This window comes from Pseudomonas nicosulfuronedens (assembly GCF_005877905.1).
Lineage (GTDB): Bacteria > Pseudomonadota > Gammaproteobacteria > Pseudomonadales > Pseudomonadaceae > Pseudomonas > Pseudomonas nicosulfuronedens.
Window position 1 is genome coordinate 226,521 of record NZ_SWDV01000005.1, and the last position, 57,143, is coordinate 283,663.

Annotated in this window: 49 protein-coding genes (2 of these 49 cut by a window edge); 25 read left to right on the forward strand and 24 right to left on the reverse strand. The window is 66.5% G+C overall.

Annotated elements, in window-relative coordinates; all coding sequences use genetic code 11:
• The 5 genes from FAS41_RS07790 to FAS41_RS07810 all read left to right on the forward strand — a co-directional run.
• A protein-coding gene (locus FAS41_RS07790) for a LysR family transcriptional regulator (protein WP_138521025.1) crosses the window boundary here: on the forward strand, positions 1–302 show its end. It extends 610 nt beyond the left edge of the window; only the last 302 of its 912 coding nucleotides appear in the window; its start codon lies beyond the left edge, outside the window; its stop codon occupies positions 300–302.
• Positions 299–1,201 carry a LysR family transcriptional regulator gene (locus FAS41_RS07795; RefSeq protein WP_177421676.1) on the forward strand — a complete coding sequence of 301 codons (903 nt, stop codon included), beginning with the start codon at positions 299–301 and terminating at the stop codon, positions 1,199–1,201. The genes FAS41_RS07790 and FAS41_RS07795 overlap by 4 nt, the downstream gene beginning before the upstream one ends.
• A 319-nt stretch (positions 1,202–1,520) precedes the next feature.
• Complete coding sequence (locus FAS41_RS07800) at positions 1,521–2,135, forward strand: glutathione S-transferase family protein (protein WP_138521026.1); 615 nt, start codon at positions 1,521–1,523, stop codon at positions 2,133–2,135.
• A 54-nt stretch (positions 2,136–2,189) separates the two neighbouring features.
• On the forward strand, positions 2,190–4,226 hold the full coding sequence (locus FAS41_RS07805) for a pyridoxamine 5'-phosphate oxidase family protein (protein ID WP_138521027.1): 2,037 nt from the start codon (positions 2,190–2,192) through the stop codon (positions 4,224–4,226).
• A 15-nt stretch (positions 4,227–4,241) separates the two neighbouring features.
• Positions 4,242–4,457 carry a hypothetical protein gene (locus tag FAS41_RS07810; protein ID WP_138521028.1) on the forward strand — a complete coding sequence of 72 codons (216 nt, stop codon included), beginning with the start codon at positions 4,242–4,244 and terminating at the stop codon, positions 4,455–4,457.
• Positions 4,458–4,615: 158 nt separating this feature from the next.
• Here FAS41_RS07810 and FAS41_RS07815 read toward each other — a convergent pair whose 3' ends face one another.
• On the reverse strand, positions 4,616–6,214 hold the full coding sequence (locus FAS41_RS07815) for a zinc-binding metallopeptidase family protein (RefSeq protein ID WP_138521029.1): 1,599 nt from the start codon (positions 6,212–6,214) through the stop codon (positions 4,616–4,618).
• A gap of 130 nt (positions 6,215–6,344) precedes the next feature.
• On the opposite strand from FAS41_RS07815, the gene FAS41_RS07820 reads away from it, so the two are divergent.
• Complete coding sequence (locus FAS41_RS07820; protein ID WP_138521030.1) at positions 6,345–7,283, forward strand: LysR substrate-binding domain-containing protein; 939 nt, start codon at positions 6,345–6,347, stop codon at positions 7,281–7,283.
• A gap of 3 nt (positions 7,284–7,286) precedes the next feature.
• Here FAS41_RS07820 and FAS41_RS07825 read toward each other — a convergent pair whose 3' ends face one another.
• From FAS41_RS07825 to FAS41_RS07860, 8 genes are all read right to left on the reverse strand, one after another.
• Positions 7,287–8,348, reverse strand: a complete 1,062-nt coding sequence (locus FAS41_RS07825; RefSeq protein ID WP_138521031.1) for an ornithine cyclodeaminase — start codon at positions 8,346–8,348, stop codon at positions 7,287–7,289.
• Positions 8,349–8,657: 309 nt separating this feature from the next.
• On the reverse strand, positions 8,658–9,146 hold the full coding sequence (locus tag FAS41_RS07830; protein ID WP_138521032.1) for an Lrp/AsnC family transcriptional regulator: 489 nt from the start codon (positions 9,144–9,146) through the stop codon (positions 8,658–8,660).
• Between the two features lie 156 nt (positions 9,147–9,302).
• Positions 9,303–10,646, reverse strand: coding sequence for an APC family permease (locus tag FAS41_RS07835; protein ID WP_138521033.1), 1,344 nt, complete (start codon positions 10,644–10,646; stop codon positions 9,303–9,305).
• Positions 10,647–10,759: 113 nt separating this feature from the next.
• Positions 10,760–11,503, reverse strand: coding sequence for an N-formylglutamate amidohydrolase (locus tag FAS41_RS07840; protein WP_138521034.1), 744 nt, complete (start codon positions 11,501–11,503; stop codon positions 10,760–10,762).
• The gene (locus FAS41_RS07845; RefSeq protein ID WP_138521035.1) at positions 11,487–12,827 is read right to left on the reverse strand and encodes a glutamine synthetase family protein; all 1,341 of its coding nucleotides are present in this window, start codon (positions 12,825–12,827) and stop codon (positions 11,487–11,489) included. Before FAS41_RS07845 ends, FAS41_RS07840 begins: the two co-directional genes overlap by 17 nt.
• 15 nt (positions 12,828–12,842) lie before the next feature.
• Positions 12,843–13,484, reverse strand: a complete 642-nt coding sequence (locus tag FAS41_RS07850; RefSeq protein ID WP_138521036.1) for a cysteine hydrolase family protein — start codon at positions 13,482–13,484, stop codon at positions 12,843–12,845.
• A gap of 2 nt (positions 13,485–13,486) precedes the next feature.
• On the reverse strand, positions 13,487–14,344 hold the full coding sequence (locus FAS41_RS07855) for a MurR/RpiR family transcriptional regulator (protein ID WP_138521037.1): 858 nt from the start codon (positions 14,342–14,344) through the stop codon (positions 13,487–13,489).
• Positions 14,345–14,512: 168 nt separating this feature from the next.
• Positions 14,513–16,060 (reverse strand): MFS transporter, encoded by a 1,548-nt coding sequence (locus FAS41_RS07860; RefSeq protein WP_138521038.1) that lies wholly within the window; start codon positions 16,058–16,060, stop codon positions 14,513–14,515.
• Positions 16,061–16,201: 141 nt separating this feature from the next.
• Between FAS41_RS07860 and FAS41_RS07865 the strand changes: the two genes are divergently transcribed.
• The gene (locus tag FAS41_RS07865; RefSeq protein WP_138521039.1) at positions 16,202–17,089 is read left to right on the forward strand and encodes a LysR family transcriptional regulator; all 888 of its coding nucleotides are present in this window, start codon (positions 16,202–16,204) and stop codon (positions 17,087–17,089) included.
• A 100-nt stretch (positions 17,090–17,189) separates the two neighbouring features.
• On the opposite strand, the gene fabF is transcribed toward FAS41_RS07865, so the two are convergent.
• Positions 17,190–18,464, reverse strand: coding sequence for a beta-ketoacyl-ACP synthase II (gene fabF, locus FAS41_RS07870; protein ID WP_138521040.1), 1,275 nt, complete (start codon positions 18,462–18,464; stop codon positions 17,190–17,192).
• A 107-nt stretch (positions 18,465–18,571) separates the two neighbouring features.
• Between fabF and FAS41_RS07875 the strand changes: the two genes are divergently transcribed.
• Positions 18,572–19,066 carry a winged helix-turn-helix transcriptional regulator gene (locus FAS41_RS07875; RefSeq protein WP_045214378.1) on the forward strand — a complete coding sequence of 165 codons (495 nt, stop codon included), beginning with the start codon at positions 18,572–18,574 and terminating at the stop codon, positions 19,064–19,066.
• Positions 19,067–19,100: 34 nt separating this feature from the next.
• Here FAS41_RS07875 and FAS41_RS07880 read toward each other — a convergent pair whose 3' ends face one another.
• Positions 19,101–19,454 (reverse strand): VOC family protein, encoded by a 354-nt coding sequence (locus FAS41_RS07880; RefSeq protein ID WP_138521041.1) that lies wholly within the window; start codon positions 19,452–19,454, stop codon positions 19,101–19,103.
• A 144-nt stretch (positions 19,455–19,598) separates the two neighbouring features.
• Between FAS41_RS07880 and FAS41_RS07885 the strand changes: the two genes are divergently transcribed.
• On the forward strand, positions 19,599–20,375 hold the full coding sequence (locus FAS41_RS07885) for an AraC family transcriptional regulator (RefSeq protein WP_138521042.1): 777 nt from the start codon (positions 19,599–19,601) through the stop codon (positions 20,373–20,375).
• Between the two features lie 177 nt (positions 20,376–20,552).
• Positions 20,553–21,053: an ATP-dependent zinc protease family protein gene (locus tag FAS41_RS07890; RefSeq protein ID WP_246084835.1), complete on the forward strand. Its 501-nt coding sequence runs from the start codon at positions 20,553–20,555 to the stop codon at positions 21,051–21,053.
• Here the strand turns inward: FAS41_RS07890 and ptrR are convergent.
• Positions 21,050–21,949 (reverse strand): putrescine utilization regulator PtrR, encoded by a 900-nt coding sequence (ptrR, locus tag FAS41_RS07895; protein WP_138521044.1) that lies wholly within the window; start codon positions 21,947–21,949, stop codon positions 21,050–21,052. The genes FAS41_RS07890 and ptrR overlap by 4 nt on opposite strands.
• A gap of 109 nt (positions 21,950–22,058) precedes the next feature.
• On the opposite strand from ptrR, the gene FAS41_RS07900 reads away from it, so the two are divergent.
• The gene (locus tag FAS41_RS07900; RefSeq protein WP_138521045.1) at positions 22,059–23,447 is read left to right on the forward strand and encodes an aldehyde dehydrogenase family protein; all 1,389 of its coding nucleotides are present in this window, start codon (positions 22,059–22,061) and stop codon (positions 23,445–23,447) included.
• 58 nt (positions 23,448–23,505) lie between these two features.
• Here the strand turns inward: FAS41_RS07900 and hemN are convergent, their stop codons facing one another.
• Positions 23,506–24,903: an oxygen-independent coproporphyrinogen III oxidase gene (gene hemN / locus FAS41_RS07905; protein WP_138521046.1), complete on the reverse strand. Its 1,398-nt coding sequence runs from the start codon at positions 24,901–24,903 to the stop codon at positions 23,506–23,508.
• Positions 24,904–25,058: 155 nt separating this feature from the next.
• The gene (locus FAS41_RS07910) at positions 25,059–25,322 is read right to left on the reverse strand and encodes a hypothetical protein (protein WP_138521047.1); all 264 of its coding nucleotides are present in this window, start codon (positions 25,320–25,322) and stop codon (positions 25,059–25,061) included.
• Positions 25,323–25,539: 217 nt separating this feature from the next.
• On the opposite strand from FAS41_RS07910, the gene FAS41_RS07915 reads away from it, so the two are divergent.
• Complete coding sequence (locus tag FAS41_RS07915; RefSeq protein ID WP_138521048.1) at positions 25,540–26,721, forward strand: GGDEF domain-containing protein; 1,182 nt, start codon at positions 25,540–25,542, stop codon at positions 26,719–26,721.
• Positions 26,722–26,772: 51 nt separating this feature from the next.
• On the opposite strand, the gene aguA is transcribed toward FAS41_RS07915, so the two are convergent.
• On the reverse strand, positions 26,773–27,888 hold the full coding sequence (gene aguA / locus FAS41_RS07920) for an agmatine deiminase (protein ID WP_138521049.1): 1,116 nt from the start codon (positions 27,886–27,888) through the stop codon (positions 26,773–26,775).
• A 301-nt stretch (positions 27,889–28,189) separates the two neighbouring features.
• Positions 28,190–29,077 carry a LysR substrate-binding domain-containing protein gene (locus tag FAS41_RS07925; protein ID WP_138521050.1) on the reverse strand — a complete coding sequence of 296 codons (888 nt, stop codon included), beginning with the start codon at positions 29,075–29,077 and terminating at the stop codon, positions 28,190–28,192.
• Between the two features lie 432 nt (positions 29,078–29,509).
• On the opposite strand from FAS41_RS07925, the gene FAS41_RS07930 reads away from it, so the two are divergent.
• The 10 genes from FAS41_RS07930 (at position 29,510) to FAS41_RS07975 (ending at position 42,735) form a co-directional block, all read left to right on the forward strand.
• Positions 29,510–30,811, forward strand: coding sequence for an OmpP1/FadL family transporter (locus FAS41_RS07930; protein WP_138521051.1), 1,302 nt, complete (start codon positions 29,510–29,512; stop codon positions 30,809–30,811).
• Between the two features lie 72 nt (positions 30,812–30,883).
• Entirely contained in the window at positions 30,884–31,555 is a 672-nt protein-coding gene (locus tag FAS41_RS07935; RefSeq protein ID WP_138521052.1) for a DUF3313 domain-containing protein, read from the forward strand.
• 143 nt (positions 31,556–31,698) lie between these two features.
• Positions 31,699–33,720 (forward strand): alkyl/aryl-sulfatase, encoded by a 2,022-nt coding sequence (locus tag FAS41_RS07940; protein WP_246084836.1) that lies wholly within the window; start codon positions 31,699–31,701, stop codon positions 33,718–33,720.
• Positions 33,721–33,795: 75 nt separating this feature from the next.
• Positions 33,796–34,791 (forward strand): AraC family transcriptional regulator, encoded by a 996-nt coding sequence (locus tag FAS41_RS07945; protein WP_138521053.1) that lies wholly within the window; start codon positions 33,796–33,798, stop codon positions 34,789–34,791.
• A 126-nt stretch (positions 34,792–34,917) separates the two neighbouring features.
• Positions 34,918–35,691, forward strand: coding sequence for an SDR family oxidoreductase (locus FAS41_RS07950; RefSeq protein WP_138521054.1), 774 nt, complete (start codon positions 34,918–34,920; stop codon positions 35,689–35,691).
• Between the two features lie 81 nt (positions 35,692–35,772).
• Positions 35,773–36,678, forward strand: a complete 906-nt coding sequence (locus tag FAS41_RS07955) for a LysR family transcriptional regulator (protein ID WP_138521055.1) — start codon at positions 35,773–35,775, stop codon at positions 36,676–36,678.
• Positions 36,679–36,783: 105 nt separating this feature from the next.
• Positions 36,784–37,317, forward strand: a complete 534-nt coding sequence (locus FAS41_RS07960; protein ID WP_138521056.1) for a sigma-70 family RNA polymerase sigma factor — start codon at positions 36,784–36,786, stop codon at positions 37,315–37,317.
• Positions 37,314–38,288 (forward strand): FecR domain-containing protein, encoded by a 975-nt coding sequence (locus tag FAS41_RS07965; protein ID WP_138521057.1) that lies wholly within the window; start codon positions 37,314–37,316, stop codon positions 38,286–38,288. The genes FAS41_RS07960 and FAS41_RS07965 overlap by 4 nt, the downstream gene beginning before the upstream one ends.
• 211 nt (positions 38,289–38,499) lie before the next feature.
• Positions 38,500–41,040 carry a TonB-dependent siderophore receptor gene (locus FAS41_RS07970; RefSeq protein WP_138521058.1) on the forward strand — a complete coding sequence of 847 codons (2,541 nt, stop codon included), beginning with the start codon at positions 38,500–38,502 and terminating at the stop codon, positions 41,038–41,040.
• A 225-nt stretch (positions 41,041–41,265) separates the two neighbouring features.
• Positions 41,266–42,735, forward strand: coding sequence for a GGDEF domain-containing protein (locus FAS41_RS07975; RefSeq protein ID WP_138521059.1), 1,470 nt, complete (start codon positions 41,266–41,268; stop codon positions 42,733–42,735).
• On the opposite strand, the gene FAS41_RS07980 is transcribed toward FAS41_RS07975, so the two are convergent.
• From FAS41_RS07980 to FAS41_RS08010, 7 genes are read right to left on the reverse strand one after another with little or no spacing between them, the layout of a single operon-like run.
• Positions 42,732–43,358 carry a methylthioribulose 1-phosphate dehydratase gene (locus FAS41_RS07980; protein ID WP_138521060.1) on the reverse strand — a complete coding sequence of 209 codons (627 nt, stop codon included), beginning with the start codon at positions 43,356–43,358 and terminating at the stop codon, positions 42,732–42,734. The genes FAS41_RS07975 and FAS41_RS07980 overlap by 4 nt on opposite strands.
• A 16-nt stretch (positions 43,359–43,374) precedes the next feature.
• Positions 43,375–44,223 (reverse strand): alpha/beta fold hydrolase, encoded by an 849-nt coding sequence (locus FAS41_RS07985; protein WP_138521061.1) that lies wholly within the window; start codon positions 44,221–44,223, stop codon positions 43,375–43,377.
• Positions 44,216–45,424: an LLM class flavin-dependent oxidoreductase gene (locus FAS41_RS07990; protein WP_138521062.1), complete on the reverse strand. Its 1,209-nt coding sequence runs from the start codon at positions 45,422–45,424 to the stop codon at positions 44,216–44,218. The genes FAS41_RS07985 and FAS41_RS07990 overlap by 8 nt, the downstream gene beginning before the upstream one ends.
• Entirely contained in the window at positions 45,421–47,031 is a 1,611-nt protein-coding gene (locus tag FAS41_RS07995) for an ABC transporter ATP-binding protein (protein ID WP_138521063.1), read from the reverse strand. Before FAS41_RS07995 ends, FAS41_RS07990 begins: the two co-directional genes overlap by 4 nt.
• A complete protein-coding gene (locus tag FAS41_RS08000) occupies positions 47,028–47,855 on the reverse strand; it encodes an ABC transporter permease (protein ID WP_138521064.1) in 828 nt (275 codons plus the stop codon). Before FAS41_RS08000 ends, FAS41_RS07995 begins: the two co-directional genes overlap by 4 nt.
• Positions 47,852–48,844 (reverse strand): ABC transporter permease, encoded by a 993-nt coding sequence (locus tag FAS41_RS08005; RefSeq protein ID WP_138521065.1) that lies wholly within the window; start codon positions 48,842–48,844, stop codon positions 47,852–47,854. Before FAS41_RS08005 ends, FAS41_RS08000 begins: the two co-directional genes overlap by 4 nt.
• Positions 48,841–50,361 (reverse strand): ABC transporter substrate-binding protein, encoded by a 1,521-nt coding sequence (locus FAS41_RS08010; RefSeq protein WP_341785693.1) that lies wholly within the window; start codon positions 50,359–50,361, stop codon positions 48,841–48,843. The genes FAS41_RS08005 and FAS41_RS08010 overlap by 4 nt, the downstream gene beginning before the upstream one ends.
• Positions 50,362–50,701: 340 nt before the next feature.
• Between FAS41_RS08010 and FAS41_RS08015 the strand changes: the two genes are divergently transcribed.
• The gene (locus FAS41_RS08015; RefSeq protein WP_138521067.1) at positions 50,702–52,069 is read left to right on the forward strand and encodes a tetratricopeptide repeat protein; all 1,368 of its coding nucleotides are present in this window, start codon (positions 50,702–50,704) and stop codon (positions 52,067–52,069) included.
• Between the two features lie 317 nt (positions 52,070–52,386).
• Here the strand turns inward: FAS41_RS08015 and FAS41_RS08020 are convergent, their stop codons facing one another.
• Positions 52,387–53,385 (reverse strand): P1 family peptidase, encoded by a 999-nt coding sequence (locus FAS41_RS08020; protein WP_138521068.1) that lies wholly within the window; start codon positions 53,383–53,385, stop codon positions 52,387–52,389.
• A 414-nt stretch (positions 53,386–53,799) separates the two neighbouring features.
• Here FAS41_RS08020 and FAS41_RS08025 point away from each other — a divergent pair, with 414 nt between their 5' ends.
• Both FAS41_RS08025 and FAS41_RS08030 read left to right on the forward strand, forming a co-directional pair.
• Complete coding sequence (locus FAS41_RS08025) at positions 53,800–56,256, forward strand: TonB-dependent receptor plug domain-containing protein (protein ID WP_138521069.1); 2,457 nt, start codon at positions 53,800–53,802, stop codon at positions 56,254–56,256.
• 53 nt (positions 56,257–56,309) lie between these two features.
• Positions 56,310–57,143 carry the 5' portion of an LLM class flavin-dependent oxidoreductase gene (locus tag FAS41_RS08030; RefSeq protein ID WP_138521070.1) on the forward strand. It continues 501 nt past the right edge of the window, so 834 of the gene's 1,335 nt are visible here — the first part of the coding sequence; it begins with the start codon at positions 56,310–56,312; its stop codon lies off the right edge, out of view.

The window sequence follows — 57,143 nt, forward strand, 5'->3', positions numbered from 1 at the left end:
TCACCCCCGATGGGCCGCTGACCTTGCGCCCACCGTCACGCTTCGTGGTCAGCTCGAACAATGCAGCGATACACGCCGCGCGGCTGGGCGGGGGCTACACCCGCGTGCTGTCGTACCAGGCGGCCGAAGCCGTGGCGCGTGGCGAGCTGGAAATCGTCCTTGACGAGTTCGCCACGGAGCCACTGCCGATCCACCTGCTTTACCAGGATGGCGCACGGCTGCCGGCGAAGGTGCGCAGCTTCGTCTCGCACTGCGCGGAACGCCTGCGCGCCGACCCGGCTCTGCAAGCCCTGCAGCCGTGAGCCGCTACCGGGAAATGCAGGCGTTCGACGCCGTGGCGCGCTCCGGCAGCCTCGCCGCAGGCGCTCGACGGCTGGAGCTGTCCACCGCGACGGTGATGCGCCTGGTGGCTGCGCTGGAGTCGCGCCTGCACTGTGAGCTGCTGCTGCGCAGCCCGCGCGGAGTCGAATTGAGCACCAGCGGCGAAGCCTTCGCCGCCAGCTGCCGGCAGATTCTCCAGGGTATCGACGAGGCCGAAGGTTCGCTGGGCGGCTTGCAGGCGCACCCGGCCGGGCAGCTGGAGCTGACGCTACCGTTGCTGATGTCCGACCGCATCTTCGCGCCCATCGCCCTGGATTACCTGACCGCCTTTCCCGACATGCGTCTGCTCAGCCGGCACCGGGAGGACCTGCCACGTCTGCTGGAAGACGGCATCGACGTGGCCCTGGTGATAGGTGCCCTGCCCGACTCTTCCGGCTTCGCCCTGCCAGTGGGTACGGTGCGGCCGGTCATCTGCGCATCGCCTGACTATCTTGCGCGCCATGGCGTGCCGCAGGCGCCGGAAGACCTAAAGGCGCACCGCATCATCGTTTCCGGCAGCCAGGGTGCGATCAGCGAATGGCGCTTCCGCCACCAGGGCGCGCCGCGCTCGGTGCGCCTGGCGCCGCGTCTGGCGTGCAGCACCGCCCGCGCGGCGATCCACGCCGCCAGCCTCGGACTCGGGCTGACCCGCTGCCTGAGTCACGAGGCCTATGCCGAGTTGAGCAGCGGGCAGCTGCAGGTCGTGTTGCAGGACTATGCCGCGCCCGGCCTGCCGGTGCAGCTGATCTACCGCGAAGGCCGCCGTGCGGCGGCGCGCGTGCGCACCTTCCTCGATTTCGTGGTGCCGCGTCTGCGGGCGCATCCGGCGTTGCGCGGCTGAAGCACGCGGCGCCCAACAGCGCCCTCTCCCTTTTCTGCGCTCTGGGCGGTTCGCGAGCAAGCTCGCTCCTACAGGTCAACTCCGGTGCGTCCTTGTAGGAGCGAGCTTGCTCGCGAACAGCGCCGCTGCGGGCCCGGAGTCACCGCTGCACCCGCTGGCAGCCCTGCGCCCCATTCTTCCGCATTCTGAAACGCTGGATTGCCCACCCTGGCGATTCTGCGCAACACGCATCGAGCGCAGCATTCACCCATCAGCTCGAGCAACCCGCCACGGCCCGACTCGCGCTGCCTACCCCACTCAAGCCAACGGAGTCACCGCCATGATCAAGCTCTACCGCCACCCGCTGTCCGGACACGCCCACCGCATCGAGCTGATGCTCTCGCTGCTGCAACTGCCCACCGAGCTGATCTCGGTGGACCTCGCCAAGGGCGCGCACAAGCACCCGGACTTCCTCGCCCTGAATCCCTTCGGCCAGGTGCCGGTGATCGATGACGAAGGCGTCATCGTCGCCGACTCCAACGCCATCCTGGTCTACTTGGCGAAAAAGTACGGCAACGGTCGCTGGCTGCCGGAAGACCCGCTGGGCGCCGCCCGTGTGCAGCGCTGGCTGTCGGTGGCCGCCGGGCAAGTCGCCTTCGGTCCTGCCGCCGCACGATTGATCACGGTGTTCGGCGCCAGGTTCAACGCCGAGGAAGTCGCCACCCGCGCCCATGCCCTGTTCCAGGTGATGGAAGGCGAACTGGCCCGGACGCCCTTCCTGGCCGGCACCGAAGCGACCATCGCCGACGTGTCCAACTACGCCTACATTTCCCATGCACCGGAGGGCAACGTCTCCCTGCAGGACTACCCCAACCTGCGCGCCTGGCTGGCCCGCGTGGAGGCCCTGCCGCACTTCGTGCCGATGCAGCGCACCGCCATCGGCCTGCAAGCCTGATGCAACCCTCGCCGCCGGGGCTGACCCGGCGGCACCTTCTGCGAGGTGGTTGTCATGTTCCAGTTGCCCAAACACCGTACCTCCCCCTGGCACGCCGGCGAGAAGGCAATCCAGGAACGTGTCGGCGTCGCCGAGCGCATGGAAGTCCATGGCCAGCGAGTCATCCGCGACCACATGCCCGACCAGCACCGCGAGTTCTACCACCAGTTGCCCTTCATCATCGCCGGTGCCGTGGATGACCAGGGCCGGCCCTGGGCGACCCTGCTCGAAGGCGCAGAAGGCTTCGTCACCTCGCCCGACCCGAAAAGCCTGCTCCTCGACAGCGTACCGGACAGACAGGACCCCGCCGCCAGCGGACTTCAAGCCGGCCACGCGATCGGCCTGCTGGGCATCGAACTGCACACCCGCCGGCGCAACCGCATGAATGGCGTCCTCAGCGAGGTCGACGGCGGCATGCTGACGGTGGCCGTCGAGCACTCCTTCGGCAACTGCCCGCAGTACATCCAGAAACGCGATTGGAGCCGCGACGAACAGCGCTACAGCCAGCGCGCCCCCCGTGAGGACTTCAGCGCGCTGAACGACGAGCTGGCCGCCATCATCCGCAACGCCGACACCTTCTTCGTCGCCAGTTACGTGCAGCATGAAGACGGTGATCGCTCGGTAGATGTCTCCCACCGTGGCGGCCGCCCTGGCTTCGTGCGGGTCGAAGGCAACCGCCTGACCATCCCCGACTACGCGGGCAACCTGCACTTCAACACCCTGGGCAACCTGCAGGCCAACCCGCAGGCCGGGCTGCTCTTCGTCGACTTCGCCAGCGGCGATGTGCTGCAGGTTCACGGCCGCACCGAGATCCTCTTCGACAGCCCGCTGCTGACCGCCTTCGAAGGCGCCGAGCGGCTTTGGACACTGGACGTGCAACACGTTGTTCTACGCCGCGGCGCCCTGGCGCTGCGCTGGAGCTTCCGCGAATACTCGCCCACCAGCCTGATGACCGGCACCTGGGCCGAGGCCGACGCCAAGCTGCGGGAACGCGAGCAGCGCCAACAGTGGCAGGACTGGCAGATACTGCGCGTGGAACCGGAAAGCGAGGACATCCGCTCGTTCTACCTGCAAGCGCCGGCCGGCGTCGCCGTGAACTTTGCGCCGGGGCAACACCTGCCCGTGCGCCTGGCGGTCGGCGGGCAGACGCTGATCCGCACCTACAGCCTTTCCAGCGCGCCGTCGGACGGCGAACTGCGCATCAGTGTGAAGGCGCAGGGCCCGGCATCCCGGCATCTGCATGAACAGATGGGTGCCGGCGATCACCTGCAGGTCCGCGCGCCCATGGGCAGCTTCACCCTGAAAAGCGACAGCGCGCGCCCAGTGGTGTTGATCGGCGCGGGCGTGGGCATCACCCCGCTGCTGTCGATGCTGCGCGAACTGGTGGCGGGCCCTGCGCGGCGCGTTCACCTGTTCCAGTCCGCGCGGACGCTGGGCCAGTTGCCGTTCCAGCGCGAGATCACCGAGCTGCGCCAGCGTGCGCCGCAACTGCAGGTCCATCGCGCGCTCAGTCGCCCCGAGGCGGGAGCCAATCCGGGTCGGGACTTCGAGCTGGTCGGGCGCCTGGACATCGAAGCGATCAAGGCTCGGCTGCCGTTCGATGATTACGACTTCTACCTGTGCGGTCCCGGCGAATTTACCCAGGCGATCTATGACGGCCTGCGTGACCTGAACATTGCCGATACGCGCATCCACGCCGAAACCTTCGGTCCGTCGACGCTCAAGCGCCGGGGCGACGGTCAGACGCCGGTGCTGGTGCAGCCGCCCGCCGCCACCGAGCCGGTGCCGGTGTACTTCGCCGGCTCCGCCAAGGAGGCGCGCTGGAAACCCGACAGTGGCACGCTGCTGGAACTGGCCGAAGCCCGCGGGCTGACGCCCGACTTCAGTTGCCGGGGCGGTTCCTGCGGCACCTGCCGGACGAAGATCGTCAGCGGCCAGGTGCACTACCCCAACCCGCCGGCGGAAATGCCCAAAGCCGGCAGCGCACTGATCTGCTGCGCCATCCCGGCGCAGGACGATGGCGGCGTGCAACCGCTGGTGCTGGACCTCTAGGGAGGAGAACCGATCATGAACGCACTGCAATCCTTCGAAAGCGGAAGCGAACGCTTCCCACGGTGGGACGAGGAGTTCGTCGAATCGACCGCGCCGGGCTTGTGCGGGCCGAGCGAGGCGGAAGTGGGCTTCCTGCTGCCGCAACTGCTGTCCACGCCGGGCTGCCCGTCGCGCTCGCGTACCGTGGAAATCGGCACGGCGCTGGTGCGCTGGCTCAAGCGCGGCTTGTAGGCGCCACGGCAAGGCACGAGGGAGCACGACCGTAGGATGGGTGGAGCCTGCGATACCCATGCTGTTTCGCAGGCCATGATCGATGGGTATCGCTGCGCTCCACCCATCCTACGTTCACAATTCCCACCGACGCCGTCACGCGCGCGAAAGAGCCTTGATCACTCGTCGTCCCGCGCCGGAATCCACCACTCCTCGCCGCGCACCGTGCGGATGTACTCCGGCCAGCGGAATCGGTGCGGGACCTTGAAGTCCTTCGGCAGCAGCGGAGCCTGCCATTGTTCGCCGCCGATGCCGCCGCCAGTACGCTCGTTGAATTCGCGGGTCGCCTCGGCCAGCAGACCGGCATCGGTGAACAGTTCGATCAGCGTGCTGCCGATGGTCTTCGACGCCACCTCAATCATCGGGTCGATGGTCTCGCGGATGCCGCCCAGGGCGTTAGAGACCCAGTCCGGGTAGGTGAAGCCAGCCGGCGCGCTGAGCATCGGCCGGGCCACGTAGAGGCGCACGGTCGGACAGTGCCAGGTGTACTCGGGGTAATCGTCGGAGGTCAGGTACTTCTGCCAGGCCGGCATCTGCAGGCGCATCTGCCGCTCGCATTCCCGGGGTTCGATCAGCGCCTGGGTGGCCGGCAGGAAAGGCTCATCCATCGCCTCCAGCCCGAGATTGGTCTGGATTTCCCGGGCCACAACGATGGCCTCCTCTCCCCAGCACGGCGCGCCAATGGCGGCGAGGTTGTCATAGCAGGCCTGGGCCAGCGCGTGGTTGGCCAGCCCGCCACGGGACTTGCAGACCCAGGTCTTCTTCCACTGGCAGCCAGTGGCCATGGCCGCGGCGGCAGCATTGTTGTCCATCACCGTGGAGATGGTCTCGGCCTGTTCAAGGGAGTCGCAGCGCAGCAGGTACTGGATCTGCGAGATGTGCGGCGGCAGGTTGTCGGCGGTGGCCTGCCCGGCGGTGAGGATGGCCTCGTTGAAGCTCCACAACCCGGTGAACGGCAGGGTCGAGCGGCGCAGGCTCTCGTTCAGCGTGTAGAAGTGCACCAGCGCATCATTCGCGCCAGGAGCACGAGCGGCCAGGTGGTTCTGCGGGATCGGGCTGTAGCGGTCGGCGGCGATCCAGTTCTGCGGGTCTTCGCAGGTGAAGGTGTAGATGTACGAGTAGGCGATGCCGCAGTGGGTGTCCCAGGTGGTGGTGTTGTTCAGCGGCAGCATGTAGGTGGGGTGGAAGCTGACGGCCGCGTCGAGATCGTCGTAGTAGCCCTTGGCGGCGTGCACAGGCTTGGAGGCGCGCAGCTTTTCTGCCGGTTCGCCGAAGAACTTGATCGTCCCGGCAATGCCGAACTCCAGCATCGCCGCCTTGGCCGCCAGCACGCCGCCCAGGGCGCTGATGCCCAGCGCCGAATGCGGGTCGGTATGGCCCGGCGCGTACTTCGAGAGGCCCTCGCGCGGGATCGGCCGGGGCGCCGCCGCCTGGCAGTTGCCGGGCACGGCGTCGTATTCGGCGTAGGTGGCGAGGATCGGTCCGTCGCCTTCGCTGCCATCGCCGTTGCTGAAGGTGGCGACGAAGGCGGTGGGCATGCCGCCGCTGCCCTCTTCCACCGTGAAGCCTTCGCGGCGCAGCAGCTCCACGTACCAGGCGCAGGACTTGTACTCGCGGAACGCCGGCTCGGCGAAATGCCAGATCACCTGATGCCAGTCGGACAATTGCTGGCGGTGGTCGTCGATCCACTGCTGGACGTAGGCCTTGAATTTCGACATGACGGCTTCCTCATCGTTGCCTGTTGTTGTTGTCGTGTGGCCTAGTATTGGTGAAGCGGAATTTGCAACAAGCGCAGGATTTCGCCACCCGATGTCCGGATAGTTTCACCAATCGAAAATGGGATCCTCCATGCACTTTCCCTCGATGACCGCCCTGCGGGCACTGGATGCCGTGGCCCGGCTGGGCAGCGTGTCCGCCGCTGCGCAAGAGCTGAACCTCACCCGCAGCGCGGTCAGCCATCGCCTCGCCACGCTGGAGGAGCGCCTCGGTTTCACCCTCACCGAGCGCACCGGGCGCGGCATCCGCCTGACCTATCGAGGGGAAAGATATGCCCGCGACGTGCGGCGCATCCTCGCGGAGGTGCAGTTGGCCGGTAGCAGCTTCGACGAGCAGCAGGTCAGCGGGCCGTTGTGCGTGAGCTGCAACCCCGGCTTCGCCACCTACTGGCTGTGCCAGCATCTGGGCGACTTCCTCGCACAGTATCCGCAGGTGCAATTGCACGTGGTGACGCCGCGTGTACCGCAGGACACCAGCGCCAGTGACGCCGACCTGTTCATCGCCTACGGCAGCGGCGACTGGCCGAACCAGACGGTGGAGCAACTGGTGGCGCTGCACTTCTTCCCGGTGTGCAGCCCGCGCCTGATTCACTCGCGCGGCGGCCTGCAGCAGCCGGCGGACCTGGCGCACTACACGCTGCTGCACATGAACGATTTCGCCGACTGGCGCCTGTGGCTCGGCGCGGTGGGCGCGAGCGCCATCGATCACCGCTCCGGCGTGCTGTTCGCCGACGCACCCTGCACCATCGCTGCGTGCATTGCCGCCCAGGGCGTGGCGATCGGCGACAACCTGCTCAGTGGCGACGCCCTCGCCCGCGGCCTGCTGGTGCGCCCGTTCGACATCACCATCCAGTCCAGCCGGGGCTACTTCCTGGTGACCGACCCGGTAAAGGCCAAACGCGCGGTAGTGAAGGCCTTCAGCCAATGGCTCAAGGCCCGCGTCGCCGCCACCACGCAGAGCGCCAGCGACCTCAGCCGGCCGCCGCTGGCGATTCCCGACGAGGCGCGCTGAGCGTCAGGCGATGCGCCGCAACCCCTTGCGCGCCTTGCCGGAGCGGGTATAGCGGAACAGGTCCTTGGGATCGTTGTCCTCGTCCTCGCTCCACGGCACCAGGTCGATGCGCTCGCCAAGCTCCAGGCGGCTGGCCTGTTCATTCACGTAGCGCAGCGCGGAGTAGTCCTCGAGGGCGAAGCCGACCGAGTCGAAGATGGTCACCTGCTCGGCGCTGTCGCGCCCGGCGACCTGGCCGGCCAGCACGCGCCACAGGTCGGTCACCGGGAAGTCCGCCGGCATCTGCTGGATCTCGCCCTCGACGCGCGATTGCGGCTCGTACTCGACGAACACCTTGCCGCCGCGCAGCACGTCGGCGTGCAGCTCGGTCTTGCCCGGGCAGTCACCGCCCACGCCGTTGATGTGCATGCCCGGCTCGATCATCTCCGGGGTGAGGATGGTCGCGTAGGCTTTGTCCGCCGTCACCGTGGTGACGATGTCGGCACCGCGCACTGCCTCTGCCGTGGAACGGGCGCGAATGATCTTCAGGCTGGGGAAGTCCGAGAGGTTGCGGATCAGCTTGTCAGTGGCCTGCGGGTCGATGTCGTAGACGGCAATTTCCTCGATTCCCAGGTGGTGATGGAACGCCAGGGCCTGGAACTCGCTCTGCGCGCCGTTGCCGATCAGCGCCATGCGTCGCGAGTTCGGGCGGGCCAGTGCGCGGGCGGCCATCAGCGAAGTGGCACAGGTGCGCAGCGCGGTCGCCACGGTCAGCTCGGACAACAGCACCGGGTAGCCCGTCTCGACATCGGCCAGCACGCCGAAGGCCATGACGGTGAACAGCCCGCGCTGGGTGTTCTGCGGGTGGCCGTTGACGTACTTGAAGGCATAGCGGGCGGTGTCGGACACCGGCATCAGCTCGATGACGCCGATATCGGAGTGGTTGGCGACGCGGGCGGATTTGTCGAAGGACTCCCAGCGCACGAAGTCCTCGGCGATGGTGTCGGCGAGTTCGCCGATGAAGCGGGCGACACCGATCTGCTGGACCAGTTGGGACATCGTGGGGACGTCGACGAAGCGGGTCATGGTGGGACCTCCGATTGTTGTGATTGGACTTTTCTGTCGGTGTTTTCGAACGGCACCGCCCCGCTCCAGCATGCCTCGAACAGCGGGCACAACAACGTCGCAGAGGCCCTGGATCAGGTCTGCACTTCGGGAGAGGGGCGCTACGATTTTCCCACCGCCCCCGGAGAAAACCCGGCTGTTATGCGGGCCTGTGCCGGCCGATACGGCTGTATTGGGGAGCCCTGACAGCCGATTCGGCTGTGCACGGAGCGGCCGTCTGCAGGCCTGCAGCGTGGTCAGAAAAGGGAGGAAAACAGCGAAGCGGCAGCGCTAGCTGGCCGACTCCTTGATGGTCGTCAGCTCGGGGTGGGCGACCAGCTTGTCGATGTGCAGGCTCTCGTCGTTCAGCCAGGTTTCGGTCAGCGTGCGGTAGTGTTCCATGTCCCGGCAACGCATGCGCACGCTGTAGTCGAAGGTCCCGCTGATCAACTGGCAGTGCAGCACTTCCGGACAGGCGATGACGCGGGCCTCGAAGGCCTTCTGCGCGCTGCGGCCACTCTGGTTGGACAGCGCGACCAGCACCAGCAGTGACAGTCCGGCGGAAACCTTCTGCTCATCGATGACAGCGCCGTAGCCACGGATGATGCCGTGCCGCTCCAGCTTGCGGACGCGCTCCTGGCAGGGGCGCGGGGTGAGATGGACCAGGGCGGACAGCTTGCCGTAGGTGATGCGGCCCTGGTGACGGAGGATACGGATGATCTCCTCGTCGATGCGGTCCAGGGTGAAGGGCGTGGCGCTGTCCTGATCTTTCCTGCTCATGATGCTTCGCGATGGTTCGTGAGTCCTGCCGGCTTCCCTGCTCCGGCGAAAAGGGCCGGTGGAGGGACTGCCTCGCACCGACCCGGATCTTTATGGGGCACGTCCCGCCGTCTGTCAAAGCGCGCCGTGTCGTCTGCGACAGCACGGCGCACCCCTTCAGATTTCGCGGGCCAGTTCGCTGCCCTTGCCACGGCGGCTCAGCACCGCCAGGTACACCAGGCCGATGGCGATCCAGCCCGCGCCCAGTTCCTGTGCCTCACGGCTCATGCTGATCAGCACGTAGGCGATGATCACCAGGCCGATGAGCGGGAACAGCAGATGGCGGAAAATCTGGCCGGTCTTCTGGCGGATGAAGTAGTGGTTGATCACCGCGATGTGCAGCAGGCAGAACCCGGTCAGCGCGCCGAAGTTGACCAGCGAGGTCAGCACGTCGGGCGAGTCGAGGAAGTAGATACCGATGCCCAGCGACAGCACCCCTACCAGGTACAGGCTGATGTGCGGGGTCTGGTATTTCGGGTGCACCTTGGCCAGCACGCGCGGCAGCTTGCCGTCGCGGGCCATGGAGTACAGCAGGCGCGAAACGGCGGCTTGCGAGGTGATCGACACGGTCACGCCCCAGGCCAGCGCGGTGGCCACCGCCGTCAGCGTGGAGAGCCAGCTGCCGCCGGCGGCTTCGGCGATCTCGTAGAAGGCAGTGTCCGCCGACTTGAAGGTCATGCCGGCGGCCAGGTCGGTGGCCAGCCAGGTCTGCACGATGAAGATGCCGCCCATGACGAACAGCGCAATCAGCGAGGCGCGGCCGATCTGCTTGGCCGGGTCGCCCTTGACCTCTTCGGCGAGGGTGGAGATCGCATCGAAACCGAGGAACGACAGCACCGCGATGGACACCGCCTTCATCACCAGGCCGAGGTTGAAATGCTCCGGCTGCAGCAACGGTTCCAGGGTCAGGCGGCCGTTACCGAGTCCGCCCTCCAGCGCGTGGTAGCCCACCGCCAGGAAGATCGCCAGCACCGCCAGCTCGGCAATCAGGAACAGCAGGTTGAAGCGAGCCGCCAGGGTGATGCCGCGCAGGTTGATGAGCGTGGCGGACACCAGGAAGACCAGCATGAACGCAAGCTTCGGGATGGCCGGGAACAGGTGGTTCAGCGCCAGCGCGCTGAACACGTAGAGCAGCGGCGGGATCAGCAGGTAGTCCAGCAGCAGGACCCAGCCGGCGATGAAGCCGACGTTGGGGTGGATGCCGCGCTGGGCGTAGGAGTACACCGAGCCTGCGATGGGAAAGGCACGGGACATCGCGCCATAGCTCAGCGCGGTGAAGAGCATCGCCACCATGCCCACCAGGTAGGCCATCGGCACCATGCCGTGGGCGTCGGCGTGGACCCAGCCGTACACGCCGAAGGGGGCGATCGGGATCATGAAGATCATCCCGTAGATCACCAGGTCGCCGAGCGTCAGGCTGCGGCGGAGTTGTTGCTTGTATCCGAACTGTTCGATAGCCACGGGGCACTTCCTCTGGGAACGGCAGCTTTTAGGGTTCGGCGCTCATGCGCTGAATTGTTGTTGTTTTCAGAACCTGCCCGGCCAGTCGAACGGGGCCAGCCGGGTTGGGGTCCTCAGAGCCAGGGAGCCAGGCGTGTCGCCCAGGCTTCCACCCCTTGCGGGGTCCGCAGTCCGTCATTGCGGATTTCGATCAGCACGGCATCCACGCCGCGCTCGTCGCCGTGCACCGGGACAGTCATGTCCTCCAGCGGGTCGATCACATAGGGTTGGTTGGCGCCGATCTCCTCCCCGCTCTCGCGCAGCCCCGCCACCATGCGCCCGGCATAAGCTTCGGCCTTGGCGTAGAGCACCCCGGCGACCCAGGGGCGAGCTTCGCCGCGATAGCTCGGGGTGAAGCTGTGCACGCCGACCAGCCGGGTTGGCCGACCGGCGCCCAGACGCTCGTCGAGCAGCGCTGCCAGTTGTCGGTGGAAGGGCTCGAACAGGCAAGCCACCCTCTCCTGCCGGTCAGTCGCGCCCAGGTTGCGATTGCCGGGGATCGGGTAGATCTCGCTGTGCTCGGGAATCGCATCGGGAGCGGACAGCGGGCGGTTGAGGTCGATCAGCAGGCGCGAGTAGTTGGCCACCAGCAACGTGGCGTCCAGGCGCGCCGACAGTTCGCGGGCCAGGTCCAGCGCGCCAATGTCCCAGGCGATGTGCTCGGCAGCCGCCGTGTCGTCCAGGCCCAGCTGCGCCAGCTCCTCGGGGATGTAGCGGCTGGCGTGCTCGCAGACCAGCAGCACCGGGCTCCTGCCCTGCGGGTTGACGATCTCGTACGGCGGGCGCCGGTAGAGGCCGGATTCAGTAGAACTTTGCATAGGATTCACAGAGTTGTTCTTCGCTGAGTTCACGGGTCAGGGCCTGCTCCTGGCGCTTCATGGAGACATAGGTCTGCAGCAGGGCCGGCGGCAGCTGGGCGCACAGTTCGCTATCGGCGAGCAGCAGGCGCTGGGCCTCTTCCAGCGAACCGGGCAGAGACTGGATTCCCAGCTCGGCGCGCTGCGCATCGCTGAGGCTGTGCGGATCGACATCGGTGACCGCCGACAGCGGCAGTTCCTGCTGCATGCCCAGGCGCCCGGCGATCAGCACGGCGGCCATGGCCAGGTGCGGGCTGGCGGTGGCGTCCATCGGGCGGAACTCCAGGTTGAACTGGCGCGCCTTGGGCTTGCCGCCGATCTCCACCACCGGGCAGATGCGCAGCGCTGCTTCGCGGTTGCGCAGGCCCAGACAGGCATAGGCGGCGCTCCAGTGATGCGGCTTCAGCCGCAGGTAGGAAACCGCCGTCGGCGCGGTGAGCGCACACAGCGCCGGCAGGTGGCGCAATACACCAGCGGCCCAGTGCTCGGCGAGCTTCGACAGGTTGCTCGGCGCGGCCTCGTCGTAGAACACCGGGGTGCCATCCAGCCGTTGCAGGCTCAGGTGCAGGTGCACGCCGTTGGTCACGGCGCCGGGGGCCAGCAGCGGCGTGAAGCTGCTGCGCCAGCCGAACTGCCGAGCGATCTCACGGGTGACTTCGCGGACGTTCACCGCGCGGTCGGCAGCGGCGACGCCCTGGGTCGGCCGGCAGGTGACTTCGTACTGGTTGCGACCGTACTCGGGCAGGAACATTTCCGGCTCGGCGCCAATCTGCTCCAGCGCGCTCATCAGCCAGCCACCGAAGTTGCCGGTCTGCCGCTGGGCCTGCAGGGAGAAGGCGGCGGCGTGTTCGTCCGGCAGGCCGAGCAGGTTGAATTCGTGTTCGAAGGCGGCGGTGACCTGCAGGTCCAGCTCGTGGTAGCGGGCGATCTCTTCGCGCAGCAGCGTGCGCGGGCAAACCGGCCAGGGCGCACCAGTGGTCGTCACCAGGTCGCCGTGCAGGTAATCCAGCGGCGCGGCCTGGGAGTCCGGGCCGTTTTCAAGACGCACCCGGCTGCTCGGGTCGGGCAGCAGGCGCAGATCGCCATGGCTGCCCCAGGGGTTGTCGTCGGCAATGATATCCTGCGGCGTCAGCGCGCTGTTGGCGGGCACCCAGCCGCAGCCGGTGGCCAATTGTTCGGCGACATCCGATTCGGGAAGCGAACGGCCGCGGGTGATGCCGCAGAGGTCGGTGGTGACGAAGCTGGTCAGGCGCATCGGAGCAGGATTGTTATTGTTCTGACTCATGGCGTTCTCCCGGCCTCAGGCCAGCGCGGCGATGCGGGCCAGCACCGTGTCGGTGTCGGCGATCCAGCAGTAGCCCTTGATCGCTTCCAGGCAGGCCTGGTGGCGCTCGGCGGTGTGGGTGGCGCAGGCGTCTTCCACCAGGGTGACGAGATAGCCGCGGTCAGCGGCGTCGCGCACGGCCATGTCCACGCACTGGTCGGTGACCACGCCGCAGATGATCAGGTGGCGGGTGTTGAGGTTGCGCAGCACGTAGTCGATGGCGGTGGAGTTGAAGACGCCCGAGGACGTCTTCGGCAGCACGATCTCGTTCTCCAACGGCGCCAGGGCGTCGATCACCTGCGCGTCCGGACTGCCCTTGGGCAGGTGCATGTCGGAAAGCTTGTGGTCCAGCGAGCGGTCGCGGCCATCGGCGGTGAGGCTCTCGATGATGGTGTGCAGCACCTCGCCGCCGACCTTGCGCATGGCCGCCAGCAGGCGCTGCTGGTTGGGGATCACGCTCGCCTCGACGCGGTCGTAGAAGTAGCGGTGCGTCGTCGGATCGACGTGCGCATCGCGGCCGGGAATGACCCAGGCGTTCTGCATGTCGACGAACAGGATGGCGGTCTCGCCGGGGGTGAACGGAAGGTCGCGGGGCGATGAGTGGGGCAAGCTGAACACGGTCATTCCTCGAGGATGTGGCTGCCGAAGGCAGCTCTCAGGTGGTCGATGCCTTCCAGGCGTTCGTCGAGCTGGCCGTCCATGCGCGCTACCAGACTGGCGATCAGCGCTTCGACCTGGGCCATGGTCGGCACCAGGGTGTCGAAGGGCGATGGGGACTCCACCGGGGCGCTGATGATCAGGTCGGCGAACTCGCGCAGCGGCGAGTCATAGATGTCGGTGAACAGCACCACGCGGGCGCCACGAGCCTTGGCTGCGCGGGTCACGCCCAGCGCCTGGGCCTGGTAGCGGCGGTAGTCGAACACCACCACCAACGTCTGACGATCGATGTCGCCCAGTTGGTCGGGCAGCGCGGCGCCGTCGTCCAGCAGCAGGCAACCGCCGCGCAGCATGCGCAGGTGCGCCACCAGGTAACCGGCGAGGAAGCGGCTGAAGCGGCCGCCGTGGCAGAGCACGCGCAGCTTGGGGTCGAGCAGCCAGTCGCCGAGCAGGCGCACGTCGTCGGCCTGGGTCAGCGCCAGGGTGCGCTGGATGCCTTCGCTGGCGTCGCTCAGGTAGTTGGACCAGACGTCGTCGCGGCTCATGCCTTCGCGGCGCCCGGCGAGCAGGGTGCGCGGCGAGCGCAGACGGTCGTCCACTTCGGCCATCAGCGCGTTCTGGAAGTCGCTGTAGCCGCTGAAACCGAGCTTCTTGACCAGGCGCAGGATGCTGGGATCGCTGACCCCGGCCTGGCGCGCGAGGCGCGACATCGGCCCGAGGCCGGCGCGCGGGTAGTCGTCGAGCAAGGCGCGCAGGACCTTGCGCTCGGCCTTGGTGAGTTCGACTTCCGGGGTATTCAGGCGATCTTTGAGTGTGAGCATGGGGGCGCCTCTTGTTATGGCGCCATTTGTATAATGTGCTTCAGAAAACTTCAATACGTATTTTTTGTAGCATTCACTACAGGCCACTCACGCGCTCTTCCCACCTGCCGGCGCAGAAGCCCGCGCCCCAGTTTCAGGCAGGCCACCTCCGCCGGGAGCTTGGCCGTCTCACGCCGGCAGCGGCTCATGCACCGGCATCGGCCTGCCGAGCAGGGTGCCCACCAACACGGCGAACACCAGGGCCGCGACGCCCGCCACCAGCAACACCCCTTCGAAACCACCGATGAAGGCCTGTCGTACTGCGGGAGCCAGCACATCGCGCACGCTCGGATCGACCAGCGACAGCGCCGCCGTGAAATCACCCGCCGCCGCCCGGGTCGCCATCTCGGCGGCCTTGTCCAGTTGCGCAGGAGCAAGCTCTGCCAGCGCATCACGCAGCAATCGGGCGCTGCGCGCAGCCAGCACGCCGCCGAGAATGCCGATGGCCAGCACGATGGCGGCAAAGCGCGTGGTGGTGCTCAGCCCCGAGGCCATGCCGGTGCGTTCGCGGGGCACGCAGGCCATGATGTTCTTCTGCGTGTCGCCGTTGAGCAGCCCGGCGCCGGCGCCCAGCACCAGGCTGGCTAAGGCAAAGGCCGGGTAACCGCCCTGCCCGACCGCCAGCGCGCAAAGCAGGTTGCCCACACCAACCAGCACCAGACCGAAGGCGAAAATCTGCGCCGGACCGAAGCGCTCACTCAGGCGCATACCCACCCGTGGCACCAGCAACATCGCCAGGGCAAACGGCAGCATCCCCGCGCCCGCCGCCACCGCCGACAGCTGCAGACCGTTCTGCAGGTACAGCGGCAGCAGGGTCATCATCACCTGGGCACAGGCGGCGTAGGCGAACATGCCGAGCAAGGCGCCGATGAAACGGCCACTGCGCATCAGCCGCAGGTCGATCATCGGCCGCGCCTGGCTGCGCTCCACCAGCACGAACAAGCCCAGCAGGCCAGCGCTGACCAGCAGCCGCGCGAGGGTCGGCGGGCTGTCCCAGCCAACGCGGTTGCCGTCGATCAGCGCCCAGATCAGGTAGCCAAGGCCGCCAGCAAACGTCAGGCTGCCCAGCGGATCGAGTCGCGCTGCTGCGCTGTCGCGGGACTCCTCGATGCTGTGCATCGCCATCGCCCCCAGCAGCACCACCAGCGGCAGGTTGAGGTAGAAGATCCAGCGCCAACCCAGGGTGGCCGAAATCACCCCGCCCAGCAGCGGCGCGAAGGTGATGGTGGCGCCCATGCACGCGCCCCAGAATGCCCAGGCGCGCAGACGCTCCTCAGGCTCATGGAAGCGATGGCCGATGGCGGCAAGCGCAGAAGTCAGCAACAGCGCAGCACCTACGCCCTTGGCGGCACGGGCTATATCAAGGAACAGCAGGCTCGGCGCCGCGCCGCAGGCCAACGAGGCCATGCCGAACAGCACCAGCCCGAGGAGCAGCATGCGCCGCCGACCGAATCGGTCGGCCAGGCTTCCGGCGGGCAGCAGGCAGGCGGCGAAGGCCAGCAGGTAGGCGCTGACCACCCACTCGATATCGGCGAAGGAACCGGACAGGTCGCGAGCGATGCCCGGCAGCGAAACGGCGACGATGTTGGTGTCGAGGATGATCAGCGCGCAAACCGCCGAGGCGGTCAGCAGGGTGAAGCGGGCGGCGGGTCGTGCACAAACGGCGGGGTCGGACATGGCAAGGCTTCCAGCGCGGGCCGACGCGCCGGGTTTTGCCCTCGCCGCGCCAGCCTTGTAGTGTTGCCTCCACGGTAACGCCCACGTGCGCCGGGCTTGTTAGCCACGGCGGCCTTCGTCATTAGCCTGCGACTAACGAACATGGAAATCCGTCATTTCCGCTACTTCCTCAGCGTCGCCCGCCACGGTCACTTCACTCGCGCAGCCGAGCAACTGGGCATCGCCCCGCCGACCCTGAGCCGGCAGATCCAGGACATGGAAAAGCAACTGGGCGTGCTGCTGTTCCAGCGCAGCCAGCGCGAGGTGCGCCTGACCGCCGCCGGTGAGGCCTTGCTGACGGAAGCCGAACTCGCGGTCCGTCAGTTCGACGCCGCGCAACTGGGCGCACAACGCGCCGGGCGGGGTGAAACCGGACATCTGCGCCTGGGCTACGTAGCCTCGGCGGCCTATTCCGGCGTGCTGCAGCAACATGTCGAGCAGTTCACCCGCGCCCTGCCAGCCGTAGACCTCGACATCAGCGAAGCGCCCATGGCGCAACTGCCGGCGCAGGTGCGCGACGGCGCGCTAGACCTCGCCTATGTCCGCTCGCCCATGAGCCTGCCGGAGGAGCTGGAAGCCATCGCGCTGCAGGAAGAAGGCTTTGTCCTCGCCCTGCCCGCCGCCTCGCGCCTCAACGAGCTGCCGGAGATTCGCGCCGCCAGGCTGAGCGGGGAAACCTTCATCCTTCCGGAGCAGATCTCCGGCACCCTGGAAGTTGCCAGCGTCGGCGGCTTTTCCCCACGCCTGGGCCAGCAGCCAGGCAGCCTGGTGGCGGTGATCGCACTGGTCTCGCTGGGACGCGGCATCGCCATCGTCCCGGAGTCAGTGGTGCGCCGGGTACAGCTGCCGCAGGTGAACTACCTTCCGCTCGCCGACTGCACGCCGCGCTCCTGGCTGTCGCTGCTGCACCGACGCTTCGAGAAATCCCCGGTGGTGCGGCGCTACATCGAACAGATCAAGGCTCAGTCCGCCGACCACACCGCCAGCTAGTAGCCGTCCGGATTGATGAAGTAGATGCGCCGTCAGCCGAGGAACTCGAGGATAAGGCGGCCAACAGCAGTGATCTGCTTGCTGTTCGGCCGCCCAGGAATCACTCGTTCGACCAGCGTCGGAACAGCACACTGGCATTGACGCCGCCAAATCCAAAGCCATTGGAGAGTGCGTAGTCGGTATGCAGCGCTTGTGGGCTGGTGGTTGCCAGGCAAAGCCCTGCGGCCAATGGATCGGGGTTATGCAGGTTGAGCGTCGCCGGGGCCAATTGGTCCCGTAGCGCCAGCACGGTGAAGATCGCCTCGATCCCACCGGCCGCTCCCAGCAAATGCCCTGTGGAAGACTTGGTGGCGCTGATGATCGGCGATGCAGCCCCCTCGAACACCGCCTTGATAGCCGCCAGCTCGGCCTTGTCCCCAACCGGGGTCGAGGTTGCATGGGCATTCAGGTGGCCGATCTGGCCTGGTGCTACGCCGGCCTGTTGCAAGGCTTTTCTCATTGCCCGCTGAGCCCCATCGCCGTCCTCGGGGCCGGAGGTGATGTGGTAGGCGTCGGCACTCGTGCCATAACCCACTAGCTCGGCCAAGGGTTCTGCTCCCCGCGCCAAGGCGTGCTCAAGCTCTTCGATGACCAGCAGGCCAGCTCCTTCACTCATCACGAAGCCGTCGCGCGCCTCGTCGAAGGGTCGCGAGGCCGTCTCCGGACTTCCATTGAATTCGCTGGCCAAGGTCCGTGCGGCCGCAAAGCCAGCCAGGCTGACGCGATGGATGGCAGCCTCCGCGCCGCCACACAGCGCCACATCCACCTCACCGGCCAGGATCATGCGGGCCGCATCGCCGATGGCTTGTACGCCTGCCGCGCAGGCAGTGACCGGCGCTCCCAACGGTCCCTTCAAACCATGGCGAATGGAAACCTGGCCGGCTGCCAGATTGCACAGGAACGAGGGAATGGTAAAAGGCGACAGGCGACGCGGCCCCTTGCTGTCCGTCGTCCGCACCGCCTCGGCGATCGCCGGGAAGCCGCCAATGCCCGAGGCAATGATGGTTGCGGTGCGCTCCTGGTCCTGTGCTGTGGCGGGCTTCCAACCCGCTTGTGCCAGCGCCTCCTCCGCTGCCGCCAGCGCAAAGAGGATGAAGCGATCCACTTTCCGTTGATCCTTGGGGGACAGCACCCGGTCGGGGTCGAACCCGCCTTCCGAATCCTCCTCAAGAGCCGGCACCTGCCCGCCGATTCGCACCGAAAGGTCACCGATCAACGACTCCGGGAGCGGGCGAATGCCCGACTTGCCCGCCAGGAGGCGCTCCCATACCAGCTCCACGCCACAACCCAGCGGTGTAACGGCGCCCATTCCTGTCACAACGATACGTTTGCTCATCGAGGCCACTCCTTCGCGGCTGCTACTCTGTTGTACTGATGACGTTACTATCATAATGAAAGTAACATTCAATACGACAACCCCGACCACGAGCGCGAAGAATCGCTATGCAACGCAAGACAATGAAAGATGCGGAGTGCCCGGTGGCGCTGAGTCTCGAACACGTAGGCGAATGGTGGAGCCTGCTGATCATGCGCGATGCCCTGCACGGCCTGACACGCTTCGATGAGTTCTCCAGAAGCCTGGAGATCGCACCGAACATGCTCACCCGCCGGCTCAATGCGCTGGTGGAGGCAGGGCTGCTGGAGAAGCGCGCCTACAACGCAAAGCCTCTGCGCTACGAGTACATCCCGACCGAGCGCGGGCGTGACCTGAAAGCCGTTCTCTTCGCGCTCATCGCCTGGGGTAACAAGCACTTCGCCGGGGATGCGCCGAGCGTCCAGGTGGTGGAGCGGGCAACCGGCGAGGTGCTGCAGCCCATGATGGTCAATCCCGAATCAGGCCGGATCGTTCCGTGGGAAGACTGCGCGCTCAGCCATGGCTCAGGCGCCAGCCAAGGAATGCGGGAGCGACTCGGGAGCATCAGGAACGACTGGACATGAGCCAGGCTCCGACGCAGCCCGGGCAGGTGTGGAATCAGTCGGCGGACCACACCGCCAGCTCGTAGCCGTCCGGGTCGATGAAATGGAAGCGCCGGCCGCCGGGAAAGGCGAAGGTCGCGCGGCTGATGGTGGCGCCAGCCGCTTCAAGGCGGGCCTGGGTCTGTACCAGATCGTCGGAGTAGAGGATCACCAGCGGGCCGCCGGGGCGTACGGGCTCGCCCGTGGTGAAGCCACCGGTGAGGCGACCGTCGCTGAATTCGCAGTAGGTGGGGCCGTAGTCGGTGAACCTCCAGCCGAAGGCGCTGCCGTAGAAGGCCTTACTGCGCGCGATGTCACTGACGTTGAATTCGATGTTGTCGATCTGACGGTCGTGTCCACGGGTACCCATAGTCGCCTCCTGGCAAGTCATGTGGGCCTGATCCTACGGCAAATCCCACGCGGGCAATGTGCACCGCGCCAGTCGGCCGCAGGGTAGTTGGCCATTCTGCGCGGATTGACGAATAATCATCGCGCCTCAGCCAGATTCGCCGCCATGCTCAATGTCCCCCTCTCCAGCGTCGACCACCTCGACCGCAGCGTGCTCGCCATCGGCACCGACTACCCGCTGGGCACCCTGCTCAAGCCCCACTCCCACCGCCGCGCGCAATTCCTCTACGGTATGAGCGGGCTCATGGAGGTTGAGACCGAGGACGGTGCCTGGGTGATCCCGCCCTACAGCGGTGTGTGGATTCCCGCCGGCAAGCAGCATCGGGTGCTGATGCGCGGCGTCAGCACCCGCAGCCTGTATATCGACCCGCAGGTTCCGGTACGTGACACCCTGCTGTGCCAGGCGCTGACTGTCTCGCCGCTGCTGCATCACCTGCTGCTGGCCAGCGTCGAGGTGCCGGCACTGCATGACGAAGGCGGCCGCGACGGCGACCTGATCCGCCTGCTGCTTCACGAGCTGCGCGAGGCGCCGAGCCTGCCGCTGTTCGCCCCGCTGCCGGCCCATCCGCGCCTGCTCGAGCTGTGCCGGGACTTCCTGCGCGCGCCGGCCATCGACGTCACGGCAGACCTCTGGGCCGCCGAACTGCACTGCAGCACGCGCACCTTCAGCCGGCTGTTCCGCCAGCAGACCGGCCTGTCCTTCGGTGCCTGGCGCCAGCAGGCCTGCCTGCTCGCGGCCGTCACCCGCCTTTCCGCCGGCACACCCGTCACCCGCGTCGCGCTGGAGCTGGGCTATGACAGCCCGAGCGCCTTCTCCAGCATGTTCCGCCGCTGTCTTGGAGTGGCGCCCAGCAGCTATCAGACGGTCACTCAAGGCAGCTAGCACAGCTATCGGGCGCAACGCCGGAAGCGGCGGCGAGCCGCTGCGAACGGCCGTTCGTCGGCAATGCTAGCCATGAGCCACCAATCGCACATTTCGATGACCTGCCTTTAACACCGCCATAACCTTTCGGGCTCAAGCATGGAGTCGTCCGCCACGCGATTCCCTCGGAGAATGACCATGGAGTTGAATTCTCTCTCGCTCGCCATGCTGGTGCTGGCCTTCGCCGCCACGCTGAAGTCCCGCTCCGCGGACCTGCCGGTGAATGGCTGGGTGGAGGAAGTCCGCCTCTACCCCGGCGCCATCGCCCTGAAGGCCAAGCTCGATACCGGCGCCCTCACCTCGTCGCTGGATGCACGGGATATTCGCTATTTCCGCCGCGCTGGGCAGCAATGGGTGCGGTTTCGCGTGGTCGCAAGGAACCGCGAAACCGGCGAACCCTTCAGCCAGGAGTTCGAACGCCCACTGGTACGCCGGGTGAAGTTGCGGGGCGCGGGCGGCGTCGATCATCGCCCGGTGGTGACGATGGAGGTGCGCATCGGCCAGCAGATGCTGGTCGAGGAATTCTCCCTGCGCGACCGCAAGGACATGCTCTACCCCCTGCTGCTGGGCCGTCGAACGCTGGCACGCATCGGGCCGGTGGATACCCGCCGGACCTTCACCCAGCAGACCCGCCACTAGAGCGAGGTTGCCGGGCCTCCGGCCATATCCAGCACCGCCGCCTGCTCGTCCACCAACTGGCGGAACAACTCCAGTGAGCGCGAGCGTGAGTCGCTACGCCAGATCAGCCAGGTGTTCAACCGGGCGAAGTCGCCGCTCATGGGCCAGGCACTGACCGAGGCACTGCCGGGCATATTGCTCAGCATGCTGCGCGGCATCACCGCCAGGCCGCCGCCGGCACTCACGCAGGCGAGCATGCTGTGGTAGGACTCCAGCTCGCGGATGGCACCGGGCGCCGCGCCATCCGCGGCGAACCAGCGTTCGAAGTGGTGGCGGTAGGAGCAGTTGTCGCGGAACACGTAGATCATCTCGCCGTCGGCATCCTGACCACGCCGGATCGGTGCGTGGTGCGAAGGCGCGACCACCAGCATGTCCTCGTCGAACACCGGCACACCCTCCAGCGCCGGGTGCTTGATCGGGCCGTCGACGAAGGCGGCGATCAGCTCGCCGGCGATTACTCCATCAATCATGTCGCCCGAGGGGCCGGTAGACAGGTCAAGTTCCACCTTCGGGTATTGCTGGTGGTAGCGCGCCAGCAGACGCGGGATGCGCACCGCCGCCGTGCTCTCCAGCGAGCCGATGGGGAAACGCCCGGTGGGCTCCTTGCCCGAGACCACCACCCGCGCCTCTTCAACCAGCCCGAGGATACGCGTGGCGTAGACGAGGAAGTCGTGCCCGGCCAGGGACAGCCGCAGGCGGTTGTTCTCGCGGATGAACAGGTCGGCGCCCAGGTCCGCTTCCAGCTGCTTGATCCGTGTGGTCAGGTTGGACGGCACGCGGTGCATGGCCTGGGCAGCGGCGGCGATGCTCTTGTGGGCAGCCACGGCGCAGAAGATTTCCAGCTGGACCAGATCCATTTCATTCTCCAAACGAGAGCATAATCGTCATTATTATTCAGTTTTCATAAGCATCGATCAACGCGACACTGGCTCCACTCCCTGCCACCCCACCCTCCAGGAGCGAGCCATGAGCATCACCCCGCAGACCCACGCGATCTCCCGCAACCCCGCCAATGGCGAGGTGATCGACAGCTACGCCTTCGAGTCCGCCGAGGCGCTGGAGCAGGCACTGGCCCGCGCGGCCCAGGGCTACGCATCCTGGAAGCGCACCCCGCTGGAACAGCGTGCTGCCGCCCTGGTACGCCTTGGCCAGGCCTTGCGCGCCAACGCCGACGCCCTCGCCGCCACCATTACCGCCGAAATGGGCAAGCCGATCACCCAGGCCCGTGGCGAAGTGGAAAAGTGCGCCGCCCTGTGCGATTGGTACGCCGCCAACGGCCCGCAGATGCTCGCCCCGGAGCCGACCAGCGTGGAGCACGAGCGTGCCTGGATCGAATACCGCCCGCTGGGCCCGATCCTCGCGGTGATGCCGTGGAACTTCCCGATCTGGCAGGTGCTGCGCGGCGCGGTGCCGGCGCTGCTGGCCGGCAACACCTATGTGCTCAAGCACGCGCCGAACGTCATGGGCAGCGCCTACGGAATGCTGCAGGCGTTCCAGCAGGCGGCCTTCCCGGCGGGCGTTTTCGAAGTGATCAACGTCGGCAACGACCTGGTGTCCCAGGCCATCCGCGACGACCGTATCGCCGCCGTCACTGTCACCGGCAGCGTGCGCGCCGGCTCGGCCATCGGTGCCCAGGCGGGCGCCGCGCTGAAGAAGTGCGTGCTGGAACTGGGCGGATCGGACGCCTTCATCGTGCTCGCCGACGCCGACCTTGAGGTCGCGGTGAAGGCTGCGGTCGCCGGGCGCTTCCAGAACTCCGGACAGGTCTGCGCCGCAGCCAAGCGTTTCATCATCGAGCAGAGCATCGCCGACGCGTTCACCGAGCGCTTCGTCGCCGCGGCCCGCGAGATGGCGATGGGTGACCCGACCCTGGCACAAACCTACGTCGGCCCGATGGCCCGCTTCGACCTGCGCGACGAGCTGGACGACCAGGTGCAGCGCACCCTGGCCGAAGGCGCCACGCTGCTGCTGGGCGGCGGCAAGGTGGAAGGCGCGGGCAACTTCTACCAACCAACCGTGCTGGCCGATGTCACCCCGGCAATGACCTCGTTCCGCGAAGAACTGTTTGGCCCGGTGGCCTCGATCATCCGCGCGAAGGACGCCCGCCACGCGCTGGAACTGGCCAACGACAGCGACTTCGGCCTGACCGCCACGGTTTTCACCGCCGACCTCGCCCGAGCCCGGCAGATGAGCGCCGAGCTGGACGTCGGTGGCGTGTTCATCAACGGCTACAGCGCCAGCGACGCGCGTGTCGGTTTCGGCGGCGTGAAGAAGAGCGGCTTCGGTCGCGAGCTGTCGCACTTCGGCGTGCGCGAATTCTGCAACGCACAGACCGTCTGGGTCGATCGCCGCTGAGCATTGAAAACAAAACGGCCCGCCTTGATGGCGGGCCGTTCTGCATCCGGCAGCGGCATCAGATGGTCCGCGAGAAGCGCTCCTGCTGCCCGCCGCCCAGGTAGGCGTCGAAGGCCATCGCCACGCTGCGCATCATCAGCTGGCCCTGGGGCAGCAGCACCAGCGCGTCGTCATGCAGCTCGATCAGGCCGTCGCCGACCTGCTCCCGCAGCTGCTGCAGCGAACCCTCGAAGTACTCGCCGAAACGAATGCCGTGGCGCTCTTCCAGCGGGGCGTAGTCCACGCGGCCATGGCACATCAGCGCGCCGATCACTTCGCGGCGCAGGCGGTCGTCGTCGGTCAGGCGGTAGCCTTTGTGCACCGGCAGCAGGCCTGCGTCGAGCCGTGCGTAGTACTGCGACAGCTCCTTCACGTTCTGCCCGTAGGTATCGCCGACCTTGCTGATGGACGACACGCCCAAAGCGATCAGGTCGCAATCGGCGTGGGTCGAATAGCCCTGGAAGTTGCGCTGCAGGGTGCCGTTGTTGCGGGCCACCGTGAGCTCATCGTCCGGCAGGGCGAAATGGTCCATGCCGATATAGACATAGCCCGCTTCGGTCAGGCGCCGGATGGTCAGCTCCAGCAGTTCCAGCTTGCGCTCCGCTGGCGGCATGTCCTCGCGGCGGATCAGCCGTTGCGCGCGCACCCGCTCGGGCAGGTGGGCGTAGCTGTAGGCGGCGATGCGATCCGGACGCAGGGCGATGATCTTGCTCAGCGTTGTGTCGAAGCTCTCCACCGTCTGCAGCGGCAGGCCATAGATCAGGTCCACCGACACCGACTTGAACTTCGCCTCACGGGCAGCCTGCACCAGGTCGAAGACCTGCTGTTCGCTCTGCACACGGTTGACCGCCTGCTGCACCTGTTCGTCGAAATCCTGCACGCCGAAGCTCAGGCGGTTGAAGCCCTGGGCGCGCAGTTCGGCGATGCGTTCGCGGCTGATGGTGCGCGGGTCGACTTCGATGGAGAACTCGTGGGCGTCGCTTTCGTCGAGGTTGAAGTGCTGGCGCAGGCTGTCCATTACCTCACCTAGTTGCTCGCTGGTCAGGTAGGTCGGCGTGCCGCCGCCCAGGTGCAGCTGGGTAAGCTTGCGCGAGCCGTCGAACAGCTCCGCCTGCAGGGCGATCTCGCGCTTGAGGTAGTCCAGGTACTCCACGGCGCGGTGGGTCTTCTGGGTGATGATCTTGTTGCAGGCGCAGTAGTAGCAGAGGCTCTTGCAGAACGGGATATGGATGTACACCGAGAGCGGCTTGGCCACGCCCTCGCTGCCGGGATGATTGCTGCGCTGGGCGGCCGCGCGGTAGTCGTCGGCGGCAAAGGCACCATGGAACTGCGGCGCAGTGGGATAGGAGGTATAGCGCGGGCCGGGACGGTCGTACTTCTCCACCAGCGCGCGGTTGAAACTCATCGATTCGGGCATGACACGGGCTCCTGAGGCGCTGGCAGTCTGACGCTGCGAGTCGCGCGGCAACCTTACACCTGCCTGCTGCCCCACTCCCTGCGCGGGATCAAGACTTCCTTCCAGTCAGGCATATCCCAGCACCTTCGCGCCGATAGCCGACCGCTGGCGAGGCATCAGGAGCGGTCGCGGCGTACCGTGGAGAGGAAGCTGGTCGGGATCGACATCAGCAGGATATAGGCCGACACCGCCAGCATCAGGCCACCGCTGCCCAGCAGCAGGTAGCGGCGTTCCTTCACCACAGCCATGTCCAGCCCGCCGGAAAAGAGAATCCAGCCCAGCCCTGCCAGGGCCACGGTGAACAGGATGGCGATCAGGTAGCTGGCCGCGACGATCAGGAACCAAAGCGGGCTCCAGCGCCGGCGTGTCGGCTTCTCCATGGCTTCGGGCCTCCCAGCCCCACAGCGAATACTCACGAACCCGCACAGTCTGATGGCAAATGGCCGCTTCAGCAATGCGACGAAAGCGGAAGAAGTGCTTTCCAGACGCGACAGAACGAATGCAAACCCGACCGGAAGCGCCCGGCTGACATACCGGAATACCAGCAAGGGCGCTTACAATCACGGTTTTTGCCGACAGTGCAGTACGGTTTCGAAAATGGCGCTTGATCCACCCACCATGTTGACTATCTCGGTCGCCCTCGCGGCGGCCGCAGCGCTGTATCTGGCCATCGAATGGCGCAGCGTACGCGAACGCTCGCTGCTCTACTGGAGCGCCGGCTTCGCCACCATCACCCTCGGCTCCACCCTCGCCCTGCTGCGCATGGGCGGCTACCTGCTGGTGGGTATCTGGTTCGCCAACGGCCTGCTGGTGCTGGCCCACTGGTTCTTCCTCAGTGGGGTAGCGAAGTTCACCGAGGCAAGGTTGTCACGCGGCTGGCTGCTCGTCCCGCTCACCTGGATAGCGCTGCTGGCGCTGCCCGACGGTGGCCCGCTGTGGTCCAAGCTCATGCTGCTGGCCAACTCCTGGCTGGTCGCCCTGCTCTCCCTGCGCGCCAGTTACCTGCTGCGCTCCCATGGCAAGTCCCTGAGCGTGGGCGCGGTGCAGTTGCGCTACGTGATGCTGGTGCACGGCGCCTTCTACCTGGCCAAGGGTGCGACGGTGATCGTCCCCGGCACGCTGATCGACCTGGCCGCGTTCCGTGGCGAAATCATCCAGATTTCCCTGGTCGAGGGTGCCATGGCGATCATGCTGATCGCCCTGTCGATGACCGGCACCGAGCGCTATCGCCGCGAAAAGCGCATCGCCCGTCTTGCTGCGCGTGACCCGCTGACCGCCCTGTACAACCGCCGCGCACTGGAAGTCCGTGCGCCCCGCGTGTTCGAGGATATCTCTGCGGAACGTCCCGGCGCGCTGTTGCTGATCGATATCGACAATTTCAAGCAGGTCAACGACCTGTACGGACATACCGCCGGCGACCGCCTGCTGGTGGCGCTCAGCGAAATGATCCGGGCGGCGTTACCCGAGCGAGCAGTGGCCGCGCGGCTGGGTGGCGACGAGTTCGTCATCCTGCTGAGCAACATCAGCGGCGAACAGGTGATGGAACTGGCCGGCAAGCTGCGCGAGCAGTTCCAGAACACCGCCACGCAGAACTTCGACACGCCCCAGGCGGTGACCCTGAGCATCGGCGCCAACCTGTTCGACCAGCCACCGGCCAGCCTCGCCGCGCTGATCGAGCAAGGCGATGCCGCACTCTACGAATCCAAGCGCGGCGGTCGCGACAGCATCCGCCTGATGGATCGCACGGTTACCGGTGGCGACCCGCTGCGGCTGCGCTGATTCACGCTGATGTGAGCAACGCGCCCGCACTGGGCGGGCCCTGCGGAAACCTCAGCCGCGGCGCGCCGGCGCCGCGTACTGGGGCATGGTGATGCAGCCGATGTTGCCGCCGCCCAGGAGGATTTCCCGCGAGTTGTCGATGCCGATCACCCGCTTCTCCGGGAACAGCTCGGCCAGCACGCCCTGGGCGATGCGGTCATTGGGATCGTTGAAGAACGGCATCACGATGGCCGAGTTGCCGGTATAGAAGTTGATGTAGGAGGCACAGATTTTCGTGCCTTCCTGGCGGTCGAAGCTGCCCTCGACCTGATCCAGGCCCTCGGCCTCGGCAGCAGTCCACTCCAGCACCTGCGGCTGCGGTAGCTTGTGCACCTCCAGAGAATTGCCACGGGCATCACGGGCACTGCGCAGCACGTCGTAGGCCTCCTGGTAGATTTCCCACTGCGGGTCGCTGCGGTCGTCCGTCCACTGCATCACTACCACTCCCGGTCGCACGAAGCAGGCCAGGTCGTCGACGTGGCCGTCGGTTTCGTCGAACTTGCAGCCGCGCGGCAACCAGATCACATGTTCGGCACCCAGGTAGTCACAGAGACGGCGGGTGACTTCCTGCTTGCCCAGGTGGGCATTGCGATTGCGGTTGAGCAGGCATTGTTCGGTGGTCAGCAGGGTGCCCTGGCCGTCACTGCGGATGCTGCCCATCTCCGCAATGATCGACGCGCGATAACGGTCGAAGTCCTCGATCTCGAGGATTTTCTGCGCGATCTGGTCGTCCTTGTCCCAGGGATAGTAGAGGCCTCCATCGAGCCCGCCGTAGGCGTTGAACTGGAAGTCCACACCGCGCATCTCGCCGGTTGCGTCATTGACCAGGAAGGCCGGGCCGCTGTCGCGGAACCAGGTGTCGTTGCAGGTCATCTCCACCACGCGGACGTTCTCGGGAAGCATGCGCCGGGCGTTGGCGTACTGCGCGGCAGAAGCGCAGACGGTTACCGGCTCGCTGCTGGCGATGGCACTCACCACCTCTACCCAGACTTTCTGTGCCGGCTTGCCGCCGTTGCGCCAGACGTCGCTGCGCTCGGGCCAGCCGAGCCAGCAGCGGGCCTTGGGTTCGAATTCGCCGGGCAGACGGAAGCCGTCGGCCTTGGGCATTGTCGAGTGGGTGCGGGACATCGCGACGCTCCGGATTCAGGGACGGGAATGGCCCCAAGATTGCCGGTCCGAAGCAGCAGAAACCAATGATGAATTTCGCGGAATAGCTGAATTCAATTCATCATTTCAAAGGCAAATGATGAGCCTCACCGAACATGGGCTGTGTCCAGCCCACGCCATAGGCCCCGCCCACAGCCGCCAACATGCCGAAGCCCGTCTTGAGCTGTAGGAGCGAGCTTGCTCGCGAACCCGCTTGACGCCATCACCTCAAGAACACGCTGTTCGCGAGCAAGCTCGCTCCTACAAAGAGCCGTTGGCGTATTCACATGTCGTTGAGCTGATCGGTGAACCACTGGATGAAATCCGCCACCGCCGGCTTCTCCAGGCGCAGGCGCTCGCAGACCAGCGCGTACTGCCCCAGCGAGGTGATCTGCGCGGCGAACGGGCGCACCAGCCGGCCGCAGGCCAGGTCCTCGGCGCTGGTGAGGTTGTCGCCGATGGCCACGCCTTGCCCGCGCACCGCCGCTTCCATGGTCAGCCCGGCGTGACCGAGGTAGACATGGCGGCTGGGGCGGATATCGCTGGCATGGGTAGTCAGCCAGGCAGTCCAGGACTTGCCGTCCTGGTCATCATGCAGCAGGCAGTGGCGCGCCAGGTCGCGCGGGTGCTTGAGCGGCGACTGGTTGAACAGGCCGGGGCTGCACACCGGGAAGAACTGCAGGGTCGGCAGCGGTCGCACGAAGTAGGTGCTGGCGTCCTCCGGACCGGTACCGTAGGTGATGGCCAGGTCGATCTCGGCAGCCGGCCCCGGTGCCTCCAGCGGTTGCTCGTGCAGGTGCAGGACTATCTCCGGGTAGCGCTCGGCGAAGTCTGCCAGCCGGCCCACCAGCCATTTCTGCGCCAGCTCCACCGTCACCGCGATGTGCAACTGCGCCTGGGAGCCCGGGTCGCGCAACTCATCGCATGCCGTGGCGATTAGTTCGAAAGCCTGCTGCAGGCTGCGCAGCAGGCGCCGCGCCTGGGCGGTAGGCTGCACCTGGCGGCCCTGGCGCTCGAACAGCGTCGCCCCCAACTGCTCTTCCAGCTGGCGAATCTGGTGGCTGACCGCACTGTCGGTCACGCACAGCTCGGCGGCAGCTCGGCCGAAGTGCGCATGGCGTGCAGCGGATTCGAAGGTGCGCAGGGCGGTAAGCGAAGGTAGGCGTCGCATGATGAAAGCAGTCTTTATTGGCAAGGCGGCCGGCATGCTGACCGACGCAGCCTGCACGACGCAAGGCGGATACAGGCGCCCCAGCGCGAAACTCACCGCTGCGCGCAGCACTCCTTTCACGACAACCACTGTTCGTCCGCCCCACCCCTTTCGCCCGCAGCGCTTGACGCTCAGTGGCAGGCAGCGAAGTCCCCCGGCGATTGGATACTCTTTATGTCCATCTTTGTGTCGTGAACTGAACATTGATCGCGTCTCGCACCAAAATCCCGGTTGCATATCCCGTATCGCTATCTAGGCTGATCTTCACGACCCAGCCGGTGGGAAAAGCACCACGGGACAAGGGATCGCCGTCTCCAGCACGCATTCGGAGCGAATGCCTTTCATCGGCTCGAACGCCATGAGAGCCAGTCAGGGATCAGCAGGGGATGCTCGATGACCAGAGTCCGCACAGGCGCCGCAAAGGCCATAGGCGCTTCCATTGCGACATCGCTTTGTATCCTGTTCGTCGGCCCCGCCGCTGCCGGTGGCATCCTCATCTACGAGGCCGGTCAGGAAGGCAATGGCCTGGCCAACGCCGGCTCGGCCGCGCTGGCCAGCGACCCCAGCGTGCTGATGAGCAATCCGGCCGGCATCGCCGAGCTCAAGGGCACGCAGATCAGCGCCAACGCCCAGGTCATCCTCGGCGACCTGAGCTTCTCGCGCGACAGCAACAACCAGTTCGATGGCAACGAAGGTGGCAACTCCCTGAAATGGCTGCCGGGTGCCAGCTTCTTCGTCAGCCAGCAGATCGACGAACGCTCGGCCATCGGCTTCGGCATGTATGGCAACTTCGGCCTGGCGCTGGACTATGACGACGACTGGGCCGGCCGCTACTTCAACCAGGAGGCAGCGGTCATCGGCGTGTCGTTCCAGCCGACCATCGCGCACAAGTTCACCGACCAGCTCACGCTCGGCATCGGCCCGCGCATCGTCTACGCCTACTACCGCAACGAAACGGCCATCAACAACAACCTGCTCGGCCTGCGCGATGCTCCCGACGGGCAACTGGAATACAAGGACACCGATGTCGGTACCGGGGTGAACATCGGCCTGCTCTATGACCTCAGCGATCGCACCAAGATCGGCTTCGCCTACACCAGCAAGGTGAAGCTGGAGTTCGAAGACAGCCCCGATGTGCGCAAGGTCAGCAACCCGATCATCAATGCCGCGCTGCGCCGCCTGGATGTCGACTCGCTGGAACTGGACATGAACATCCCGCAGACCGCGACCCTGAGCATCGCCCACCAGCTCGACCCGCAGTGGAAGCTGCTGGGCAGCCTGGGCTGGCAGGACTGGAGCGACTTCGGCGAGATCGGCGTGGAGGTGGACGCCAACGCCGCTGGCGTGGATCGCACCGTCGACCGCCAGTACAAGGACACCTGGCACGCCTCCATCGGCACCCAGTACCAGGCCACCCCGCAATGGCGCTGGAGCCTTGGCCTGGGTTACGACAGCTCGGCGGTGGACGACAAGGACCGCACCGTGGACAACCCCATGGGCGAGGCCTGGCGCCTGGCCACCGGGGTCAACTACCAGGTGGACGAGGGCCTGGACCTGCACCTGGCCTACACCCTCGTCTGGCTCGGCGACATGGACGACGAACAGACCAAGTCCCGCTCCGGCGAGACCCTTTCCGGCACTTACCGCAATGCCGCCCTGCACATCCTTGGCGGCGGCGCGACCTGGCGTTTCTGAGCACGAGCAACGCGCCGCCAAGAGCGCGCCCCCGACACCATCGATGCAGTACCGCCCACAAGGAGCAATATAATGAACTGGAAACTCCTGGCCATGCCGCTGTGCCTGGCCACCCTCACCCTCACCGGCTGTGCGAGCAAGTACGTGGAGCCGGAGAACTACTCCGGCTTCCTCAAGGACTACAAGGTCCTCAAGGAAGAGAAGTCCCCCTCCGGCGCACCGGTGATGCGCTGGATCAAGCCCGGCATCGACGTCAGCCAGTTCACCAGCGTGTATGTCGAGCCGAGCCAGCTCTACCCGCAACCGCAGCCCAGCGAGAAGATCCCGCAGAGCACGCTGGACGGCATTACCAAGTACTACGACCAGTCACTGCAGACGCAATTCGCCAAGGCCCTGCCCCTGGCTAGCGGTCCTGGCCCTGGCGTGCTCGTCGTGCGCCCGGCGATCACCGCCGTCAGTGCATCGACCAAGGGCCTGCAACCCTATGAGGTCATCCCCATCGCCCTGATCGCCGCCGGCGTCAGCACCGCCACCGGTATCCGTGACCAGGACACCAGCATCGCCACCGAAGCCGCTTTCCTCGACGGCAGTAACGGCACGGTGGTCGCCCAAGTGGTGCGCAAGGGTGCCGGCAGCGAGCTGGACAACTCCTCCCAGGTCATGACCGCCAACGACGCCAAGGCCCTGCTCGATGGCTGGGCGCGGGACATGGTCAAGTCCTACGAGCAACTCAAGAGCAAGTAACCCCCTGACCCGGCATGGCTCGCGCGAGAGCGGGCCATGCCGGAAAGGCGAAACCTCGTCTGCAATACCTCGAACAAGTCCAAGACCACACCGCTGGCAGTTGCCTCGAAGGGTACGGCGCATAAAGCAAGAAGGAGCTTGAGATGAAACTGATCGCGCAATCGTCGCACTCGATGGATGGCCAGTGCGCCGCCAGGCTGTGGAAATTCAGCTCGTCGTTCCTGCTGGCGGCAGCCATTTCCATGACGACCCACGCCTGGGCTGCCGAAGCGCCCAAGCCGGCAACCGACGCCACCAAGGCCGCCAACGATGCCCTGCTGCAAGAGCTGCCGTTCAACGACAAGACCTCGTTCGAGCTGGCCCACAAAGGCTTCATCGCCCCGCTGCCCAGCGAGCCGATCAAGGGCGAGAAAGGCAACCTGATCTGGGACCCGGCCAAGTACAACTTCATCAAGGAAGGTGAAGCCGCGCCAGCCACCACCAACCCCAGCCTGTGGCGGCAATCCCAGCTGATCAACATTTCCGGCTTGTTCCAGGTCACCGACGGCATCTACCAGGTGCGCAACTACGACCTGTCGAACATGACCATCGTCGAGGGCAAGACCGGCATCACCATCTTCGACCCGCTGATCTCCGCCGAGACCGCCAAGGCGGCACTTGACCTGTACTTCGCACACCGACCGAAGAAACCGGTGGTCGCGGTGATCTACACCCACAGTCACGTCGACCACTACGGCGGTGTGCGCGGCGTGGTGGACGAGAAGGATGTGAAGGCCGGCAAGGTCAAGATCTACGCCCCGCTGGGCTTCCTCGAACACGCCGTGGCCGAGAACGTGATGGCCGGCACCGCGATGAGCCGTCGCGCCAGCTACATGTACGGCAACCTGCTGCCGCCGAGTGAAACCGGCCAACTGGGCGCCGGCCTGGGCACTACCACCTCGGCCGGTACCGTGACCCTGATTCCGCCCACCGACATCATTTCCAAGACCGGCGAGAAGCGGGTGATCGACGGCCTCACCTACGAGTTCCTCTACGCGCCGGGCAGCGAGGCGCCGGCCGAGATGATGTACTACATCAAGGAGAAGAAGGCCCTCAACACCGCCGAGGACTCCACCCACACCCTGCACAACACCTACTCGCTGCGCGGCGCGAAGATCCGCGAGCCGCTGCCCTGGTCCAAGTACCTCAACGAAGCCCTGAAGATGTGGGGCAACGACGTGCAGGTGATGTACGCCATGCACCACTGGCCGGTGTGGGGCAACAAGGAAGTGCGCGACCAGCTCTCCTCGCAGCGCGACATGTACCGCTACATCAACGACGAGACCCTGCGTCTGGCCAACAAGGGCCTGACCATGACCGAGATCGCCGAGCAGGTGAAACTGCCCAAGGGTATCGCCGACCGCTTCTCCAACCGTGGCTACTACGGCTCGCTGAACCACAACGTGAAGGCGACCTACGTGCTCTACCTCGGCTGGTTCATCGGCAACCCGGCGACCCTGTGGGAGCTGCCGCCCGAGGAAGAAGCCAAGCGCTACGTCGACATGATGGGCGGCGCCGACGCCGTGCTGAAGAAGGCCAAGGAGTACTACGACAAGGGCGACTTCCGCTGGGTGGCCGAGGTGGTCAACCACGTGGTGTTCGCCGACCCCAGCAACCAGGCGGCGAAGAACCTGCAGGCCGACGCGCTGGAACAGCTCGGCTATCAGGCCGAGAGCGGCCCTTGGCGCAACTTCTACCTGACCGGCGCGCAGGAACTGCGCAACGGCGTGCAGAAGCTGCCGACCCCGGACACCGCCAGCCCCGACACCGTCAAGGCGATGGACCTGGACCTGTTCTTCGACTACCTGGCCATGCGTTTGAAAGGGCCTGAGGTGGCGGACAAGCACATCACCCTCAACTTCGACTTCACCGACCTGAAGCAGAAGTACACGCTGGAGATGGTCAACGGTGTGCTCAACCACACCGAGGGCGTACAGGCCAAGGACGCCGATGCCACCATCACCCTCACCCGCGACACCCTGAACAAGCTGATGCTCAAGCAGACCACGCTCAAAGACGCGGAAGGCTCGGGCGAGCTCAAGGTGCAGGGTGACCAGGGCAAGCTCGACGAGCTGATGAGCTATATGGACAACTTCGACTTCTGGTTCAACATCGTCACGCCCTGACCCGGCAACCACGGGCAGGCCGGCGGCTTCCGCCGCTGGCCTGCCGCTTTTCCCCAGGCCTGGAAACCCACCCCCATGGACACCGTTCGCGGCACCGCTTTCCTCCAGTTCGGCGATCTGCTCGCCGAGCGTGGCGCTGCGCTGCGCTCACACCTCGCCCCTCACCGCATCGACCTGAGCGTCGTCGGCAACTACGAGAAAAAATTCTCCTACAAGAGCCTGGTGCAGATCTTCGAAGGCAGCGCCCACGCCCTGGCCATGCCCGAACTGGGGCTGGAGCTGGCGACCCGGCAACAATCCACCCTGCTCGGTCCGTTGCAGCACCTGGCGCAGACGGCCCCCACAGCTGGAGAAGGATTGGCCGCAGTGGTGCGCTACATGCACCTGTACAGCCCGTCGATCCTCTTTCGCCTGGAGCGGCGCAACGGTTGCACCCTGCTCTGTTTCGACAACACGCTGCCGTGCATCGAGGAGATTCCGCAGATCGTCGAGAAGTCCCTGCTGCACGGCAAGTTGATGATGGCCGAACTGCTGGGTACCCCCTTCCAGCCCACCACCGTGCTGCTACGCCACCCACCACAGGCAGAACTGTCGGTGTACCGGCGCTACTTCGACTGCCCGGTGCTGTTCGGCCAGGACCACAACGCCCTGGTCATCGCCCAGCGCGACCTGCAGCGCCCCTGTGCGCGCCACGACGCCCTGTTGCATTCCATCGTCCGGTTCTACCTGGAAGCGCATTCGGACGCCGGCGAGAAGCTCGGCTTCGCCGTCGAACGCCACATCCACGCCCTGCTACCCAAGCAGCGCTGCAGCCTGGAACAGGTGGCGCAACTGCTCGACCTGCACCCGCGCACGCTGCAGCGGCGCCTGGCCAATGACGGCATCGATTTCGAGGAACACGTCGACCAGATCCGCCGTCACCGCGCCGAACAATTGCTCGGTCACTCCGACCTGTCCATCGCGCGCATCGCGCAGGAACTGGGCTACCGCCGCACCACCTCGTTCTGCCGAGCGCACCACCGCTGGTTCGGCATGGCGCCCATCGAGCATCGGCGCGCGCTGAAGCACTGAACGCCAGCGCTCTCCAGCGAAGATTGTCCAGCGGCGCCGGACAGTCCATCCCAGCGGCGCGGAATTATCTTCTCCCTGCGTACCTCTAGACTCAGGCTTGCCTTCAACCCAGCAGGACTGACGACCATGGCCGACCATTCGATCCAGGGAAAAGTGGTACTTATCGCCGGAGGAGCGAAGAACCTCGGCGGGCTGATTGCCCGCGATCTCGCCGCACAGGGAGCCGCCGCCGTGGCGGTGCACTACAACAGCAACTCGAGCAAGGCGGAAGCGGACAAGACCGTCGCCGCGCTGCAGGAACTGGGCGCGAAGGCTGTAGCACTGCAGGCCGACCTCACCCGCGCAGGCGCGGTGGAGAAACTCTTTGCCGACGCCGTCGCCGCCGTCGGCAAACCGGACATCGCCATCAACACGGTCGGCAAGGTGCTGAAGAAGCCCATGGTCGAGATCAGCGAAGCCGAATACGACGAGATGATGGCGGTGAACGCCAAGTCGGCGTTCTTCTTCATCAAGGAGGCCGGCCGGCACCTCAACGACAACGGCAAGATCTGCACCATCGTCACTTCGCTGCTGGGCGCCTTCACGCCCTTCTACGCCGCTTACGCCGGCGGCAAGGCACCGGTGGAACACTTCACCCGCGCCGCCGCCAAGGAGCTGGGCGAGCGCGGCATCTCCGTCACCGCTGTGGGCCCTGGCCCGATGGACACGCCGTTCTTCTATCCTGCCGAGGGGCAGGACGCAGTGAACTACCACAAGACCGCCGCCGCCCTGTCGCCTTTCTCGAAGACCGGCCTGACCGACATCGAGGACGTGGTGCCCTTCATCCGCCACCTGGTCAGCGACGGCTGGTGGATCACCGGGCAGACGCTGCTGATCAATGGCGGCTATACCACCAAGTGATCCCCACGACGCAGGACTGACCACCACCGCCGGCCCGCGCACCTGCTCCGGGCTGGCGCCACTGTCTCCCCCCGAGGTGCCATGGAGCGCATCGAGCAGTACCGCATCTTCGTCCAGGTCGCCGAACTGGGCAGCTTCATCCAGGCCTCGCGGGTGCTCAAGCTGCCACGCGCCACGGTGTCCGCTGCCGTCCAGCAACTGGAAGCCGGCCTCGGCACGCGGCTGCTGCATCGCACCACGCGCAAGGTCAGCCTGACGGCGGACGGCCTGCAACTGCTGGAACGTGCTCACCCGTTACTGCACGAATATGACGAAGTGGACCAGCTGTTCCAGGCCCACCCGCAGCAGATCAGCGGGCGCCTGGACATCGACGTGCCCAGCCGTATCGCCCGCCGCCTGTTGATCCCGGCGCTGCCGGAATTCCTCCGCCAGTACCCATGCGTGCAACTGGGGTTGGGCTCCACCGACCGGTTGATCGACCCGGTGAGTGAAGGCGTCGATTGCATCATCCGCTTCGGCCGGCTGGCCAACAGCAGCCTGGTGGTGAAACCGCTGGGGCAGGTCCTGCTGGTCAACTGCGCCAGCCCCTCCTATCTCGCCGAACATGGCGTTCCGCGTCAGCTGGACGACTTGCGCAGGGGCCACCACTGTATCGGCTACAGCCCCACCACCGGCGGCCAGGCATTGCCCTGGGAGTGTCCGGAGGACGACGGCGAGCGCAGCATCGAGCTGCCCTGCCGGATGATCGTCAACAACGTCGAGAGCTACATCGCCAGTTGTTGCGCCGGTCTAGGGCTGATCCAGGTGCCGTTGTTCGATATACAGCACCTGCTCGATGCCGGCGCGCTGGTGGAGGTCCTGCCCGAGCATCGGCCCGCCCCCATGCCGGTATCCATGCTCTACCCCAACCGCCGGCAGCGCTCGCGTCGGCTGGCGGTTTTCCTCGATTGGTTCAGCGCGCAGATGCAGCCATTCCTGGCGCCCTGACGAGATTCCCTGCGAAGCGCTATTGCCCTGAGGATTGCTCTGAGGCCAGGCATTCGGTTATTTTGATAATAATTCGCATTTGCACGGATTCTCGCCCGGCTCCCTATGACACGACCCATTGCCTGCGCCCATCGAGCCCAAGTGGCCAGCCTCTACCGCGAGAACCACAGTTGGATCCAGCAGTGGATCAATCGCCGGCTGGGTAATGCCAGCGACGCCGCCGAGCTGGCCCAGGACGTCTTCGTGCGCCTGCTCGCGCAGCCACGCGAATTCGAGAGCGACGTGCACGCCCGCGCCTACCTGAGCCGCATCTCGCTGCACCTGTGCGTCGACTTCTGGCGCCGCAAGCAGCTGGAGAAGGCGTGGCTGGAAGCCCTGGCGCTGGTGCCGGAAAGCCATTGGCCGTCCCAGGAGCACCAGGCGATCATCCTGGAAACCCTCGGCCAGCTGCAGGACCTGCTGGAGCGTCTGCCGCCCAAGGTGGCCGCCGCCTTCAGCCTGTCGCAGCTGCACGGCATGGGCTATCGGGAAATCGCCGAGGAGCTGGGTGTCTCCGTGCGCACGGTGACCAAGTACATCGCCCAGGCCATGTTCCAGTGTGCCTTGCTCGAAGCCGAACTGGACGGAGTGCTGCAGTGAGCGCGCGTCCCGGCTTCGACCACGCCACCCTGGAAAGCGCCGCCGACTGGTTCGCGCGCCTGCAGGAATCGCCCAACGACGCCGAACTGCACGCGCAGTGGCGTCGCTGGATGGACCAGGGCGAAACACAGCGCCTGGCCTGGAGCTACATCGAGCGGATCAGCCAGCGCTTCGCCGGTATCCAGCAGCAGGGCCCCGCGGCACACAGGACACTGGCCACCCTGCGTACCGGCAAGCAGACACGCCGCCGGCTGCTCAGCCAGTTCAGCGTGCTGGCCGGTGCCGGCCTGTTCGGCTGGCTGGGCTGGCGCGCCAACCCCATCGACAGCCTGCACGCCTGGCGCGCCCAGTACCGTACCGCCGTCGGCGAACGCCGCAGCGAGCGGCTCAGCGATGGCACCCAGGTCTGGCTCAACAGCGACAGCGCGCTGGATGTCCGGTTCGACGACGCCCACCGCGAGCTGCTGCTGTACGCCGGTGAAGTACTGATCGAGACCGGCCATGGCGACAGCCGTCCCTTCCAGGTACGCACCCGTGCCGGTCTGCTGCAACCGCTGGGCACCCGCTTCAGCGTGCGCGAGCTTGGCCCGCGCGCACAGCTCAATGTTTACCAGGGCGCGGTGCGCACCACGCTACAGGACACTGGCGCAAGCCTCATCTTGCAGGCGGGCCAGGCCGTCGTCTTCGATGCCCGCGAAGCCGGTGCGATCACTCGCGCCGAATCCCGCCGCGAAGCCTGGAGCCGCGGCCTGCTGCTGGCCGAGGACATGCCGCTGGACGAGTTCATCACCGAACTGGGCGGTTACCGGCGTGGGCACCTGGGCGTCGACCCGGCCGTGGCGCACTTGCGCGTCATGGGCAGCTTCCCGCTGGCGGACACCGACCAGGCCCTGGCGCAGCTGGAGGAAGCCCTGCCGGTGCAAGTGCAGCGGCGTTTCGACTGGTGGGTAACGGTGGTTCCGCGCCGCTAGGCAACCGAGTCGAGCCCCGGTTCGCGAGCAAGCTCGCTCCTACGAAGAGCGCAACCCCAGCTGTAGGAGCGAGCTTGCTCGCGAACTGCCGACGCGTCCGCCAATTCAGGTTTCGCGCCCGAGAAAAAAGTTTTCGAGAATGGTTCCGATTTTCCGTTCTGCTTCGGATTACTAGGAAACACCCCTAATAACCGGACGCCAAGGAACCGGAATGTCACGCCAAGACCAGCACTTCCCGAGCAAAAAGCATCCCCTGTTTCTCGCCATCGCCCTGAGCCTGGCCAGCGTCGCGCCACTCGCGGTATCCCCCGCGGCCCACGCTGAACAGGCGCAGCGACAGACCTTCGACATCCCCGCCGGCCCCCTGGCCCGCCAGCTCAATGAGCTGGCTGCGCAGACCGGCCTGCTGCTGGCCGCCGACGCCGAGCTGACCCGCGACCGCCAGAGTCAGGCCGTGCGCGGCACTTTCAGCGCCGAGGAAGCGCTGGACGTGATGCTCATGGGCAGCGGCCTTGCCGCGCGACTCAGCACAACGTCGGGCAACGGCAACCGCTACCAGTTGGTGCTCATCCCGCAGGACGACGCCGCGCTGGAAATGAGCGAGACCACCATCATGGGCCAGGGCATGGGCCAGGCCACCGAGAACAGCGGCAGCTACACCCCTGGCCTGACCAGCGTCGGCTCGAAGACCCCGACCTCGCTGAAGGAAACCCCGCAGTCGGTCTCCGTCATCACCCGCCAGCTGATGGATGACCGCCAGATCGCCGACCTCAACGACGCCATGAAGGCCGTGCCGGGCATCACCACGCAGAGCAACACCTATCGCATCCAGGACTTCTACTCGCGCGGCTTCGCCATCCAGAACATCCAGCTCGACGGCGCCGCGCCGATGGCCCTGGGCACCACCGCCGGCTCGTTCTACTCCTCCAACGTCTATGACATGGCCGAGTTCGACCACGTCGAAGTGCTGCGCGGCAGCTCGGCGCTGTTCGGCGGCACCGGCGATCCCGGCGGCATCATCAACCTGGTGCGCAAGCGTCCGCTGGACACCTACCAGCTGAAGTTCAGCGCGTCCGCCGGCACCTGGGACAACTACCGCAGCGAGCTCGACGTCACCGGCCCGCTGGGCTTCGATGGCAAGCTGCGCGGGCGTGCAGTGGTGGCCTACCAGGACCGCCAGTACTTCACCGACAACCGCGCCACCGACAAGCCGATCTTCTACGGCGTGCTGGAAGCCGACGTCACCGACGACACCCTGCTCACCGCCGGGCTGCGCTTCAACAAGGTCCACGAAACCGGCACTGCCAACGCCGTGCCGCGCTACAGCAACGGCGTCGACCTCGGCCTGCCGCGCCATACCGGGCTGTCCACCACCTGGGCGTATGCCGATGGATTCTCCCGCGAATACTTCGCCAAGCTCGACCATCGCCTGAACGACGACTGGAAGCTCAACCTCAGCTACACCAACATCTACGACACCATCAACACCAACAACGCCACCACCCTGGGTTCGGTGAACCCGGTGACCGGCGCCGGTGTCACCCGCTACGGCACCTACATCACCCAGTGGAGCGAGCAGGACCTCTGGGACGCCAACGTCTCGGGCAATTTCAGCCTGTTCGGCCTGAACCACCAGCTCACCGTCGGCGGCGACTACCAGGACATCGACAGCCGCTGGCAGGGCACCCCGCGTTTTGCCAGTGCCGGCGGCGCAGTGGACGTGTTCGACCCGAACTCCACGCCCTGGAACGACCCCGGCGCACGCCCGGACTTCACCCGCAACTACAGCCCCAACAGCCAGACCCAGTACGGCCTCTACTCCAGCCTGCGCCTGCAGCTGGCCGAGCCGCTGCACCTGATCCTCGGCGCACGGGTGCAACGCTACAAGTTCGACCAGACCTACCAGACCCTGGCCAACGGCACCTGGAACACGCAGTCGCGCGTCGACATGCGCGAGCCGACCAGGACCACGCCCTTCGGCGGCATTGTCTACGACCTCACCGACGAGTGGGCCGCCTACGCCAGTTACGCGGAAATCTTCAAGCCGCAGCAGAACTACATGGCCGGCCCACTGGGCAGCGGCAGCACCCTCGACCCCATGACCGGCAAGACCTATGAAACCGGCCTGAAGGGCGAGCTGCTGGGCGGCAAGGTAAACACCAGCGTGGCGCTCTACTACACCAAGCGTGAAGACCAGGCCGTGCTGGACCCGCAGTACGACGCCACTTCCGTGCTGTTCGGCGGCAACTGCTGCTACGTCAACGGCGGCGAAGTGGTCAGCAAGGGCGTCGACATGGAGATCTCCGGCGAGTTGCTGCCGGACTGGATGGTGATGGCCAGCTATACCCTCAACCTCAACAAGAACCGCACCGTCGGCGGCGAGCTGAGCACCATCACGCCCAAGCACATGGCCAAGCTGTTCACCACCTACCGACTGCCGGGCGACTGGTCGAAATTCCGCGTCGGCGGCGGCGTCGATATCCAGAGCGCGACCAAGGTCAGCGGCACCGCCTCCTACTACGACAGCAACGGCAACGTCACGCAGGCCGACGTGCCGTTCGACTACCAGCAAAGCGGCTACGCGGTGTGGAACGCCCTGGTCGACTACCAGCTGGACGAACACTGGAACGTCGCGCTCAACGGCAACAACCTGTTCGACAAGAAGTACTACCAGACGGTCGGCACCTCGACCTACGGCAACGTCTACGGCGACCCGCGCAACTTCATGCTGACCGTGCGCGCGACCTATTGAGGAGCCAGCCTTCACCAAACCTTAATATCGCGCCGCTAGGCTGATCCCAGTCACCAAAGGTGCGTGACCCATGAATGCTGCCTGTTCCAGGCAGCATTTTTTTTGCCCGCAAATTGCTGAACGCCAGTATTGGCGCCCGGACAACCCGGTAGATTGCTGCTATATGCCTTGAGGCACGCGCTTGCTCGCGCTGCCCCAACCTGCGCCTTCGTATGGATACCGTTCATGGCGATCCACCGCTCCAGCACCATCCTGATGACCTGCCTGGGTCTGACCACAGCCATCAGCGCCCTGTCGTTATGGGCCATCCTGGAGATGCGCCACGATGCCCTGGAAGTGGCCACCGCCAACGGCCACAACATTGCCCTGCTGGTGCAACGCGATATCCAGCGCAACCTCGATCTCTACGACATGACCCTTGAGGCAGTGGTCCATGCCCATGCGCAACCCGAAGTCCGTGCGCTCTCCAGCGAAGTACGCGACTCCCTGCTCAAGGACTACACCGCGCCCACCCGCGGCATGGGCTCGGTGTTCATCACCAACGCCGAGGGCGTGGCCACCTTCAGCTTCGGCAAGGAAATCCCCGCGCGCATCGACCTCTCCGGCCGCGAGTACTTCCAGGCGCAGCGCGAGGCGAAGGGGAATTCGGTGTTCGTCAGCCACCCCTACATCCCCTACTCCAACGATGCCCGCCGCAGCATCGCCCTGAGCCGGCGCCTGGAGCGCGCGGACGGCAGCTTTGCCGGCGTGGTCGGTGCCAACCTGGAGCTGAGCTACTTCCATGAGTTGTTCAGCGGGCTCAACCTGGGTGAAGGCGGCACTGTCAGCCTGCACATGCGCGACGGTACCCTGCTGGCGCGCTGGCCCGACTCGCCGCCTGCCGGCACCCTGGCTGGAGCGCTGGAACGCCACCTGGCCAGCGGCGAGGAGAACTTCTTCGACGTCGGCAGCGATGGCAAGCGGCGCTGGCACGACTTCCGCCCGGTAGAGGGCTACCCGCTGGTGTTCAGCGTCGCCCTGCCCTCCGCGGAGATCTACGAGGACTGGTACTGGCGGGCAGGCCTGATCGGCCTGCTCGGCCTGGCGCTGGACGGCGCGGTCATCGTCCTGGCCGTCATCGCCCGCCGGCACATGCGCCGGCGCGACCGCCAGGAAGCCGAACTGCGAGTGGCGGCCAGCACCGATCCACTGACCGGCCTGAAAAACCGCCGCAGCTTCGACCTGAGAGCCGCCCACGAATGGTCGCGCTACCAGCGCAGCGGCGCCGCGCTGTCAGTAATGCTGATGGATATCGACCAGTTCAAGGCCTACAACGACCACTACGGACACCCCGCCGGCGACGCGGCGCTGAAGACCGTGGCGCAGGTGATCGCCGAATGGACGCGGCGCCCGGCCGACTTCGCGGCGCGTTTCGGCGGCGAGGAGTTCGTGGTCCTGCTGGGCGACAGCGACGAAACCAGTGCCCTCGAACTGGCCGAGCAAATCCGCTCCAGTCTGCAGGCCCTTGCCGTACCGCACCAATACGGCCCGTTGGGCGTGGTCACCTTGAGCATCGGCGTCGCCAGCACCTCGCACTTCAGCCCGGCCAACTGGGCCGAGCTGGTGCAGGCCGCCGACAGTGCGCTGTACCAGGCGAAGAATGGCGGGCGCAACCGCGTGGTGGGCTTCAATCCCCCGGCAGTCGCAGCCACCTAACCCCGCTCACCACGCAGGCTCAGCACCTTCAGTTCGCACTCGAACAAGAACTCGAAGGCCTCGACCTGGCGCAGCGCATCACTCATGCGCGCGCCCCAGGTGTACAGCCCGTGACCACGGATCAGGTAGCCAGGGCAGTCCGGATGCGCATCGAGCCAGGGCTGTACGCGGGTCGACAGGCGGGCGATGTCCTGGTCGTTGTCGAAGATCGGTACGCTGACGCGACCCTCGTGGCTGGTGACACCGGCGAAAGCCTTCTGCAATTCGTAATCCTGCAGCTCCAGCCGGTCGCCGGCAATCAGGCGCGACAGCACCGTGGCGTTCACCGAATGGGTATGCAGCACCGCGCCGATCTCCGGCCGCCAGGCATAGAGCTGGGTGTGCAGCAGGGTTTCCGCGGAGGGCTTCTTGCCGGGCTCCAGGCTGTTGCCGGCCAGGTCGGTTTCCAGCACATCGTCCTCGCCCAATTGGCCCTTGTGCTTGCCCGACACGGTGAGCAGCGCACGATCGGCGGACAGGCGCGCCGAATAGTTGCTGCTGGTCGCCGGAGACCAGCCACGACCATAGAGGAAGCGGCCGGCTTCGATGATCTGCCGGGTCAGTTGCGAGCGTGTCTCGGTCATTTCAACAAGGTCCGGATCAGGTAATGGCGAGCAGTTCGCGCAGGTGGCGGGTGACGATTTGCGGCTTCTCCAGCATCAGCTGGTGGCCACAGTTCTCCAGCACCTCGAACTGAGAATTGGGTAGCCGCTGGTGCAGCGCCTGGGCGCGCTCGGCAGGCGTCAGACCGTCGCTGTCGCCGGAGACGATCCGAACCGGCAGCAGCAGGCGATCCAGCTCCGCTTCCGGTAACCAGGAGGCCTGGCTGACCAGCGCCTTGAACACATCGAGGCGGTTGTGGCGGGTCAGCCGTTCCTCGTAGTCCACCAGTTCAGGATCGGCGCCAGCGTGCCAGGCGCGCTCACGAAAGCCCTTCGACAGGACGGGCCGGAACCACTCCAGCAGCCACGCCGGCAGCGACAGCAACCCGCCACTCCCCAACGGACGACTGAGCTGGGTGCCCAGCAGCAGCGCCGAATCGATCAGCGCGCCCTGCCCTTGCGCCTGCAAGGCCAGCAGGCTGCTGACGCTCAGGCCGGTACCGAAGGAGTGTGCCGCGAGGATGTTGCGCTCACCGGCATGGCGCCGCAGCACCGCTACCTGATCGGCCACCAGCTCGTCCCAGGCATAGTCCGTCGCGCGCCGAGGTTTGTCGCTGGCGCCATGGCCGAGCAGGTCCCAGGCCACCAGGCTGTAGCCCTCGGCTTCCAGCTCGCGCCACTGTTCGCGCCATTGGTCCTTGTTTCCGCCGCCCCCGTGGGCGAAGAACACCACGGTCTGTGGGTAGCGATGCCCCTTGCTTTGGGCCAGGCTGATGTGCCGGCCGGGGCGGATTTCCACGCGCTCGCCACGTACCCGTGGCAGTGCCTGCGTCCAGTGTTCAGCCATGTTCGGCAGTCTCCTTGCTGTGGGCCAGGCCCAGGTGATCGCGCAGCGTGCTGCCACTGTAGCGCCGGCGGAACAGGCCGCGATGCTGCAGTTCGGGCACCACCTGCGCGACGAAATCGTCGAGGCCGTCGGGCAGGTACGGCGGCATGATGTTGAAACCGTCCGCTGCGCCGGACTCGAACCACTCCTGCAACTGGTCGGCGATGTCCACGGCGGTGCCGGCGACCACACGGTGGCCACGGGCATCGGCAATGCGTTGGTAGAGCTGGCGGATGCTCAGGCCCTCGCGCCGGGCCAGTTCCAGTAACAGGTGCTGGCGGCTGACGCCGGACTCGGTGGGCGGCAGCTCCGGCAACGGGCCATCCAGCGGCAATCGCGACAGGTCGAAGCCACCGGCCACGTCCGACAGCAGCGACAACCCCACCACGGGTTGCACCAGTTCCTGCAACTGCGCGCGGCGCTCCTCGGCTTGCGCGCGACTGGCGCCGAGGATCGGCAGCACGCCGGGCATCACTTTCAGCGCGGCCGGGTCTCGGCCATGGCGCACCACGCGCTGCTTGATGTCCCGGTAGAAAGCCTGGGCGCCGGCCAGTTCCGGCTGCGCGGTGAACAGCACCTCGGCCTGTCGTGCCGCCAACTCCTTGCCAGCCTCCGAAGCACCGGCAAGCACCTGCACCGGCGCCACGCCACGGGCCCTCCAGCGCTGCCGCACGCGCTGGAGGAAGTCCTCCGCCATGCGGTAGCGACAGGCATGTTCGAAGTGTCGATCGCGGCCGAAGTTGCCGGCCTCCTCGGCGTTGCTCGAGGTCACCAGGTTCCAGCCACTGCGGCCACCGCTGAGCGCTTCGAGGGTGGCGAAGGTGTCCGCCACGGTCGCCGCGTCGTTGTAGGAAGAGGTGACGGTCGCCACCAGCCCGATATGCCGGGTGCTCACCGCGAGATGCGCCAGCAGCGTCAACGGCTCGAAATGCTCGGTGCGCGCCATGCGGCTCAGCGCCTCCAACCGACCGGGCAACATGGCCAGGGTGTCGGAGAGGAAGATCGCGTCGAAGCAGCCGCGCTCGGCAGTGCGCGCCAGGGCCCGGTAATGCTCTACATCCAGCCCGCCACCGGCGTGCGCACGGGGATGCCGCCAGCCCGCCAGGTGATGCCCGGTGGCCATGAGGAAAGCCCCCAGCGCCATCTGTCTCGGCGCCGTCATGCGGGCTCCTCCACTTCGCGCAGCGGATGCGCGGCGAGCAGCCGGCGCGTGTAGTCATGGCGCGGGGCACGCAGCACCTGTTGCGCCTCGCCCAGCTCGACAATGCGTCCGCCCTGCATGACCGCGATGCGATCACAAAGGCGTGCCGCCACCTGCAGGTCATGGGTGATGAACACCAGGCTCAGGCCCAGCTCACGCTGCAGCCTTTCCAGCAACTCCAGCACCTGCTGCTGCACCAGTGCATCCAGTGCCGATACGCACTCATCGGCGACCAGCACCTTGGGCTGCAACGCCAGCGCACGGGCGATACCGATACGCTGCCGCTGCCCACCGGAAAAGTCGCGTGGATAGCGCTCGAAGGCAGCTTCCGGCAGACCGACCTGATGCAGCAGCTCTCGGGCGCGGCGCTCCGCTTCGGCAGCAGGAACGCCATGAGCCAGCGGCCCGGCCATGATCTGCCGACCGACGCGCTGACGCGGATTGAGCGAAGCGAACGGGTCCTGGAAGATCATCTGCACCTGTTGGCGCAGCGGGCGCAGGCGGCGCTGAGACAGCGAAGCCAGGTCCTGGCCGCGCAGCAGAATGTGCCCGCCGTCCGGGCGCAGCAAGCGCACCAGCGCGCGCCCCAGAGTGGTCTTGCCCGAACCGGATTCGCCGACGATGCCCAGGCATTCGCCGGGGCGCAGGCTGAACGAGGCATCGGCCAGCGCGGTGACCCGGCGCCGGCGCCAGAGGCCCTGGCGACTGTCGTAATGCTTGCACAGACCTGCCACTTCCAGCAGTGGCGGTGCGTCCGCATCAAAACGCCGTGGACCACGCTGGCCATGATCCAACGCCGCCAGCAGCTGGCGTGTGTAGGCATGTTGCGGAGCATCCAGCACCTGCCGCAACGCGCCCTGCTCGACAACGCAGCCCTTTTCCATCACCAGCACGCGGTCGGCGATGGCCTCGACCACGGCGAAATCGTGGGTGATCAGCAGCACCGCCATGCCCTTCTCGCGACGAATGCGCCGCAGCAGATCGAGGACCTGCGCCTGGGTGCTGACATCCAGCGCCGAAGTCGGCTCGTCGGCGATCAGCAACGCCGGTTCCAGCGCCAGGGCGATGGCGATCACCACTCGCTGGCGCTGGCCGCCGGAGAGCTGGAAGGGATAGGCGTGGTAGAGCTTCTGCGGCTCCGGCAGGCCCACGTAGCCAAGCAGATCGAGCACCCGTTCACGTCGCCTGGTTGCCGATGCCACGCCGTGGGCACGCAGGCTCTCATCGATCTGCCGGCCAATGCTCAGTAGCGGGTTGAGCGCGCTCATGGGCTCCTGGAAGACCATGGCGATGTCCTTGCCGCGCAGCTCGCGCATGCCCTCTTCGCTGCGCCCGGCGAGGTCCTCGCCGCGAAAACGGATACTGCCCTCCACCGGCTTCAGGTGCGCCGGCAGCAGGCGCAGGATGGCGTTGGCGAGCATCGACTTGCCCGAGCCGGACTCACCGACCACGCAGAGCACCTCTCCGGCCGCCAGCTCGACGGACAACCCACTCACTGCACTGGCACGGTCACCGCCCGCCGGCAGGTCGATGCGCAGGTTGCGCACTTCCAGCAATGGTTCGCTCATGGGCGCCCTCCCTGGCTTCCGGTTGCCTGCACGGCTTCGCGCAGCGCCTCGCCGACTCGCTGTACGGACAGCACCGTGAGCAGGATCGCCACGCCTGGCAGCAGGCTCATCGAAGGCGCCTCGCGCAGCAGGTTGCGCGAAGCGTTGATCATGTAGCCCCAGCTCATCGCCTCCGGATCGCCCAGGCCGAGGAACGCCAGCGCGGCTTCGGTGAGGATGGCGGCGGCGAGGATGAAGGTCAGGCTCACCAGCAGTGGCGACAACGCGTTGGGCAGTATCTGCGTGAAGGCGATGCGCGACGGCGTCTGCCCCAGTACCAGCGCTGCCTGGACGAACTCGCGCTGGCGCAGGCTCTGGAATTCACTGCGCACCAGCCGCGCCACCGGCGGCCAGGCCACCAGCGCCAGGGCCAGTACCACCGAGCCCACCGAGGGCTCCATCAGCGCCACCAGCACCACCGCCAGCACCAGCTGCGGGATGATCTGGAAGCACTCGGCGACACGCATCAGCAGCTCGTCGATCCAGCCACCGAAGTAACCGGCAGTGGCGCCGATCAGCAGCGCCGGCAACAAGGTCGCCAGGGTCGCCAGCAGCCCCACGGTCAGCGAGGTGCGTGCGCCATAGAGCAGTCCGGTGGCGATATCGCGGCCGAGCATGTCAGTGCCCAGCCAGTGGCTGGCGTCACTGAACGGAGGGATCAGTGGACGCGCCAGCATTTCCCACGGCGAGGCCGAAAGCAGCCAGGGCGCCAGCAGGGCCGATACGGCCAGCAGGATCAGGAAGCCGGCGGCGAGCATGGCGCCGGGACGCAGCAGGGCGTTCATCGCACCTCCCCCGCCGCGCCGATACGCGGATCGAGCAGGCGACAGAGCAGATCGGTGAGGACGTTGAACGCCACCACCAGGCACGAGATCACCAGGAACACTCCCAGCAGCAGCGCATAGTCGCGCTGGCTCAAAGCGTCGTAGAGCAACCGGCCGATGCCCGGCCACGCATAGACCACTTCGATCAGCAACGCACCGCTGGCCAGCTGGCCCAGTTGCAGGCCGGCGAAGGTCACCACCGGTACCAGCGCGTTGCGCAGCACGTGGCCAAGCAGGATGTGCCGCTCGCGCAAGCCCTTGGCGCGCGCCAGGCGCACGTGCTCCTGGGGCAGGACGTCGAGCATGGCGCTGCGAGTCAGGTGCACGTACATGGCCAGCGACAGGAAGCTCAGCGACAGGCACGGCAACAGCAGGTGGCCAAGGCGATCCACCCACCAGTCCCAGCCGCTCAGGTCGGCGCCGACGCTCTGCATGCCGAAGGCTGGCAACCAGCCCAGCTGCACCGAGAACAGCAGCACCAGCAACAGCGCCAGCCAGAACGGCGGCGTGGCGAACAGCACCCAGACGGCGCGGCCGATGAAGCGATCCAGCCGGCCGCTGCCCTGCTGACTGCGCGCAGCGAGCACGCCGAGGGTCACGCCGAGCGTGAGCGACACGGCAAAGGCCGAGCCCATCAGCAGCAGCGTGGCCGGCAGGCGCTCGGCGATCAGTTGCCAGACGCTTTCCTGGTTGCGGTAGGAGTAGCCCAGGTCGAGATGGGCGATCTGAGCCAGGTAGCGCCACAGTTGCACCGGCAGCGGCAGGTCCAGCCCCATCTCGCCACGTAGCCGGGCGATGTAATCGGCGTCGTCACTGCCTGCCTCGCCCGCCATCAGCAGCGCGGGGTCACCCGGTGCCAGGCGCAGCAGCAGGAAAGCGCCGACCAGCACCGCGACTATCAGGGCCAGCGCGCGGCCCAGGCGCGCACTGGCGTACAGCAGCACATTCATGGTTTCGCGGGCTCCAGGTAGACCTCGGCGTAGCTGTCGTTGAGGCTGGTGGCGCTGCGGATCAGGTTGTGCACGCGCTGCTGGTAGAGCGTGGGGAAGCGCATCTCGAAGATCGGCGCAATCGGCAGGTCATCGTTGAGCTTGCGCTCCAGCTCGCCGTACACGGCCTGGCGTTCCGGCCCTTCGGGGGTGTTGGCTATGCGCTGCCAGAGCGCGTCGGCGGCGGCGTCGCTGTAGCCGGTGATGTTGGCGAATGGCGAAGTCTTGAGGATGTAATCAGTGCGGTACAGGTAGGCGGTGGTCAGGTAGGGGTCGCCGATCTGGAAGATGAAGTTGTAGGTCAGGTCGAAGTCCCAGTCGCTGGCGCGCTGGTACCAGGTCGCCGCATCGGAGGTCGCCACCTGCACCTTGATCCCCAGTGGCTGCAAGGCCTGCTTGGTGTACTCGGCGAGGCGCTCCCAGGCGCCGCCCTTCTCGCCATTGAGCAGGCGCACGCGCAACTTGCCGACGTCCACGCCGGACTCGGCGATCAGCGCCTTGGCCTTGGCCGGGTCAAAGCCGTACTGCGGCAACTGTGGGTCGTGGAAGGCACCGAGGAACGGCCCGGCAGCCACGCGACCAGTGCCGAAGAAGATGTTGTCGACAATGAACTGGCGGTTCAGCGAATAGAGGATCGCCTGGCGCACCTTGGGGTTGTCCAGCCCGGGCTTGCGGGTGTTGATCTGCAGGAAGGCCAGGCCCGGATACAGTTCGTAGCCCTTCTCCGACGCCTCGACGCCCGGCAGCTGCGACAGGCGCTTGAGGTCGGCGTAGTCGGCGTCACCACTGCGCAGCACCTGCACTTCGCCGCGCTCGAAGGCGGCCGCGCGGGCGGCGGCGTCGGGAATGACGTGATAGACGATGCCGTCCAGGTACGGCAGTCCCTTGTGCCAGTAATCCGGGTTGCGCGCCAGGCGGATGTACGCGCCACGCTTCCACTCCTGGAACACGAACGGCCCGGTGCCCACCGGCTTGAGGTTGTATGGGCTGCTGCGGTAGTCAGTGCCGGCATAAAGGTGCTTGGGCACGATGGGCCGCAGACCGCTGCCCAGCGCCGACAGCAGCGGCGAAAAGGGTTTCTTCAGCTGGAACACCACCTGATCGGCGCCCTTGGCCTGCACGCTTTGCACGTACTCGCCGAAGATGCTCGCCATGCGCTTGTCCACTTCCGGGTAGAAATCCTGGAAGCTGAACACCACGTCGTCGGCGCTGAAGGGCTGGCCGTCATGCCATTTCACGCCGGGCTGCAGGTCGAAGGTGTAGGTCAGGCCGTCCGGCGACACCGTCCAGCGGCGCGCCAGCACCGGCTGCGGCTTGAGGTCGGTATCGAAGGTGATCAGCCCTTCGAGGATCTTGCCGCCGACGTACTGGGTGGCAACGTGACTGACCACCGCGTGGGACAGCGACGGCGGTTCAGGCTGCGCCACCAGGTCGAGCTGGCCGCCACGGGTCGGCTCCGCCGAGGCAGCAGCGGCCATGCTCAGCCCGGCCGCCAACAGGCTGGCCAGCAGCCGGGCATGACGGGGGCGTCGGGGCGCGAGGCGGAGGATGGGACTGGACATGAGAGCTCCTGCAGAATCAGCGCCGCGAATCGGCTTTGCCAGGGGCTTGAGCAAGCGCTGTGCCATGGCCTTGCAGCTTTACCGCTGCGGGGCTTGCAGCGCTTCGGCGCACAACGGCTGGTGCAAATCACACAGCGTTGCCGGCGCATTGTCTGAAAAGCAGCAGCCGCCACACGATGCCCCACGTGCAACGCGGACTGCGCGACTGGCACAGGCTTTGCGACTAGCCTGCATCTTCTACTTGGAGCAGCAGCGCATGACCCAGGACTACCTCGGCAACCCCATCGACAGCGAGCGCGAAGAGACCCGCCAGGCCATCGATGATTTCACCGGCGGCGTGCTCACCTACCAGACCCGTGCGGAAAACATCCTCGTGGGCGCCGACGCAGACCCGGCCTCGGTGCTCGCCAATGCTCTCGCCGGTCTGCTGATGATGTTCGCTGAATCACCGCAGGCGCCCAGCCTCGCCGCGCGTTACCTGCAACGGGCCTGGGCAGCCGGCCCGGGCATCCCCCGCGCCGAGCGCTACACCGCCCTCCTCGCGGCCTGGAGCGCCGACGATCTGCCCGAAGCATTGCGCCTGAGCGAACAGCTGCTCGAGGAGCACCCGCGCGACCTGCTGGCCGCCAAGCTCAACCAGTACTTCGAATTCAACCGCGGCAATGCTCCGGCCATGCTGCGCATCGCCCTGAAGGCCGTGAAAGGCGCGGAGGAAGTGCCCCAGGCCTACGGCATGCTGGCCTTCGCCTACGAGCAGTGCCACCTGCTCGAGGAGGCCGAAGCGGCGGCACGCTATGCCCTGCATCTGTTGCCCAGTGAGCCCTGGGCGCAGCATGCCCTCGCCCACGTGCTGCTGACCCGTGGCCGCATCGAGGAGGGCACGCAGTTCCTCGAAGAAGCCAGCACCGGCTGGCAGGGACTCAACTCCTTCATGTACACCCACAACTGGTGGCACCTGGCGCTGTTCCACCTGGCGCGCGGCAATGATCGGCGCGTGCTGGAGATCTACGACCAGCATGTGTGGGGCATCTTCCCCGAGTATTCCCAGGACCAGATCGGCGCCGTCTCGCTGCTGGCCCGCCTGGAGTTCGCCGGCATCGACGTCGGCCCGCGCTGGGAAGCACTCCTGCCCTACCTGCGCGAACGCCGGGCGGATGTCGTGCAGCCGTTCCTCAGCCTGCAGTACCTCTACGGCCTGGCTCGCGCCGGACAGGAAGAGGCCGGTGAATTGCTGGAGGCGCTACGCCAGCAGGCGCGCTACGCTCCGGACTTCAGCCGCGCGGTATGGGCCGAAGTTACCCTGCCCGCCGCCGAAGGCCTGTACGCCCATGCCCGCGGTGAGTACGCACTTGCAGCACGGCGGTTGGGGCAAGCATTGCCGCGCCTGGGCGAGATCGGTGGCAGCCATGCCCAGCGCGATCTCTTCGCGCTGATCGAGCTGGATGCACAACTGCGCGCCGGCGACTGGCTGGCAGCGCAGCAGGCGCTGGAGCTGCGACGTCGCTACGACGCTCTGGACGTGCCCGGCAACCGTCACCTGGAGAAGGTCTATGCGGCGCTCGGATTACCCCAGGAGGCGGCGCGAGCGGCCCGGCGGGTGGCGCGGGTGCTGGGTGACCGATGACTCACCGACGACGCCCCTGTAGGAGCGGGCCATGCGCGCGATTCGCGGGCATGGCCCGCTCCTACAGGGGAGCCCGCATTCACCCGCGAGCGTAGGAGCAACTGTCTTCTTCTGAAATTCCGTGCCTACGTCTTTCCCTCTCCCCAACCCTGGCTGCGCGCCCCGCTCCGAAGGGAGAGAGAGCCGTCCGTGCCGGCTGATGGCGTGGTTTCATCCTGCTCCGAACAGTCCCCTCTCCCGCTTGCGGGAGAGGGCTAGGGAGAGGGGCTCTTGTAGGAGCGGACTCTGTCCGCGATTGTCTTCCGCCCACTGCGCCCTCAGGAGCGCGCACGTGCCAGATAGACCCCCCGAGCAATCGCCCGCGCCACGCAATCCGCTGCCGCCGAGCCGATGCGCGAAAGCTCCACCTGACGGCGCTGGCCCTCCACCAGTTCCACGTCACCCGAAGCCATGGCGAACAGGCTGTCGCCATCGAACGGCAGGTGCGCCGGGCGCACCGCACGGGCGATGCCGTCCTGGGCCATGATCGCCAGGCGCTTGCACTCGGCGGTGGTCAGCTGCGCGTTGCACGCCACCACCGCCAGCGTGGTGTTGGCTCCGGCCTGCAAACGGCCCATGGAATCCAGCCGCGACAGCTCCGGCATCGGCTCGCTGCAATCCATGCGCTGCGCAGGCACACGTCCGCCGAACTCGCCGCCCTGCTCCCAGGGCCAGGCCCAGAAGGTCTCGCCGTCGGGCATGTAGACGCTGCCGATGGGATTGGCCACCACCAGCGCACCCACCAGCAGGCCGTCGCCCAGGTCCAGCGAAGCCGAACCCAATCCACCCGGCAGCACACCGGCCATGGCACCGCGCCCGGCGCCCACTGCGCCGAGGGCGAACTCCACGTCCAGGTTGGCCAGCGCCTCGCAGCCCAGTTCGCGGTACGGCGGGTCGATGCCCCAGCCCTTGTCGCCACCATTGGCGAGGTCGTGCAGCACCGCCGCCGGCACGATGGGAATGGCCGGCGCACCGGCTTTCAGGTGCAGGCCGATATTGCGCGCCGACAGCTCCGCACTGACACCATCGGCCGCGCCCAGGCCGAACACCGAGCCACCGGAAAACACCAGTGCATGCAGCTGCCCCACCATGTTCTCCGGCTCCAGCGCGGCGGATTCGCGCCCGCCGGGGCCGCCACCACGAATGTCCACGCTGGCGGTCCACACGCCGTCCGGGCGCAGCACCGTGACGCCGGTCTGTACGCGTTCATCGGTGGCGTGGCCGACCAGCAGGCCGGGGATATCGGTGATCAGGTTGCGCGGGCCGGGTCTGGGCATGCGTGTCTCCAGGCAGATAAGTGAAAGCAGCGCCGGAGCAAGGCCTGTGCCAGCACCACGGCGAAGGCTCGAACCTGCCTGCACGCCCCTTGCTGCAAATGCAGCATCGCACCACCTCGGACCAGCGTCTTGCCAACGGCTGGATGAAAAGCAACAGCCTGGACCGGCACTGCTGCAAACCCAGCAGGAAGATTCCAGCGCCACCGGCAAACCACTGAAAGACAAGGATTTTCAAGACTGGCACAGCGCTTGCCTTGTCAGCCGGCATGAGCTTGAGCCTGCCTTCCGACTGAACGTGACCAGTCCCTCCCAGCAACAAGCCGTTCGCCAACGCGGCCCCGATGCCGTCGACACGATAACCCGCAGCGGCCACCCAGACGGGCGCCAGCCGGGAGCAAACCTTGGAGCGTAACCATGACCGCAGTCACCCGTGCCCGGAGCGCATCGACCGCCCGCACGCTGTTCACCCATAGCCTTCTGTTCCTCGCCATCGGCCAGGCCCTGCCGGCGCTCGCCGCCGACTCCACTGACAACGCCAGCAGCACCAGCAGCACCAGCAGCGACAACCGCCTGAGCACCGTGGTGGTGGTCGGCAACCGGGGCCAGGCGCGTACCCTGGCCGACAGTCCGGCACCCGTGGACGTCATCTCCAGCAAGCAACTGGAAGCCACTGGCCAGGGTGACCTGACCCGCGCGCTGAGCCGCGTGCTGCCCTCGCTGAACCTGCCGGCCTCCTCCGGCTTCGGCTCCACCTCGGTGGTCCGTCCGATCAGCCTGCGCGGCCTCAATGGCGACCAGGTGCTGGTACTGGTCAACGGCAAGCGCCGGCACAACAGCGCCCTGCTCAACAACGGCACCTACCTGAACTCCGGCTCGCAGCCGGTGGACCTGGACATGATCCCCACCGCCCTGGTGGACCACGTCGAAGTCCTGCGTGACGGCGCCTCGGCGCAATACGGCTCCGACGCCATCGGCGGGGTCATCAACGTGGTGCTCAAGCAGACCGACCATGGCGGCCGACTGGCCACCACCTATGGCCAGAACTACGAGAACGGCGACGGCGAGACCGCCCGCCAAAGCGGCAACATCGGCTTCGAACTGGGCAACGAGGGCTTCGTCAACTTCGCCCTGGACTACAAGCACCAGAACATCTCCGACCGCTCCGACAACGCGCCCTACACCGACTCCGCCGGCAACACCAGCCTGCAGCACACCTACTACGGCACCGGCCTGCCGAAGGTGGAGAACTTCAGCCTGGGCTACAACGCCGAGCTGCCGGTGAACGACGCCCTGACCCTGTACTCCTTCTCCACCTACACCAACCGCGAATCGTCCAAGCCGCTGGCGTTCCACCAGCCGGCCAGCTTCGACGGCATCCAGACGCCCTACCCCGAGGGCATCGAGGACAACCTGCGGTTCATCGAAAACGACTTCCAGGCGGCATTCGGCGGCAAGGGCGAAGCGGCCGGCTGGGACTACGACCTCTCCACCACCTACGGCCAGGACCACGCCCGCGCCACACTGACCGACACCTACAACCTCAGCTATGGCCCGGACTCGCCGACCAACGTCGACACCGGCGTGAAGACCTTCAGCCAGTGGACCAGCAACCTCGACCTGACCCGCGCCTTCGACCTCGGCCTGGCCAAGCCCACGCAGGTTTCCTGGGGCCTGGAGTACCGCTACGAGAACTACAAGATCGGCAAGGGCGAATACGCCTCCTACGGCTATGGTGACTACCAATACGGTGCCAGTGGCGCGCTGATCGCCCCTGGCACCATCTCCGGCGCGGGTACTACCCCGGCTGACGCCGCCTCCAAGGGCCGCACCAGTTACGCCGGCTACGGCGAGATCGGCCAGGACCTCACCGACAAGTGGCACGTCGACCTTGCCGGGCGCTACGAGCACTACAACGACGGCTCGGGCGTGACCACCAACGGCAAGTTCTCCACGCGCTACCAGCTGACCCCGATCCTGGCCCTGCGCGGCACCGCCAGCACCGGCTTCCGCGCGCCCTCACTGGCCCAGCAGATCTACAGCTCCACCTCGCAGAGCAGCGTCAACGGCAACCTGCTGGACTACCGCAACGTCGCGGTGGATTCGGACGTGGCCCAGGCCCTCGGCGCGTCCACGCTCAAGCCGGAGAAATCCACCAACTACAGCGTCGGCCTGACCCTGCAGCCGACCCCGGCCAGCAGCCTGACCATCGATGCGTACCAGATCAAAATCCGCGACCGCATCGCCCAGACCGGCTACCTGGGCGGCACCACTGCCATCCGCGACATCCTGGTGGACGCCGGCCTCAACCCCAACCAGTACGTCACCTACTTCACCAACGCCCTGGACACCACCACCCGTGGCGTCGACATCGTCGGCGACTACCGCCAGGAGCTGGGTGCCTACGGCAGCATCCGCTACAACGCCGGCTTCAACTGGAACACCACCGAGATCGACAAGATCCACGCCTCCTCCGTGGCCCAGGCCGCCCTCGGCGCGGACGGCGGTTACGACCGCCAGCGCCAGGGCAACCTCAAGCACGGCCAGCCGGAATCGCGCCTGCTGCTGGGCGCCGACTGGAGCATCGGCCAGTTCGACGTGAGCCTGAACCTGACCCGCTACGGCGAGTACACCCAGTACGGCACTGCCGAGGTCTACGACCGCACCTTCGACCCGCAGTGGATCACCGACCTCAACGTCGACTACCACCTGACCCGCAACCTGACGCTCACCGCCGGGGCCAACAACCTGTTCAACGTCTACCCCGACCGCACGAACCTGCCCAGCACTTCCGGCGCCTTCCCGTACGGCAACTTCTCGCCCTACGGCACCACCGGCGGCTACTGGTACACGGGCCTGGCCTACAACTTCTGACCCGGCTGATGCCAGCGGGCGCCCGTGGCGCCCGCCCCAACGGGAGACACCCCATGACCCGCCGCACCGACCAGCTCAAGCTCGGCGCCTTCCTCGCCAACAGCGGCCACCACGTCGCCGCCTGGCGCCACCCCAGGGCCCAGGCCGACGCCAGCCTGGACTTCGATTACTTCAAGCAGGTCGCACAGACCGCCGAGCGCGGTCGCTTCGACGCGCTGTTCGTCGCCGATGTGGTCGCCCTCTGGGGCCACCACCTCGACGCCCTGAGTCGCACCGCGCGTGGCGAACACTTCGAGCCGCTGACCCTGATGGCCGCGCTGGCCGCCGTCACCAGCCGCATCGGCCTGATCGCCACCGCCACCACCAGCTACAACGAGCCGTACCACATCGCCCGCAAGTTCGCCTCGCTCGACTACCTGTCCAAGGGGCGCGCCGCCTGGAACCTGGTGACCTCGGTGGTCTCCGACGAAGCCTGGAACTTCGGCCGCGAAGCGCACATCGACCACGCCGAGCGCTACCGCCGCGCCGAGGAATTCCACGACGTGGTCAAAGGCCTGTGGGACAGCTGGGAAGACGACGCCTTCCTGCGCGACAAGGACAGCGGTCAGTACTTCGACCCGGCCAAGCTGCACGTGCTCAACCACCAGGGCGAGTACTTCTCCGTGCGCGGCCCGCTCAACGTGGCGCGCCCGCCGCAGGGCCACCCGGTGCTGGTCCAGGCCGGCGCCTCGGACGCCGGCAAGGCGCTGGCCGCCCGCGTGGCGGAAGTCATCTTCGCCATGGCCGAAACCATCCCCGCCGCCCAGGCCTTCTACAACGACGTGAAGCAACGTGCCACGGCCCTGGGCCGCGACCCGGACGGCATCAAGATCCTCCCCGGCATCACG

Bases quoted from the DNA above. Each gene is read 5' to 3' on its own strand.
- FAS41_RS07855 (WP_138521037.1), bottom strand. From the start codon at position 14,344: ATGCTCACACTCAAAGATCGCCTGAATACCCCGGAAGTCGAACTCACC.
- FAS41_RS07975 (WP_138521059.1), top strand. From the start codon at position 41,266: ATGGCGATCCACCGCTCCAGCACCATCCTGATGACCTGCCTGGGTCTG.
- FAS41_RS08025 (WP_138521069.1), top strand. From the start codon at position 53,800: ATGACCGCAGTCACCCGTGCCCGGAGCGCATCGACCGCCCGCACGCTG.
- FAS41_RS07840 (WP_138521034.1), bottom strand. From the start codon at position 11,503: ATGCAAAGTTCTACTGAATCCGGCCTCTACCGGCGCCCGCCGTACGAG.
- FAS41_RS08000 (WP_138521064.1), bottom strand. From the start codon at position 47,855: ATGAACGCCCTGCTGCGTCCCGGCGCCATGCTCGCCGCCGGCTTCCTG.
- FAS41_RS07825 (WP_138521031.1), bottom strand. From the start codon at position 8,348: ATGACCCGCTTCGTCGACGTCCCCACGATGTCCCAACTGGTCCAGCAG.
- FAS41_RS07810 (WP_138521028.1), top strand. From the start codon at position 4,242: ATGAACGCACTGCAATCCTTCGAAAGCGGAAGCGAACGCTTCCCACGG.
- FAS41_RS07960 (WP_138521056.1), top strand. From the start codon at position 36,784: ATGACACGACCCATTGCCTGCGCCCATCGAGCCCAAGTGGCCAGCCTC.
- FAS41_RS07970 (WP_138521058.1), top strand. From the start codon at position 38,500: ATGTCACGCCAAGACCAGCACTTCCCGAGCAAAAAGCATCCCCTGTTT.
- fabF (WP_138521040.1), bottom strand. From the start codon at position 18,464: ATGAGCAAACGTATCGTTGTGACAGGAATGGGCGCCGTTACACCGCTG.
- FAS41_RS07985 (WP_138521061.1), bottom strand. From the start codon at position 44,223: ATGGCTGAACACTGGACGCAGGCACTGCCACGGGTACGTGGCGAGCGC.
- FAS41_RS07820 (WP_138521030.1), top strand. From the start codon at position 6,345: ATGCACTTTCCCTCGATGACCGCCCTGCGGGCACTGGATGCCGTGGCC.
- FAS41_RS07915 (WP_138521048.1), top strand. From the start codon at position 25,540: ATGGCGCTTGATCCACCCACCATGTTGACTATCTCGGTCGCCCTCGCG.
- FAS41_RS07875 (WP_045214378.1), top strand. From the start codon at position 18,572: ATGCAACGCAAGACAATGAAAGATGCGGAGTGCCCGGTGGCGCTGAGT.
- FAS41_RS07900 (WP_138521045.1), top strand. From the start codon at position 22,059: ATGAGCATCACCCCGCAGACCCACGCGATCTCCCGCAACCCCGCCAAT.
- FAS41_RS07930 (WP_138521051.1), top strand. From the start codon at position 29,510: ATGACCAGAGTCCGCACAGGCGCCGCAAAGGCCATAGGCGCTTCCATT.
- FAS41_RS07955 (WP_138521055.1), top strand. From the start codon at position 35,773: ATGGAGCGCATCGAGCAGTACCGCATCTTCGTCCAGGTCGCCGAACTG.
- ptrR (WP_138521044.1), bottom strand. From the start codon at position 21,949: ATGGATCTGGTCCAGCTGGAAATCTTCTGCGCCGTGGCTGCCCACAAG.
- FAS41_RS07935 (WP_138521052.1), top strand. From the start codon at position 30,884: ATGAACTGGAAACTCCTGGCCATGCCGCTGTGCCTGGCCACCCTCACC.
- FAS41_RS07910 (WP_138521047.1), bottom strand. From the start codon at position 25,322: ATGGAGAAGCCGACACGCCGGCGCTGGAGCCCGCTTTGGTTCCTGATC.
- FAS41_RS07945 (WP_138521053.1), top strand. From the start codon at position 33,796: ATGGACACCGTTCGCGGCACCGCTTTCCTCCAGTTCGGCGATCTGCTC.
- FAS41_RS07950 (WP_138521054.1), top strand. From the start codon at position 34,918: ATGGCCGACCATTCGATCCAGGGAAAAGTGGTACTTATCGCCGGAGGA.
- FAS41_RS07845 (WP_138521035.1), bottom strand. From the start codon at position 12,827: ATGAGTCAGAACAATAACAATCCTGCTCCGATGCGCCTGACCAGCTTC.
- FAS41_RS08010 (WP_341785693.1), bottom strand. From the start codon at position 50,361: ATGGCCGCTGCTGCCTCGGCGGAGCCGACCCGTGGCGGCCAGCTCGAC.
- FAS41_RS07890 (WP_246084835.1), top strand. From the start codon at position 20,553: ATGGAGTTGAATTCTCTCTCGCTCGCCATGCTGGTGCTGGCCTTCGCC.
- FAS41_RS08020 (WP_138521068.1), bottom strand. From the start codon at position 53,385: ATGCCCAGACCCGGCCCGCGCAACCTGATCACCGATATCCCCGGCCTG.
- FAS41_RS07940 (WP_246084836.1), top strand. From the start codon at position 31,699: ATGAAACTGATCGCGCAATCGTCGCACTCGATGGATGGCCAGTGCGCC.
- FAS41_RS07925 (WP_138521050.1), bottom strand. From the start codon at position 29,077: ATGCGACGCCTACCTTCGCTTACCGCCCTGCGCACCTTCGAATCCGCT.
- FAS41_RS07805 (WP_138521027.1), top strand. From the start codon at position 2,190: ATGTTCCAGTTGCCCAAACACCGTACCTCCCCCTGGCACGCCGGCGAG.
- FAS41_RS07860 (WP_138521038.1), bottom strand. From the start codon at position 16,060: ATGTCCGACCCCGCCGTTTGTGCACGACCCGCCGCCCGCTTCACCCTG.
- hemN (WP_138521046.1), bottom strand. From the start codon at position 24,903: ATGCCCGAATCGATGAGTTTCAACCGCGCGCTGGTGGAGAAGTACGAC.
- FAS41_RS07865 (WP_138521039.1), top strand. From the start codon at position 16,202: ATGGAAATCCGTCATTTCCGCTACTTCCTCAGCGTCGCCCGCCACGGT.
- FAS41_RS08005 (WP_138521065.1), bottom strand. From the start codon at position 48,844: ATGAATGTGCTGCTGTACGCCAGTGCGCGCCTGGGCCGCGCGCTGGCC.
- FAS41_RS07995 (WP_138521063.1), bottom strand. From the start codon at position 47,031: ATGAGCGAACCATTGCTGGAAGTGCGCAACCTGCGCATCGACCTGCCG.
- FAS41_RS08015 (WP_138521067.1), top strand. From the start codon at position 50,702: ATGACCCAGGACTACCTCGGCAACCCCATCGACAGCGAGCGCGAAGAG.
- FAS41_RS07815 (WP_138521029.1), bottom strand. From the start codon at position 6,214: ATGTCGAAATTCAAGGCCTACGTCCAGCAGTGGATCGACGACCACCGC.
- FAS41_RS07990 (WP_138521062.1), bottom strand. From the start codon at position 45,424: ATGACGGCGCCGAGACAGATGGCGCTGGGGGCTTTCCTCATGGCCACC.
- FAS41_RS07830 (WP_138521032.1), bottom strand. From the start codon at position 9,146: ATGAGCAGGAAAGATCAGGACAGCGCCACGCCCTTCACCCTGGACCGC.
- FAS41_RS07880 (WP_138521041.1), bottom strand. From the start codon at position 19,454: ATGGGTACCCGTGGACACGACCGTCAGATCGACAACATCGAATTCAAC.
- FAS41_RS07800 (WP_138521026.1), top strand. From the start codon at position 1,521: ATGATCAAGCTCTACCGCCACCCGCTGTCCGGACACGCCCACCGCATC.
- FAS41_RS07980 (WP_138521060.1), bottom strand. From the start codon at position 43,358: ATGACCGAGACACGCTCGCAACTGACCCGGCAGATCATCGAAGCCGGC.
- FAS41_RS07885 (WP_138521042.1), top strand. From the start codon at position 19,599: ATGCTCAATGTCCCCCTCTCCAGCGTCGACCACCTCGACCGCAGCGTG.
- aguA (WP_138521049.1), bottom strand. From the start codon at position 27,888: ATGTCCCGCACCCACTCGACAATGCCCAAGGCCGACGGCTTCCGTCTG.